This is a genomic window from Sphingomonas liriopis (assembly GCF_024211255.1).
GTDB classification, from domain to species: Bacteria; Pseudomonadota; Alphaproteobacteria; order Sphingomonadales; family Sphingomonadaceae; genus Sphingomonas; species Sphingomonas liriopis.
In genome coordinates, this window is the sequence record NZ_JAMLDY010000009.1 from 1 (window position 1) to 54,650 (window position 54,650).

Below are 54,650 nucleotides of genomic sequence, written 5' to 3' on the forward strand. Positions count from 1 at the left end.
ACCGGGTTGAACGTACCTCTGGTGTACCTGTCGTCGTGCCAACGGCGCAGCAGGGTAGCTATGTACGGACGGGATAACCGCTGAAAGCATCTAAGCGGGAAGCCTCCCTCGAGATAAGATTTCATAGGACGGTCGGAGACCACGACCTTGATAGATCGGATGTGGAAGTGCGGTAACGCATGGAGCTAACCGATACTAATTGTCCTATTCGCGCTTGAGAGTCTCACACCATCAATGACAATCCTGGACCTCGGGTTCAGCCGTCAGCGACAGGCGTGGATGAACATGCTCGACGCCAGAATACAAAACCTCGTGATTTTCACACAAAGGTGCATCGATTTTAGGAGCCCGTCACAATGCAAATTGCGACGGGTCCACCCAAGCCCAACCCCGCATCCGCCCGCTTCATTGCTTGGTGGCTATAGCGTCGGTGTCCCACCCGATCCCATCCCGAACTCGGCCGTGAAACCCGACTGCGCCAATGGTACTATCGCTCAAGCGATGGAAGAGTAGGTCGTCGCCAGGCATTGCAGCCGGCGGGTGCAGGACAAAAGGCTCAAGAACCCATCACATCGTCTCCGGTCCCCGGACCACCAACACCCCCGCCCACACGCGGGGGCGTTCGTGCCTCCCGGGTACCCTCATCCATCAAAGTACCACTTTGATGGACCTCATCGCGGGGTGGAGCAGCCCGGTAGCTCGTCAGGCTCATAACCTGAAGGTCACAGGTTCAAATCCTGTCCCCGCAACCATCTTTAGATACTCGACATAGCGCCGCCCTTACGGGCGGCGTTGTCGTTTGGGACAGATCCCGTACATCCGCAACACTCGGCATAACGCCTGCCCACCAGCCAGCATGGCCGGTCGGGTCAGCCGTCAGGCATTGCAACACATGCCCATCGCCAAGCAAACGCAGCGAAATAGTCTCGAACGGCTGCAACCCAGTCGGGTACGACCGGACAGACGCTCCCACCGATCGCCGTTCACCTGGTCGGATTGGCGCTAACGCCCGGTTGCGCGCCTGCAGGCCGAGCGCAGTCCGCCGCCGGCGGCAGTTTCGGTGCGGCGAGGCCGACGTTCCAGTTCCAGCCGATCGTGCCCGTCGCCCGACGGCGGCACATCACGCTCTCGTTAAGCGCGAACATGCCTGGCATCAGGTCGCGTCGGGCCTGCGGGGTCGCGGCGAAGTGCATGTAGTGGCGATCCGCGCCATAGGCCGGCCACGCCGCAGCAGCGCGCGCGACGGGGCGGGCATCGCGGACGAAGCCCGCCCAGTAATCGAGCATGGCGTCGGACAATGCACGTTCCCCGGCGGTGTCGGGCACGCGCGGCCAGCGCGGTGGCGTCGTGGCGAAGGTGCCGAACACATAGGGCAATTCGCTGGCGTGGAAGGCGTGGAGGTCTGCGGCGTCCGCAGCGGGATAGCCGTGGTCGAACAGATAGAGATAGGCACGCTGGCCGAGCGCGGTCTGACGACGGACGACCCGCTCCGCCGTCCATCCGTAGAGTGCGTCGCGCGTCGTCGCGAGGATGCTCTGCGGATAATCGGCGGCCGGATAGAGGCGCAGGAACGCGTCGGCGAGTTCGCCGTAGCGGTCGCGGATCTCGCGTTCGTAGCTGGCCGCATCCGCGGGGGGCTTGGGCGCGAGCATGCGCAGCGAACGGATTTCGCCTTGGTTGAACCCGGTCAGCACCGGCACCCGCGCCTGTTCACCGCGATCGAAGGCATCGACCATCTGCCGGGGCAGGACGACACCGTCGACCACCCCGAACGGCGCAAAGCCGAGTTTCGCAGCACTATCGGTCAGCGTCTGCGCATCGATCGCGCGCAGGCTGGCGACGTCGGGAGTCTTGAGCGCCCCGCCGAGTGCCTGCCCGCCGGTTTCCCATGCCGGCGCGCCGAACACGCCGCGGTGCAATTCGGGCATCGAGATCATATAGGCGCTCTGCGCGATCGCGCCGGCGAACAGCCCGCGCGCGGCTGGCGCGGTCATCAGGTAGAGCGCGCTGAGTCCGCCCGCCGATTCGCCGGCGATCGTCACCTTGCGCGGCGCGCCGCCGAATGCGGCGATATTGTCGTGCACCCAGCTCAGCGCGGCGATCTGGTCGAGCAGGCCGTAATTGCCCGAGACGTGCTGCGCAGACTCCGCGCTGAGCCCCGGATGCGCCAGCCAGCCGAGGACGCCGAGCCGATAGTTGATCGACACGACGATGATGCCGCGCTCGGCGAGCTTGCGGCCGTCGTACATCGGCTCGCGGCTCGATCCGCTGACCAGCGCGCCGCCGTGTATCCACACCATCACCGGTGCGTTGCGCGCGTTCGCCGGCGCCCAGACGTTGAGCGTCAGGCAGTCCTCGCTCACCGGCATCGGCGCGCCGCTGTAGATCGTCGCGGTGGACCCCTGCGGTTGCACGCACGCCGCACCGAACGCGGTGGCGGATCGCGTGCCCTTCCAGCGCGGCAGCCGCACCGGCGCGCGCCAGCGCAGCGCGCCGACCGGCGGCGTGGCATAGGGAATGCCGCGGAAGACGCGGATGCCGCCCTCCGCTGTGCCACTGACCGTGCCCGCGGGCGCCGCGACGACGGGCGCGGCCGGGGCGGGGATGGCCGCCGCGCTCGCCAGCGCGATCGAGAGCAACGTTATCATCGGATCGTCTCCTGACGGCGCAGCGTCCGCGCCAGCCACAGGAACAGGCCGATCGCGATGACGTAAAAGGGGGTGAGCGTGTAGAGCGACAGCTGCAGCGGGTTGGCCGCGCCGCCCGCGGCGAAATGATCGCTCGCCGCGCCGACCCAGGTCGGCCCCAGCCCCAGTCCGATGAAGTTCATCACCAGCAGCAGCAGCGCCCCCGCCAGCACGCGCTGGTTGGGCGCCGCCTCTTCCTGCACCAGCGTCACCGAGCAGGAGAGGTAGAAATAGTTGAAGAACATGACGACGGTGAGCAGCGCCAGCGCCAGCGGCCAGGTCGGCGCCCAGACGAAGGCGATGTAGAAGGGCATCGACACCGCCAGCGACACCGCCGGCGCGATCGCGAACACGCGGCGCGACCCTTTCCGGGCGAAATGGTCGATGATCCGGCCCGATGCGACCATGCCGCCGCCCATGCCGATGACGATCGCCAGCGCATACCAGATCGCGATCTCGGGCAGAGTCATGCCCTTCTCGCGGATCAGGAACAGCACCGCGAAATTGCCGAGGCCATAGGTGACGAACTGCGTCGCGCCGCTGCCCAACGCGGCGAGCGTCATCACCGGATTGGCGAAGAACGCGCGCAGCGTCGCCCAGAACGGCGCCTTGTCGGACACGATCGCCGCGCCCGGATCGGCTGCGCCGCGCGCCGGCTCGGGCACGACGAACGGCAGCGCCACCGCGGCGACGATCCCGACGATGCCGATTGCGACGAAGGCGTTGCGCCAGTCGAACAGCGCCGCGATCGACGCGCCCAGGGCGATGCCCAGCGCCGCGCCGATCGGCGGCCCGAGATTGTAGATGCCGAAGGCGACGCCGCGCCGCCCGGGCGCGAACGTGTCGGTGATGAGCGCATAGGACGGCGGCACGCCGCCCGCCTCGCCGAAGCCGACGACCATCCGCGCGACGACCAGCTGCGGGTAGGTGCGCGCCATGCCGCAGGCGATCGTCGCCGCGCTCCAGATCGCGCAGGCCAGCGTCAGCACGCCGACGCGGCTGGTGCGGTCGGCGAGCCAGCTGACGGGGATCGCGATGAAGCAATAGAACATCGCGAAATACAGCCCGCCGATCAGCCCCAATTGCCCGTCGGTGATGTGCAGCGAATCCTGGATCGGCTTGGCGAGGATGCCGAGCAATTGGCGGTCGAGGAAGTTGAGCACGTAGACGAAGGTCAGCATCGCCAGCACGATGCCGGGATGGCGCGTGCGCCGGCCCGCGGATACCGTCGGGCGCACCTCGGGTGCCGCCACGCTGTTCAACATCGCCATCAACCTCTCCCACTCGGCGTGGATTATTATGCGCGGACGATGCGGCAGCGGCGGAGGTGTGTCAATGCACACTCTCTTATGTGTGAATGAAAAGCCGGGATGGTCATGGTCGTCCCGCCGCCCGACTTGACGCGTTGGGCATAAGGCCGGAGTGAACGGCACGTGACGCAGCCCGACCCACCCGCCCGCCGCTCGCGCAAGGCCGATCAGCGCGCCGAGACGATCGAGCAGATCCTCGATGCGGCCGAGGAGCTCTTCTCCAAGCATGGCCTGCACGGCGTCACGCTGAAGGACGTCGCGCGGCAGGTCGGCGTCCATCACACGCTGCTCAATTATTATTTCGCCGACAAGAAGGCGCTGTTCGACGCGGTCTTCTCGCGCCGCGCCGTGGTGACCAACGAACGCCGGATGGCGGCGCTCGACGATTACGAGAGGCTCGCGGGTGATGCGCCGACGGTCGAGGGAGCGTTGCGCGCGTTCCTAGATACCGATCTCGACACCTATATCGAGGGCGGCGAGGGCTGGCGGAACTATGCCAAGCTCGGTGCGCAGGTCGCCAATACGCCCGAATGGGGCGCGGATCTGATGGACGAGCATTTCGATCCCGTCGTGCTCCGCCTGATCGCGCTGTTGCGCCGGGCGCTGCCCGATTGCCCCGAGGAGCGGATCTTCTGGGGCTATCATTTCGTCACCGGCAGCCTGATGCTGACGCTCGCGCGCACCGGCCGGATCGACAAATTGTCGGGAGGGCGCTGCCGCTCGGACGACTTCGCCGCGGTCAAGGAGGTCATGGCGACCTTCATGGCGGCGGGCTTCCACGCGATCTGCGGCTAGGCCGACCGGCCAGGCGCAGCCGGTCTTGCGCCCCGTTTCTCATTCGCTATCAAGAGAGCGAACGAGAAACGGGAGAGTGAACGTGACGCTTGCAGGACGAACCGCGATCATCACCGGGGCCGGCGGCGGCCTGGGGCGGGCGCATGCGCTCTACCTCGCCGGCAAGGGCGTGAAGGTGTTGGTCAACGACGTCTCCGCCGACGCCGCCGCCCGCGTCGTCGCCGAGGTCGAGGCGCGCGGCGGCACCGCCATGGCCTTCGCCGCCTCGGTGACCGACGAGGCCGCGGTCGACACGATGGTCGCGGCGCTGCTGGCGGCGTGGGGACGGATCGACATCCTCGTCAACAACGCCGGCATCCTGCGCGACAAAAGCTTCGCCAAGATGACGATCGCCGATTTCCGTTCCGTCGTTGACGTCCACCTGATCGGCGCCGCGATCTGCAGCAAGGCGGTGTGGGAGGCGATGCGCGGCCAGGGCCATGGCCGCATCGTCATGACGACCTCGTCCTCGGGCCTCTACGGCAATTTCGGCCAGGCGAATTACGGTGCCGCCAAGATGGCGCTCGTCGGCCTGATGCAGACGTTGAGCATCGAGGGCGAGAAATACGGCATCCGCGTCAATTGCCTCGCCCCCACCGCCGCGACGCAGATGACCGAAGGCGTGCTCGACGCCGAGAGCCTGACGATGCTGGCACCCGACCGCGTCGCGCCGGGGTTGCTGCAACTGGTCGGCGACGATGCGCCGACGCGGGTAGTGCTGTGCGCCGGTGCGGGGCATTTCGCGACGGCCAACGTCACGCTCACCACGGGCCGCTATATCGGCAGCGACGCCGACGCCGGCGAACGCGTGATCGCCCATTGGCCCGAGATCGTCGATCGCACCGCCGAGATCGTGCCCGCCTACGGCTTCACCCAGGCGGAACGCGAGGTCGCTGCCGCGCGGGGCAACACGGCCGTCGACGCCTGAACCCAAAGGGGCACGCGAGCCGGCGGCCCCCGATGGGGCCGCCGCGGCGCGTGATGCGTTATCGATCGGAACGCTCCGGCCGAACCGGAGGAAGAATGGTGCCCAGAAGAGGACTCGAACCTCCACGACCTTGCGATCGCCAGCACCTGAAGCTGGTGCGTCTACCAATTCCGCCATCTGGGCACGGGGTAGGGGGCGGCCTTTAGGGGGCGGTCGGCGCGCTTGTCAACACGGGTTTCGCGGGGCAAGGGGCGAAACGTCAGCACAGCGACAAAAAAAGGCCGAGACCGCAATGAAGGACAAGCTGGTTACGATCTTCGGGGGCGGCGGTTTCGTCGGCCGCTATGTGGTGCAGGCGCTGCTGCGCGGCGGCGCACGGGTGCGCGTCGCGGAGCGCGATCCGCGCCATGCCTGGTTCCTGAAACCGCTGGGCGGGCTCGGCCAGACGCAGTTCGTCGCCGCCGACGTGACGCGGCCCGATACCGTCGCGCGTGCGGTCGCCGGGGCCGACGCGGTCGTCAACATGGTCGGCGTGCTCGCCGGCGACTTCGAGCGGATCCATGTCGGCGGTGCACGCAACGTCGCCGAGGCTGCTGCGGCGGCGGGCGTCGGCAGCCTCGTCCATATGTCGGCGATCGGCGCCGATCCCGACGCGCCGTCGGCCTATGGCAGCAGCAAGGGCCGCGGCGAGGCGGCGGTGCGCGCCGCTTTCCCGGGCGCGGCGATCATCCGCCCATCGATCGTTTTCGGGCGCGAGGACCAGTTCATCAACCGCTTCGCCGCGATGATCGGCAAGGCGCCGGTGGTACCGGTGCTGCGCGCAGGCGTGAAGTTCCAGCCGGTCTTCGCCGCCGATGTCGGCGACGCGATGGCTGCGGCGACCGATGCAGGCTTTGCCGGACAGACGTTCGAGCTCGGCGGGCCCGATGTGATGAGCATGGGCGAGATCATCCGCTGGATCGCCGCCACCATCGGTCGCGAACCCTCGATCGTCGAGCTGCCCGATGTCGCCGGATCGCTGCTCGCCAGCCTGCCGCTGGCGCCGATCAGCAAGGATCAGTGGCTGATGCTCCAGCGTGACAATGTCGTCGCCGACGGCGCGCAGGGGCTGGCGGCGCTCGGCGTCGCCGCGACGCCGCTGCAGGCGGTCGCGCCCGAATGGCTGGTCCGTTTCCGCCGCACGGGGCGGTTCGGCCGCCGCGCCGCGACGCTCGCCGCCTAAGGACGCATCATGGACCTCCTCACCGTCATCCTCCTCGGCATCGTCGAGGGGGTCACCGAGTTCCTGCCCGTCTCCTCGACCGGGCATCTGATCCTCGCCGGCACGCTGCTCGGCGTGCAGGACAAGGCGACCGCGACCTTCGACATCGTCATCCAGCTGGGCGCGATCCTGGCGGTGGTCGTCCTCTACTGGCGGCGTTTCTGGGACGTCGCGGTCGGGCTGCTCGCGGGGCAACCGCGCTCCTGGGCGTTCGTGCGCAACATCGCACTGGGCTTCCTCCCCGCCGCGGTCATCGGCCTCGTCGTCTACAAGGCGGTCAAGGCGCTGCTCGAAAGCCCGACCGTCGTCGCGGTCGCGCTGATCGTCGGCGGCATCGCGATCCTCGTCATCGAGCGGATGGTGAAGCAGGCGCGGATCGATTCGGTCGAGGGCATGCCGTGGACCACCGCGCTGGGCGTCGGCTTCGTCCAATGCCTGTCGATGATCCCGGGCGTCAGCCGCTCGGGCGCGACGATCATGGGCGCGCTGAGCCTCGGCGTGGAGCGGCGCGCGGCAGCGGAATTCTCGTTCTTCCTCGCGATCCCGACGATGCTCGCGGCGTCGGGCTACGACCTGCTCAAGTCGAGCGCTGCGCTGGGCGAGGGCGAGTGGCTGAGCATCGCGATCGGCTTCGTCGTGTCGTTCATCGTCGCGCTGGTGGTGATCCGCTGGTTCGTCGGAATCGTCAGCCGTCACGGCTTCGCGCCCTTCGCCTGGTATCGGATCGTCGTCGGCGCGGTCGCGCTGGTCGCCCTGCAATTGCGATAGGGCCGGAATATTCCTTATTCTGCGCAACATCATCCCTGTTGAGAAAGGCTCGCAAAGATATTCGATGAAACAAAGGCAGCTGTACTGACGCATAAGCGATTTTGTGCATGACAGGGGGCGCTCGGCTTCGTAACAGCGGGGTAAGGAGGCCCTATGGCGCACGATTCCATGCTCAAGTTCGTCGCTCGGCCGCAGGCCTATCCGGCCAAGCGGGAGGCCGAGATCCGCGCGGAGGATTTCGCCGAGATCGCCGCGCGCTATGCGCCGCCGACGGCGGAGGATCAGGCCGGGCGCTGCTCGCAATGCGGCGTGCCCTATTGTTCGGTGCATTGCCCGCTGCACAATCATATCCCCGATTGGCTGCGACTGACCGCCGAGGGGCGGTTGCGCGAGGCGTACGAGCTGTCGAACAGCACCTCGACCATGCCCGAGATCTGCGGCCGCATCTGTCCGCAGGACCGGTTGTGCGAGGGCAATTGCGTGATCGAGTTCACCGGCCATGGCGCGGTGACGATCGGATCGGTCGAGAAGTTCATCACCGACACCGCGTGGGAAGAGGGCTGGGTCGAGCCGCTGGTGCCGGGGCCGGCGCGGGGGCAGTCGGTGGCGGTGATCGGTGCCGGCCCTGCAGGGCTGACCGCGGCGGAATATCTGCGTGGGCACGGTTATGAGGTGCACGTCTACGACCGGCACGATCGCGCCGGCGGGCTGCTGACCTATGGTATCCCCGGCTTCAAGCTCGAGAAGCCCGTCGTCATGCGCCGCGTCGAGCGGTTGAAGGCGGGCGGCATCGTATTCCACGAAGGCTTTTCGGTCGGCGAGCAGGCGAGCCTCGACGAGCTGCGCCAGCGGCACGACGCGGTGCTGATCGCAACCGGCGTCTACAAGGCACGTGCGCTCGATGTCGCCGGCGGCGACGACGGCCGCGTGGTGGCGGCGCTCGACTATCTGATCGCGTCGAACCGCAAGGGCTTCGGCGATGCGGTGCCGGCGTTCGACCAGGGCGGGCTCGATGCGGCGGGCAAGCATGTCGTCGTGATCGGCGGCGGCGACACCGCGATGGACTGCGTCCGTACCGCGATCCGCCAGGGTGCGGCGTCGGTGAAATGCCTCTACCGCCGCGACCGCAAGAACATGCCGGGCAGCCAGCGCGAGGTGACCAACGCCGAGGAGGAGGGCGCCGAATTCGTCTGGCTCTCCGCCCCCGCGGCGTTCGACAGCGATGGCACGGTGCTTGCGCGCAAGATGCGCTTGGGTGCCCCCGACGCAAGCGGCCGCCGCGCGCCCGAGCCCGACCCGGCCGGCGATTTCACGCTGCAGGCGGACCTCGTCGTCAAGGCGTTGGGTTTCGACGCCGAGGACCTGCCGGCGCTGTTCGGCGCGCCCGAACTTGGGGTGAGCCGCTGGGGCACGGTACTGGTCGACGGCAAGACGCTGATGACCAGCCTCGACGGCGTCTTCGCGGCGGGCGACATCGTCCGCGGCGCGAGCCTCGTGGTCTGGGCGATCCGCGACGGCCGCGACGTGGCGGCGACGATGCACAAGTGGCTGAAGGCGAGGGCGAAGGCGGGAAGGGTGGCGGCGTGAGGCTGACCGCGGAAGAGGTGCAGGCGATCAAGGCGGCGGCACGGCGCGCCTTTGGCGCCGATGCCGTGGTTCGCTTGTTCGGTAGCCGCGTGGACGATGCGCGGCACGGTGGAGACATCGATCTCCACGTCGAACTGCCGGCAACCGTGAATTTTTCGTCCGCCAAGGAGGGCTTTCTCGATCGGCTGTTTGCCCGAATCGATCCGCAGCGGGTGGATGTCATCGCGACCGTGAAAGGGGCCACGCCTCGGCCGATCGAAGCGATCGCCTATCGCGACGGGATTGTGCTGTGACGGAAGAGGGCGAAAAGGCGCTATTGCGTGAATATCGTGAGACATGCGCACGGCTCGCGGTCGGGTTCGAGGATACCGCCGCACGGGTTGCCGCGATTGTGCCGTTGAGTGCGGCGACGATCGATCGTCTGCCCGTTGCCGATGAGACGATCGTGCTGGCGTACATCAAGCGCTTCGAACAGTTCGAGGATGCGCTCCACCGGACGCTCAAGGCGATCTCCAAAATCATGGAACATGGCCGGATCGAGCGGCTGACGTCGGTCGATGTCACGCGTCGTGCCCACGCGCTGGGTATCCTAGACGATGAGAAGACTTGGGCCGATGCGGTTCGTGCCCGCAACGCGCTGGCGCATGAATATCCGCTCAATCCGCAGAAACGCGCCGAGCAGGTGAATGTCGCCTGGGCCATGCGCGACACACTGAACCACACATGGGCGGCAATCGTCCGCTTCATCGACGAAGAAGGTCTGCTGCCATGACCGATGCCCTCCTGACGACCGATCCCATGAAGACCGACCAGCGCGCCTATCTCGCCGAACACGGCATGTACCGTCCCGACAGCGAGGGCGATGCCTGCGGCGTCGGCCTCGTCGCCGCCACCGACGGGCGCGCGTCGCGGCGCGTCGTCCAGTCGGCGGTCGATGCATTGAAGGCGGTGTGGCACCGCGGCGCGGTCGATGCCGACGGCAAGACGGGCGATGGCGCCGGCATCCACATCGACCTGCCGCACCGCTTCTTCGACGATGCGGTCGTCGCCTCGGGGCACAAGGTGCTGCCCAACCGGCTCGCGGTGGGCATGATCTTCCTGCCGCGCACCGATCTCGGCGCGCAGGAGAATTGCCGCACGATCGTCGAGAGCGCGATCATCGAGGCGGGCTATACGATCTACGGCTGGCGGCAGGTGCCGGTGGACGTGTCGGTGATCGGCCTGAAGGCGCAGACGACGCGCCCCGAGATCGAGCAGATCATGATCGCCGGGCCGCTGCCCGACGAGGTTTCCGCGGCCGAGTTCGAGAAGAACCTGTATCTGGTGCGCCGCCGGATCGAGAAGCGCGTCATCGCCGCGCAGATCCAGGGCTTCTACGTCTGCTCGCTGTCGTGCCGCTCGATCGTCTACAAGGGGCTGTTCCTCGCCGAATCGCTGTCGGTCTTCTATCCCGACCTGCAGGACCAGCGCTTCGAATCGCGCGTCGCGATCTTCCACCAGCGCTATTCGACCAACACCTTTCCGCAATGGTGGCTGGCGCAGCCGTTCCGCTGTCTTGCCCACAATGGCGAGATCAACACGGTGCGGGGCAACAAGAACTGGATGCTCAGCCACGAGATCCGCATGGCGTCCCTCGCGTTCGGCGACAATTCGGAGGACATCAAGCCGGTGATCCCCGCCGGCGCGTCCGACACCGCCGCGTTGGATGCGGTGTTCGAGGCGATCTGCCGCTCAGGGAGAGACGCGCCGACCGCCAAGCTGATGCTGGTGCCCGAGGCGACCGGCGCCGACACGCCCGAAAACCATGCCGCGATGTACAATTACTTGGCTTCCGTCATGGAGCCGTGGGACGGCCCCGCGGCGCTGGCGATGACCGACGGGCGCTGGGCGGTGGCGGGCGTCGATCGCAACGCGCTGCGCCCGCTGCGCTATACGCAGACGTCGGACGGACTGCTGATCGTCGGGTCGGAGACCGGCATGGTGCCCGTCCCCGAATCGACCGTCGTCGCCAAGGGGCGGCTGGGGCCGGGGCAGATGATCGCGGTCGACCTCGACGAAGGCCGGGTGATGAACGACCGCGCCGTCAAGGACCGGATCAGCGGCGAGCATGATTACCCGGCGATGATCGGCGAATTCCACACGCTCGACGATTTGCCCGAGGTCGCCGAGGCGGTGGTGCGCTTCGATCGTCCCGAACTGGCGCGGCGGCAGGTCGCGGCGGGGCAGACGCTCGAGGACATGGAGCTGATCCTGTCGCCGATGGTCGAGACCGCCAAGGAAGCGATCGGATCGATGGGCGACGACACCCCGCTCGCCGTCATCAGCGACAAGCCGCGGCTCATCAGCCAGTTCTTCCGCCAGAATTTCAGCCAGGTGACGAACCCGCCGATCGATCCGCTGCGCGAGCGCTACGTGATGAGCCTCAAGACGCGGTTCGGCAATCTCGCCAACATCCTAGATACCGAGGACCAGCGCGACCGCGTGCTGGTGCTCGATTCGCCGGTGCTGACGGGTCAACATTGGGCGCGACTGAAGGCGCATTTCGCGCGTACCGCGACCGAGATCGACTGCACCTTCGACGCCGAGGGTGGCCCGGAGAAATTGCGCGCGGCGATCCAGCGCATCCGCAACGAGGCCGAACAGGCGGTGCGGCAGGGCAAGAGCGAACTGTTCCTGACCGACGAGCACGTCTCCGAAGACCGGATCGCGATCGCCGGCGTGCTGGCGGCGGCGGCGGTGCATACGCATCTCGTCCGTCGGGGCCTGCGCTCCTACGCCTCGATCAACGTGCGCTCGGCCGAATGTCTCGACACGCATTATTATGCGGTGCTGATCGGTGTCGGCGCGACGACGGTGAATGCCTATCTGGCCGAAGCGGCGATCGTCGACCGGCAGGCGCGCGGGCTGTTCGGCGACCTGAGCCTGGACGAATGCCTCAAGCGGCATCGCTATGCGATCGAGGAGGGCCTGCTCAAGATCATGAGCAAGATGGGGATCGCGGTGATCTCCTCGTACCGCGGCGGCTATAATTTCGAGGCGGTCGGTCTCAGCCGCAGTCTGGTCAACGACCTGTTCCCCAGCATGCCCGCCAAGATCAGTGGCGAGGGCTATAATTCGCTCCATTACAGCGCCTTGGTCCGCCACGAGCTGGCCTGGGACGAGGCGGTCGCCAAGCTGCCGATCGGCGGCTTCTATCGCCAGCGCCACACCGGCGAGACGCATGCCTATTCGGCGCAGCTGATGCACCTGCTGCAGACCGCGGTGTCGACCGACAGCTATACCAGCTATCTGCAGTTCAGCCGCGGCGTCGCCGATCTGCCGCCGGTCTATCTGCGCGATCTGCTCCAGTTCAATTTCCCGAGCGAAGGCGTACCGGTCGATCAGGTCGAGGCGATCACCGAGATCCGCAAGCGCTTCGTGACCCCGGGCATGTCGCTCGGTGCGTTGAGTCCTGAGGCGCACGAGACGCTGGCGATCGCGATGAACCGCATCGGCGCCAAGGCGGTGTCGGGCGAGGGCGGCGAGGATGTGAAGCGCTTCAAGCCTTACGAAAACGGCGACAATGCCAATTCGACGATCAAGCAGATCGCCAGCGGCCGGTTCGGCGTCACCGCCGAATATCTGGGCGCCTGCGAGGAGATCGAGATCAAGGTCGCGCAGGGCGCCAAGCCCGGCGAGGGTGGGCAGCTGCCCGGCTTCAAGGTGACCGAGTTCATCGCCAAGCTGCGCCATGCGACGCCGGGGGTGACGCTCATCAGCCCGCCGCCGCACCATGACATCTATTCGATCGAAGACTTGGCGCAGCTCATCTACGACCTCAAGCAGATCAACCCGCGCGCGCGGGTGTGCGTCAAGCTGGTCAGCTCGTCGGGGATCGGCACCGTTGCCGCCGGCGTCGCCAAGGCGCACGCGGACGTCATCCTGATCGCCGGCCATGTCGGCGGCACCGGCGCGTCGCCCCAGACCAGCGTCAAATATGCCGGCACGCCGTGGGAGATGGGCCTCAGCGAGGTCAATCAGGTGCTGACCCTCAACGGCCTGCGCGGCCGGGTGCGGTTGCGCACGGACGGCGGGCTCAAGACCGGGCGCGACATCGTCATCGCCGCGATCCTCGGCGCCGAGGAATATGGCATCGGCACGCTGAGCCTCGTCGCGATGGGCTGCATCATGGTGCGCCAGTGCCATAGCAACACCTGCCCGGTCGGCGTCTGCACGCAGGATCAAGCGCTGCGCGACAAGTTCGTCGGCACGCCGGAGAAAGTCATCAACCTGATGACCTTCATCGCCGAGGAGGTGCGCGACATCCTCGCACGTCTGGGCGTCAAGAGCCTCGACGAGGTGATCGGGCGGACGGAGTTCCTGCGCCAGGTCAGTCGCGGCGCCGAGCATCTCGACGACCTCGATCTCAACCCGATTCTCGCCAAGGTCGACGCGACCGACGCCGAGCGCCGCTTCTCGCTGTCGACCTTCCGCAACGAGGTCCCCGACAGCCTTGACGCGCAGATCATCAAGGATGCGGCGGCGGTGTTCAGCCGCGGCGAGAAGATGCAGCTCACCTATTCGGTGCGCAACACGCACCGCGCGGTCGGCACGCGGCTGTCGAGCGAGGTCACCCGCCGTTTCGGGATGAGCAAGCTCGCCGACGGTCACGTCACCGTCCGGCTGCGCGGGTCGGCCGGGCAGAGCCTCGGCGCGTTCCTCTGCAAGGGCATCACGCTCGAGGTGTTCGGCGATGCCAACGACTATGTCGGCAAGGGGCTGTCGGGCGGCATCATCGTGCTGCGCCCGGCGGTATCCTCGCCATTGGCGAGCCAGGACAATACCATCCTCGGCAACACCGTGCTGTACGGCGCGACCTCGGGGACGCTGCTCGCCGCGGGGCAGGCGGGCGAGCGGTTCGCGGTGCGCAATTCGGGCGCGACCGTGGTGGTGGAAGGCTGCGGCGCCAACGGCTGCGAGTATATGACCGGCGGCGTCGCGGTATTGCTTGGGAAGGTCGGCCAGAATTTCGGCGCGGGCATGACCGGGGGCATGGCCTTCGTCTACGATCCCGACGGCGAATTCGCGGCGCGCGCCAATCCGGAGAACATCGTCTGGCAGCGGCTCGCCTCGGCGCATTGGGAAAGCGTGCTGCGCGACCTCGTCGAGCGTCACGCCACCGCGACCGACAGCAAATGGTCGAAGGGCCTGCTCGCCGACTGGGACCGGATCGCCGGCGACTTCTGGCAGGTGGTGCCGAAGGAGATGCTGTCGCGGCAGACCTATCCGCTCGACGACAGCGTGGCGCTGGAGGCGGCGGAATAGGACCGACCCCCGTCTCCCGTTCGTGTCGAGCCTGTCGAAGCACCTGTCTCCACAAGCGGCATCGTGCCTGTGGAAACCAGCCTTTCGACAGGCTCAGGGCGAACGGGGTGGGAGGCGAGGTCCGCGCGACGTCGCAAAGCAGAAGCCGAGTTGGATGACGATGCCCGTTGCCGAAGTCCGGCCTCGATATCCGGGTTGATCGATTCGCACCACGCCGTCGACGATCGTCACGCCCGCCTCGTCCATCGCCGCTTCCCTCCAAACCCTCCTGCTTATAACACGGTCGCATGTGGCAGCTTTACCAATTCCCCCTGTGTCCGTTCAGCCGCAAGGTGCGCCTGCTGCTCGGCGAGAAGGGCATCGGCTATGAGCTGGTGCGCGAATCGCCGTGGGACCGGCGCGACGAGTTCATGGACATGAACCCTGCCGGCGAGACGCCGGTGATGGTCGACGCGAGCCGCCCCGGCGCGCCGCTGATCGATTCGATGGCGATCTGCGAATATTTCGAGGAGACGGTCGACAAGGCGGCGACGATCAACGGCACCGCCGCCAACCGCGCCGAGATCCGCCGGCTGGTCAGCTGGTTCGACACGCATTTCTACCGCGACGTCACCGGGCCGCTGCTCCACGAGCGCGTCGTCAAGCGGCTCGCGCACCGCGCCGCGCCCGATGCCAAGGGGCTGCGCGAGGCGATGAAGGCGGCGGTCAGCCATCTCGACTATACAGATTATCTGCTCGATCACCGCAACTGGCTGGGCGGTGCGACGATGAGCCTCGCCGATCTCGCCGCGGCGGCGCAGATTTCGGTCGCCGACTATCTCGGCGGGATCGACTGGAAGGGGCATGACCAGACCGCGCGCTGGTATCGCGGCTTCAAGAGCCGGCCGAGCTTCCGGCCGTTGCTGTCCGAGCGGATGGAGATGATCGGGCCACCGGCGCATTACGACAATGTCGACTTCTGAGCCGCTGACCTTCGCCGATTTCGAACGCGTCGATATCCGTGTCGGCACGATCGTCGCGGCCGAACCCTTTCCGGAGGCGCGCAAGCCGGCGATCAAGCTGCGCATCGATTTCGGCGAGGGCTTGGGCGTGAAGAAGTCGTCGGCACAGATCACCGATCATTACACGCCGGAGGCACTGGTCGGGCGGCAGGTGGCGGCAGTGGTCAATTTTCCGCCGCGGCAGATCGGGCCGTTCATGTCCGAGGTGCTGACGCTCGGCTTTCCGGATGCGGACGGCAAGGTGGTGTTGATCGGGCCGAGTATTGCGGTGCCGAATGGCGGGCGTTTGTTCTGATACCCCCGACCGGCCTGGCGTCCGATTAGGCCGGCATGGCATCCCCCAAACCGATCGTCACCCCGGACTTGTTCCGGGGTCCACCGGGCCGCGGGCCTACGGTCTCACCTACAGCTGCACGCCTCGCCGCAGAGTGGACCCCGGAACAAGTCCGGGGTGACGGAGGGAGGGGGAGAGGTCGGGGCGTCTCACTCCCGTTTCAGCAACGCCAGCGTCGCCGGATCACGCACTCCGTCGAAGAACCGGTCCAGCGCCGCCTCGAACGGTGCGGCATCGTCCGCCACCGCCGCGAACAGCGTCAGCGACGAGCGCAGCTTGATCGCGTCGATGCCGCCGAAGATCGCCTCCGCGCTGCCCGCCGCCGCGGTCGCGGCGTGCGTCGCAGCGATCAGCCGGGGTCCGAGCAGCGGGTGCGCCAGATAGGCGCGCGCTTCGTCCGCCCCCGCGATCGCGTAGAAACGCGCGGTGTCGCTGCGGCCGAGGCCGGCGATCTGCGGAAAGACGAACCACATCCAGTGGCTGGTCTTGCGTCCGCGGCGCAGTTCGATGAGCGCCTGATCGTAGGATGCTGCCTGCGCAGCGACGAAACGGTCGAGATCGTAAGCCATCGTGGCAGGCAACCGCCGGGCGGCTCGCCGCGTTCCACCACCATGCGCACGCTTCTTCTCGCCCCGTTGCTGTTGCTCGCCGCCTGCGGAAGCGGTGGCAAGAGCGATACGCCCGACAATGCCGCCGCAGCCGGCTTCGTGCCGCCGCCGACGCAACTGCCCACGCCGATTCCCGGGCAGGAGCACAGCAACCCGATCACCGCTTATGTCGGCAAATATCCCGGCGATGCGGTCGATGGCGTCGGCTTCTACGACCGTACCGAGGTGTCGCGCGCGCTGATCGACGCGGTGGGCGACGAGAAGGTGCGCCGCCGTTTCACCTCGCGCGATGCGGTGAGCGTGCCGATCTGGCAGGCGAAGGACGGCCGCATCGCCGCGCACGGCTGCGAACCGCACAATTGTAGCGACGTCGACTGGACGTTCTTCGTGACCGCGGACGGTGCCAGGGGCGAAGCGTGCTTCCACGATGCCGCGACGATGGGGGCGACCAGCCGCTGGTATGCCGCCAACGTCGCCCCCGCGACCCGCCCCGGCGATTGCCCGCAGGAGTAACATATATGCTCGAACATATCCCCGGCTGGCTTGGCAAGGCGCTGAGCGACGTGCGCGCCGGCGCGGAGAAACTGGCGATCGCGCGGCCTGAGCTCGGCACGTCGTTCCCGGCGCTCGATCTGTCGAGCCCCGCCTTCGCCGATGGCGCGCGACTGCCCGAACGCTTCACCGCGGATGGCGCGGGCGTGTCGCCGCCCCTGATCTGGGGCATGCCGCCCGAGGGGACGGCGTGCCTCGCGTTGCTGGTCGAGGACCCGGACGCGCCGGCGCCGCAACCGCTGGTCCATGCGGTGATCTGGGGCATGCCCGCCGATGCCGGCCGTCTGGCGGAGGGCGCGATCGTCGGCGACGGGGCGGGGACGCCCGATCGCGACGTCGGGCGCAATTCCTATTTCCGCGAAGGCTGGCTGCCGCCCGATCCGCCGACCGGGCATGGCGCGCACCGTTATGCGTTCCAGCTGTTCGCGCTGGGGGCGGGCGTGGGCGATCCCGGCGAGACGCCCGGACGTACGGCGCTGGTGGAGGCGATGGTGGGGCATGTACTCGCCGCCGGATTGCTGATCGGGACCTATAGCCGCGGCGAGGCGGCGCCGGTCGGTCCCGTCGGGGCGGTCGCGACCGCCTGACGGCGTCAGCCGGCGGTGACGCCGCCTTGGGCAGCGAGGACGAGGATGGTGGTCGCGAAGGACGCGAGGCTGAGGAAGAGGCTGCGGTACATGGCGAAGGCTCCTGTGCGCTGGATCAGGCGATCGGGACGATGGGGACGGCGGCGCTGATCGCGAGCGTGGCGAAGGCGAGCGCGGCGATGACCGAAACGGCGGCGCGCTGGGCGATTTCGAGGCGGAGAAACATGGTGGCATTCCCTTTTGTGATCGGGAGCGAACCGTTCGCCGCCGATGCCAGGGACATTGCAGCCGCCGTGCCAGTTTATCTAAGTCACGGAAATGCGGGCTAAAGGCATTTTGCCGATCGAGGAGTTGGCAAATCGCGCCAGATCGGCGGGGTATTCCGCGCCAAGATCAGGCGGCACATACCCGATCGCGGCCTTCGCTCTTCGCGGTATAGAGCAGACGGTCGGCACGCTCGAACGCGGCGTCGATCAATTCGTCGGCATGGACCGCGGTCACGCCGATCGACAGCGTCACCTGACCCAGCGGCTGGTCGCCCTCGCGCAGGCGGAAGCGCTTGTTGGCGATCACGTTGCGGGCGCCGTCCAGATGCATCGCCGCGTCGGCCAGCGTGATGCCGTGGAGCAGGACGGCGAATTCCTCGCCGCCGTGACGGACGACGAAATGCTCGCGGCATTCCTCGCCCAGGGCCCGGCCGACCGCGCTCAGCACGCGGTCGCCGATCTGGTGGCCGTGCGCGTCGTTGATCCGCTTGAACCGGTCGATATCGCAGATCGCGAGGCAGAAGGGGCCGTCGCGTTCGCGGCGCTGGGCGAAGGCCTCGTCGAAGGCGCGGCGATTGGGCAGGCCGGTCAGCGCGTCGCGCCGCGCGGTGTCGTGTGCTTCTGCGAGCTTGGCGCGCAGCGTATCCGCTTCGTGCGTCGCGCGGGCCAGCCGCGTCTCCGCATCGCGGATCCGGGTCAGCATCGTGCCGGCGACGCGCGCGATCTCGTCGAGTCCCGTGCCCGCCGCCGCGTCGGCACTGTCGGACGCGCCGATCGCCGCGGCGCTTTGCGCCAGGTCGCGGCCGAAATCGCGGGTCTCGTCCTGCATCTCGCGCATCATCGTGGTGAAGCCATCGACCTGCGCCTGCGTCGCCTCGACGAGCTTCGCCGCTTCGTCCTCCGCCGCACTGGGCCGCTCGCGCGACGTGCGGCGGGGCTCCGCAAGCGTCGTCGTGGCGCCGAGATGGACGGTGCCCCCCAGTTTCTCGATGTCGGAACGGCTGAGGCGGAACCCGCCATCGGTCAGCCGCGCGACCGCCTGCGCGATCGCGCCGTCGGGATTGGCGAGGATGTCATAGGCGAATGTGTAGTGCGCAGGCTCGGGACTGAGGCCCTGTTCGACAAGAAAAGCACCGATACGGGAGAACAGGTCTCCCTTCTCGTGCTTCCTTGCTGCGAACGGCCCACCCATGCCCCACCTTTCTCGTGCCCCGGGTTTCTAGGCATGATTGGTTAGCGGAGCGTTGCGATCGGATCAATTATGGTGCAATTTCTGCACCGCCGCCAACGTCTGCGCGACATGCTGCGCAGGGTTCATGTCGTCATGCACGAACGCGACGCGGCCGTCGCGGCCGATGACGTAGCTGGTCCGCTTGGTCAGCGCGCGGCCGCCGGCATTCAGCGCGACGTCATAGCCCTTGATGACATTCTGGCCGGCGCTGGCGACGGCGAACTTGCCCGCGCACTTTTCGGCCGAGAAGCGCTGCAGCGTCGGCACGTCGTCGGCGGACATGCCGATCACCGTCGCGCCGGCCTTCTGGAAATCGGGGATCGCCTCGGCGAAGGCATGCGCTTCGGCGTTGCAACCGCCGGTGAAGGCGGCGGGGAAGAAATAGAGGACGACCGGCCCCTTCTTCAGCTGCTGCGCGAGGTCGATGGCGACGACCTTGCCCGCGATCGCGCCGCGGGTGGAGAAGGTCGGCGCCTTGGCCCCGACGACGAGGCCGGCGGTGGCGGGCGCAGCGACCAGGGCGACGGCGGCGAAGGCGGGGAACAGGCGCATGGGACAATCCTCTCGAAGTTACCGTACCCTAGCGCGGGGCGGGCGGGCGCGATAGGGCGTCGGCCATGCCGATCACCGCCGCCGACATCCAGCTCGCCCAACGTCTCGCCGATGCCGCCGGCGCCGCGATCCGCCCCTATTTTCGTGCCGAACATGGCGTCGAGCTGAAGGACGATCATTCGCCGGTCACCCGCGCCGACAGGGAGGCCGAGGCGGCGATGCGCCGGCTGCTCGACGCCGAGGCGCCGGGCGACGGCGTGATCGGCGAGGAATACGGCACCAAGCCGGGGGTGACGGGGCGGCAATGGGTGCTCGACCCGATCGACGGCACGCGCAGCTTCACCGTCGGGCGCGCGATCTTCGGCACGCTGATCGCGCTGGTCGAGGACGGCTGGCCGCTGCTCGGCATCATCGACCAGCCGGTGCAACGCGAACGCTGGCTCGGCGTCGCCGGGCGGCCGACGACGTTCAACGGCAAGCCGGCGCGCACCCGGTCGTGCGCGCAGCTGGAAGGCGCGGTCCTCGCCACCACCAGCCCGCATCTGTTCGCGCAAGACGACGTGCCGCATTACATGGCGCTGGTCGCCGCGGCGTCGGGCGGCCACACGCGGCAGGGGCCGGTCTATGGCGGCGACTGCTACAATTACGGGCTGCTGGCGAGCGGGCATCTCGACATCGTCGCCGAATCGGGGCTGCAGCTGTACGATTTCGCTGCGCTGGTGCCAGTGGTCGAGGGCGCAGGCGGGCGGATGTGCGACTGGAACGGCGACCCGCTGACCGCCGACAGCGCCGGCCATGTGCTGGCGATCGGCGATCCGGCACGCACCGACGACGTGCTCGAGGCGATCCGCGCGACGGTGGACGGGCACGACCACTGACGGCCTGGGGTCGGGTCATCATTCAGCGTCGGGACGATCCGCGCAGGGATGAAGGATTCACGCGGAGGCGCGGAGGAGTGTTGCGTGGGCCAGAATGGCCCTGTCATCGTCAGGTATGACGGGTGGCGGACGAGACGAGCGCGACGCCTCTGCGTCCTCCGCGCCTCTGCGTGAACAAATCTTCTTCAGGACGCTGCCATCGGCGCTGAACGACGATTCCGATCGGGGCAGCCCCCAAACGCAAACGACGCGGCAAAGCCGCGTCGTCAGTCGGGCGTGCCGCCCGCTGGCCGTAGATCGATCCGCGACGCGGATTAGCGTGGCTAATCCGCTGATCGATCACCCGTCGTAATCGGCGCCCAGGTTCTGGTTGCGCGGCGGCGCGGCGGCGGTCAGGCGCAGCGCTTCGGCCGAAGCCGACAGCGAACCGACCGCGTCGACCTCGTCCTCGTCGTCGATCTGGACGCGCTGCAGGCTGTTGACCACCGCTTCCTCGAGGTTGTCGGGGCGGACCAGCTCGTCGGCGATCTCACGCAGCGCGACGACCGGGTTTTTGTCGCGGTCGCGATCGAGCAGCAGTTCCGCGCCGCCCGAGATCTGACGCGCGCGCTGCGCGGCGAACAGGACCAGATCGAAGCGGTTCGGGATCTTGTCGACGCAATCCTCGACAGTGACGCGCGCCATGGACGCTTTCCTTCGCAAATACCGATGCAGTGAAGGCGGGGACCTAGGCGGCGGCGGCCGCGAAGTCAAGAAAATCGGCTTGTGCGCATCGCCGCCCGTCCCCACAGCAGGCGGGATGGACGTGCCCGCTCCCCAGCCGACCTTCACCGTCGACGGCAACCGGCTGACGCTGCTCGACACCGGGCCGCGGCGGCTCGACGCGCTGCTGGCGCTGATCGACGGCGCGCGCGCGGATCTGCGCATCCTCTATTACATCTACGCCGACGACGCGACCGGCCGGCGCGTCAACGCCGCGCTGATCGCCGCCGCACGGCGCGGCGTGGCGACCGCGCTGATCGTCGACGGCTTCGGCAGCGAGACCGACGAGGATTTCTACGCGCCGCTGCGCGATGCCGGCGTGTCGGTGTGCCGCTTCTCGCCGCGACTCGGCCGGCGCTATCTGTTGCGCAACCACCAGAAGCTGGCGCTCGCCGACGCGGATACGCCGGACCAGCGGATCATCATCGGCGGCTTCAACGTCGAGGACGATTATTTCGGCTCCCCGGCCGAGGCCGCGTGGCGCGACCTCGGCCTGCTGATCGAAGGGCCGGCGGCGGGGCGGCTCGCCGGCTATTTCGATGCGCTGCACGACTGGGTGCAGCAGCCGAAGGGCAGGGTGCGCCCGCTCAATCGCGCGCTGGCGCAATGGAGCGAGAGCCGGGGCGCGACGCGCTGGCTGATCGGCGGACCGACGCGGAAACTGTCGCCCTGGGCGCGCGCCGTGCGCGACGACCTTCGCCGCGGCAAGCGGATCGACATCATTGCCGCCTATTTCACGCCGTCGCCGACGATCCTGCGCCGGCTCGATCATGCCGGGCGTCGCAAGGCGAAGGTGCGCGTCGTCACCGCCGCCAAGTCCGACAACAATGCGACGATCGCGGCGGCGCGCTTCACCTATGCCGGCCTGCTGCGCAAGGGCGTCGCCGTGTTCGAATACCAGCCGACCAAGCTGCACACCAAATTGTACGTGATCGACGATGCGGTCCATGTCGGATCGGCCAATTTCGACATGCGCAGCCTGTTCGTGAACCTGGAGCTGATGTTCCGCGTCCAGGATCGCGCCTTCGCCGACCACGTCCGCACCTATGTCGACGGCGAGATCGCGCGATCGCAGCCGATCACCAAGGCGTGGTACAAGGCGCATACCGGCGTCGTGCAGCGCATGCGGCAGTTCTTCGCCTATGTGATGATCGCGGTGGTCGATCCCAACGTCTCGCGCGGGCTGAATTTCGGCATCGACGACGAGGGGTGACGTGCGGCTCGGTCGGATCGATATTCGGCGTGGGGGCGATCCGGAAGAGAAGAATGGTTCGCGCGGAGGCGCGGAGGGCGCGGCGGTGTATCGCGTGGAGCAACGTGGCCCTGTCATTCCCGAGGCTTGAGGGAGTGCCGCTGGCGCGGCAGGTGCGACATCTCTGCGTCGTCCGCGCCTCTGCGCGAACACGATCCTTTTTCCGTTCGGTCGGGCTGGTGATCGTCCCGTCAGCGTCCCAGCGCGTCGACGTGGACGCGCGCGGCGGCGGGGATCAAAGCCTCCAGCACCGTCCAATAGCCGGCGACGGCGTCCTGCCCCGCCTGCGAATAGGCGCTGGCCATCTTGTCGCGCTGTTCCTCGTACAAGGCCGATTCCAGCGCGGTGCCCGCAGCGGTGAGGCGCAACAGGCGGTGGCGGCGGTCGAGGTCGCCGTGGCGCAGCCCGACGAGGTCGCGATCGACCAGATCTTTCATCACCCGGCCGAGCGACTGTTTGGTGACGCCGAGCAGGCTCAGCAACTCGCCGACGGTGATGTCGGGCTTTCTGCCGATGAAGTACATGGCGCGATGGTGGGCACGGCCGAGGCCGATTTCGGCCAGTTTGTCGTCCGCGCTGCGCACGAAACGCGACTGGGCGAAGATCATCAATTCCATGCCGCGCCGGATCGCGGCGTCGTGCAGGAACAACGCGGGCGAGGGTTTGGGCGCATCCATAATGGACGCGCTAGCTTAACCCCAGATAAATGAAAAGCATGCGGAGCCGCCGATCTGATCGATCGTGTCGCGAAACGGCATTGTGACGATCAATCCTTCCACGCCCAATATAGTTGCGCAGGCGGAACGTTCCACCATTCCATATCGTGGTCGATCGTGTCGAAATGGGGGGTGAGGAAGTCCTTCACCTTGGGCGAGAATTGATAGACGAGGAAGGCGCCGCCGGGACGGATGACGCGATGCGTCGCCGCGGCGATCGCCGGGCCGATCCCGGCGGGCAAGGTCGAGAAGGGCAGGCCGGACAGGACGTAATCGGCATGGTCGTGGCCGTGATCGCGCACGATCCGCTCGACGTCCGCCGCCGACCCCTCGACCGCGACGAAGCGCGAATCGGTGATCGTATGGTCAAGGTAGCGGATGAAGTCCGCATTGGTGTCGATCGCGATCAGCGTCGCGTCGGGCGCCATCCGTTCGAGGATCGGGCGGCAGAAGGTGCCGACGCCGGGGCCGTACTCGACGAACAGCTTGCAGGCGGCCCAATCGACCGGACCCAGCATCTTGCGGATCAACTTGTCGGACGAGGGGATGATCGATCCGACCATCACCGGATGCTTCAGGAACCCCTGGAAGAACATCGCGACCGGGCTCGGCACGCCGGCAGGACGGGTATTGCGCCGGGCGGCGGTGGTCGAACTGGGCATCGGCTTCCTGTCGTTATCGCGTGATCGTTCCGCGTGGGCGCACACGGATGACACCCCGTGCCACGTTTCCCGAACGCGTTTCAAGACGCAAGGGTTGCGTCGCCCCGCGCGGTTCGTCGCAGCGCGGCGATGGCTCCGGCGCTTGCCCTGTCCGCTGACCGGGGTAGGAGGGGGGATGGACGAGGGGAACGGCGGGCCGCGGCGGGCGGGCGAGGTGGCGGTGATCTTCGCCTCGACGCGCAACGGCGCCGATGCGGCGGGCTACGACGCCGCGGCAGCGGCGATGGACGCGCTCGCCGCCCGCCAGTCGGGCTATCGCGGGATCGAGAGCGTCCGCGGGCCCGATGGGGCCGGGATCACGATCAGCTATTGGGCGGACGAGGCGGCGGCGATCGCATGGCGCGACCAGCCCGATCATGCCGCCATCCGCGAGCGTGGCCGCGGCCTGTGGTATGATCGCTATCGCGTCACCGTCTGTACCGTCGTGCGCGACTATGCATGGTGCCGGGCGTGAGGGGCATGCCGGCGCGCGCGGGCGGGTTCGACCGGCGGTTCGCGCTGATGTTCCTCGTCATGCTGACGATCGCGGCGGGCAATACCGCGTTGCAGTCGATCCTGCCCGCGCTCGGGCGATCGCTGGGGGTGGCGGATCGCGCGGTGGCGGCGGCGTTCTCGCTGTCGGCGCTGTTGTGGGTGCTCGCCGCGCCGTTCTGGGCGAACCGGTCGGATCGCTATGGCCGGCGCGCGATGATCCTGCTCGGCGTGACCGGCTTCGCGGTGTCGCTGAGCCTGTGCGGGCTGTTCCTGACCGCGGGGATCAACGGCTGGATCGGCGGCACCGCGGCGTTCGGGCTCTTCATCGCCGGGCGGCTGATCTACGGCACGTTCGGCTCGGCCGCGCCGCCCGCGGTACAAGCGCTGGTCGCGGGCGAGACCAGCCGCGAGGAGCGGACGCGGGCGCTGACGCTGCTCGCCAGCGCGTTCGGGCTCGGCACGATCCTGGGGCCGGCGGTGGCGCCCTATCTGTTGCTCGGCCGGATCGGCGGGGTCGAGATCGGGCTCGCCGGCCCCGCCTTCGTCTTCGCGCTGTTCGGGGTCGGCGTCGGTATCACGGTGCTGACGATGCTGCCCGACGATCGCCATGGCCGGCATGACGGGCACGGCACGTCTTCGGCCTATCCCTCGATCGGCGGCGCGCCGACCGGTGCGACCGTCGCGGCGGCGACGCAGCCGCATGTCGAGCATGTCGGCTATCTCGATGCGCGCGTGCGTGGCTGGATGATCGCCGGCCTCGTCATGGGCCATGCGCAGGCGATGACCAGCCAGGCGATCGGCTTCCTCGTCATCGACCGGCTGGGGATCGCGCCGGCGCTGGCGCTGGAGCCGACCGGCATCGTGCTGATGATGGGCGCTGGCGCCGCGCTGCTGGTGCAATGGGGGGTGATCCCGCTGCTCGGGCTCAGCCCGCGGCGGCTGGTGCTGGTCGGGCTGGTGCTCGCCGCCGCCGGCGTGCTGCTGACCGGGCTCGCCACCTCGCTGTACGGCATCGCCACAGCCTATGCGCTGGCCAATCTCGGCTTCGGCTTCACCCGCCCCGGCTTCACCGCGGGGTCGAGCCTCGCGGTCGGATCGGCGGCGCAGGGGTCGGTCGCGGGCAAGGTGACCAGCGTCAACGGCGCCAGCTTCGTGCTTGGCCCGTCGATCGGCGTCGGCCTGTACGAGATCGCCCGGCCGCTGCCTTACGTCGCGGCGGCGGCGGCGCTGGTCGTTCTGTTCGGCTATGCCTGGGTGACGTTGCGCGAGCGGGGTTAGGCTCGCTCGATCCACCCCGATCCGTTCGCCCTGAGCCTGTCGAAGGGCAGGTGAGACTCAATGTGCTTCGACAGGCTCAGCACGAACGGGCAGGGGTGCACAGCTCCAACCTTACACCGGCCGTTTGTTGAGCAGACCGCTCCGCAGGCACTGGCAGACGATCTCGTCGCGCTGGTTGAACAGGCGGTGTTCGAACACGACGATCCCCGTGCCGGGCCGCGAACGGCTTTCGCGCAGGTCGCGGACCTCGGTCGTGGCGCGCATCGTGTCGCCGATGAACACCGGGTTCGGGGTCACCACCTTGTCGAAGCCGAGGTTGGCAACCAAGGTCCCCAGCGTCGTCTCGCCCACCGACAGCCCGACCATCAGCGCGAAGGTGAAGGTCGAATTGACCAGGATCTGGCCATAGCCGCTCGCCTTCGCCGCCTCGATATCGAGGTGCAGCGGCTGCGGATTGTGCGTCATCGTCGAGAACAGCAGATTGTCCGTCTCGGTCACCGTGCGGCGGATCGGATGCTCGATCGTGTCGCCGACCTGCCATTCGTCGAACCAGCGTCCCGCCATCATCCGTCCTCCCGTTCGATGCTCGCGAGCATCGTGCCCTCGGCAACCTGTGCGCCATCGGTCGCCTTCAGCGCCGATACGATACCGTCGAAAGGGGCGAGCAGCGCCTGTTCCATCTTCATCGCCTCCAGCACGATCAGCCGCTGGCCCCTGGTCACCGTGTCGCCGTCGGCGACGTCGACCGATACGATCCGGCCCGGCATCGGCGCGACGATGCTGCCGTCGCCCGCGGCGGCGCCACCGTCGGCGCCCGAGCGCGGCGCGGCGAACAGCCATGCCTCGCCGTCGACGAACAGCAGGCGCTGGTCGCCGATGCGCGCGGCGCGGGCGCGGGGATCGGCCTTCGCCTCGGCCAGCACTCGCGTGCCGCCGATGTCGAGCAGCACTCGGCCATCGGCGTCGGCGTTGCTGCGGAACCCGGCGAGCGCGGTCCACGGGTTCGTCCCCGTCGCCTCGGCCAGCAGCGCGGCGGCGGCGCCCGCGACCGCGTCGCCGGGTTCGGTGTCCGGGATCAGCGTATCGGCATGGCGTTCGATGAACCCGGTATCGACACGGCCCGCGACGAAGTCGGGATGCGCGGCGGCGCGCGTCAGGAAGCCGGCGTTGGTGCGCACCGGCCACACCTCGACGCCGCTACACGCCTTCGCCAGCGCCCGCGCGGCGGCGGTGCGGGTCGGGGCGGCGACGACGAGCTTGGCGATCATCGGATCATAGAAGGGCGTGACCTCGCCGCCCTCTTCGACGCCGGCATCGACGCGCACCCCGTCCGGAAAGCGCAGCCGGTCGAGCGGCCCGGTCGAGGGCAGGAAGCCCGTCACCGGATTTTCGGCATAGAGCCGCGCCTCCATCGCCCAGCCGGTGATGCGCAGCGCATCCTGCGTCAGCGGCAGCGGCTCGCCGGCGGCGACACGCAGCTGCCATTCGACGAGGTCCTGGCCGGTGATCGCCTCGGTCACCGGATGCTCGACCTGCAGCCGGGTGTTCATCTCCATGAACCAGATGCGGTCGGCGCGCAGGCCCTCGGTGCCGTCGGCGATGAACTCGATCGTGCCGGCACCGACGTAGTCGACCGCCTTCGCCGCCTTGACCGCGGCGGCGCACACCGCCGCGCGGGTGGCGGCGTCCATGCCGGGGGCGGGGGCTTCCTCGATCACCTTCTGATGGCGACGCTGCAGCGAACAGTCGCGCTCGAACAGATGGACGACGGTGCCGTGCGTGTCGCCGAAGACCTGCACCTCGATATGGCGGGGGGACAATATGTACTTTTCGATCAGCACGCGGTCGTCGCCGAACGACGCGGCGGCCTCGCGCTGGCATGACAGCAGCGCGTCGCGGAACGCGGCGGCGTCGTCGACGCGGCGCATGCCCTTGCCGCCGCCGCCCGCCACCGCCTTGATGAGCACTGGATAGCCGATTCCATCCGCCTCATGCTGCAGGCGTTCGGGGGACTGGTCCTCGCCGATATAGCCCGGCGTCACGGGGACGCCGGCCTGCTGCATCAGCGTCTTGGCCGCATCCTTCAGCCCCATGGCGAGGATGCTGGCCGGGCGCGGGCCGATCCAGGCGAGCCCGGCGTCGGCCACCGCCTGCGCGAAGCCGGCGTTTTCGGACAGGAAGCCGTAGCCGGGGTGAATCGCCTCCGCTCCGCTCGCGCGCGCCGCCTCGAGGATGCGGTCCTGGCGCAGGTACGAATCGCGCGCGGCGGCGGTGCCGATGCAGACCGCGTGATCGGCCTCGGTGACGAAGGGCATCGCGGCGTCGACGTCGGAATGGACCGCGACGGTCTCGATCCCCATGGCGCGCGCGGTGCGCATGATCCGCCGCGCGATCTCGCCGCGGTTGGCGATCAGGATCCGGTTGAACATGGCGCTACTCCCTGCACGCGGTCGGTCGGGTCGGTATCGATCGGGGCATGGCCTACATCCGGAACACGCCGAACGCGGGGCGTTCGGGGATGGGGGCGTTGAGGCAGGCGGCGAGCGCGAGGCCCAGCACGTCGCGGGTCTGCGCGGGGTCGATGATCCCGTCGTCCCACAATCGCGCCGAGGCGTTCCACGGATTGCCCTCCTCGTCGTAGCGCTGGCGGATCGGCGCCTTGAAGGCTTCGGCCTCCTCCGGCGTCCAGCGCGCGGCATCGCGGTGGACGGTGGCGAGGACCGAGGCCGCCTGTTCGCCGCCCATCACCGAGATGCGGCTGTTGGGCCAGGTGAACAGGAAGCGCGGGTCGTAGGCGCGCCCGCACATGCCGTAATTGCCCGCACCGAAGCTGCCGCCGATCAGCACGGTGAGCTTGGGCACGCTCGCCGTCGCGACCGCGGTGACCAGCTTGGCGCCATGCTTGGCGATCCCCTCCGCTTCGTATTTGCCGCCGACCATGAAGCCCGAGATGTTCTGGAGGAACAGCAAGGGGATGCGGCGCTGGCAGGCGAGTTCGATGAAATGTGCGCCCTTCTGCGCGGCTTCGGAGAAGAGCACGCCGTTGTTGGCGATGATGCCGACCGGCATGCCCCAGATGCGGGTGAAGCCGGTGACCAGCGTCGTGCCGTACAGCGGCTTGAATTCGTGGAAGTCGGAACCGTCGACGATCCGTGCGATCACCTCGCGCACGTCATAGGACGCACGCAGGTCCTGCGGCACGATGCCGTACAATTCCTGCGGATCGTACAGCGGCGCGCGCGGCTCGGTCACTTCGATGTCGATGTGCGGCACCGCATTGAGCGTCGCGACGATCTCGCGGACCTTGAGCAGCGCCGCCAGATCGTCCTCGGCGAGGTGATCGACGACGCCCGACCGGCGCGCGTGCATGTCGCCGCCGCCCAGTTCCTCGGCGGTGATCTCCTCGCCCGTCGCCGCCTTGACCAGCGGCGGGCCGGCGAGGAAGATCGTGCCCTGGTTGCGGACGATGACCGTCTCGTCCGACATCGCGGGGACATAGGCGCCGCCGGCGGTGCAGCTGCCCATCACGCAGGCGATCTGCGCGATCCCCTTCGCCGACATGTTCGCCTGATTGTAGAAGATGCGGCCGAAATGCTGCGCGTCGGGAAAGATCTCCGACTGGTGCGGCAGGTTGGCGCCCCCTGAATCGACGAGGTAGATGCACGGCAGCCGGTTCTGTTCGGCGACCTCCTGCGCGCGCAGGTGCTTCTTGACGGTCATCGGGAAATAGGTGCCGCCCTTGATCGTCGCGTCGTTGCATACGATCATGCACATCCGCCCCGACACCCGGCCGATGCCGGTGATGATCCCGGCGCCCGGCGCCTCGCCGTCGTACATCCCCCATGCGGCGAGCTGCCCCAGTTCGAGGAAGGGCGAGCCCGGGTCGAGCAGCCGGTGGACGCGATCGCGTGGCAGCAGCTTGCCGCGGCCGACATGGCGGTCGCGCGCGGCCGCCGATCCGCCGAGCGCGACCGTCGCGACGTCGGCGCGCAGCGTGTCGGCGAGCGCGCCGTGGAAGGCGGCATTGGCGGCGAAGGCGTCGCTGCCGGTATCGACGAGCGTGGGGAGGGTGGTCATGGCGGTCCCTTACTGGGCGCGGGGGGCGTCGTGGCCGATCAGCTCGCGCCCGATCAGCATCCGGCGCACCTCGTTGGTGCCGGCACCGATGTCGAGCAGCTTGGCGTCGCGCCAGTAGCGCTCGACCGGCCAGTCCTTGGTATAGCCCGCGCCGCCCAGCGCCTGGATCGCCTCGCCCGCGACGCGTACCGCATTCTCCGACGACAGCAGGATCGCGCCCGCCGCGTCGAAGCGTGTCGTCCGCCCGGCATCCGCCGAGCGCGCCACCGCATAGGTATAGGCGCGCGAGGCGTTGAGCGCGACGTACATGTCGGCGACCTTGGCCTGGATCAGCTGGAAACTGCCGATCGGCTTGCCGAACTGGCGGCGTTCGCGGACGTAGGGGAGGACGGTGTCGATGCACGCCTGCATGATGCCCAGCTGGATGCCCGACAGGACGACGCGCTCGTAGTCGAGCCCGCTCATCAAGACCTTCACGCCCTCATTCACCGCGCCCATGACGTTGGCGTCGGGGACGAAGCAATCGTCGAACACCAGCTCCGCGGTCTGCGAGCCGCGCATGCCGAGCTTGTCGATCTTCTGCCCGATGGCAAAGCCAGCGAAGCCTTTTTCGATCAGGAAGGCGGTGATGCCGCGCGATCCCGCGTCGGGCGCGGTCTTGGCATAGACGATCAGCGTGTCGGCATAGGGCGCGTTGGTGATCCAGAATTTGGTGCCGTTGAGCCGCCAGCCGCCCTCGACCCGGTCGGCGCGCAGCTTCATCGAAACGACGTCGGACCCCGCGCCCGCTTCGGACATGGCGAGGCTGCCGACATGCTCGCCGGAGACGAGTTTGGGCAGATATTGCGCCTTCTGGTCGGGATTGCCCCAGCGGCGCAGCTGGTTGACGCACAGATTGGAATGCGCGCCGTAGCTGAGCCCGACCGAGGCGCTGGCGCGCGCGACCTCCTCCACCGCGACGACATGCTCGACATAGCCGAGGCCGAGGCCGCCATAATCCTCCTCGACGGTGATGCCGTGCAGGCCGAGGTCGCCCATTTCCGTCCACAATTCGCGCGGGAAGCGATCCTCCGCATCGACCGCGGCGGCGATCGGCGCGATCCGGTCGGCGGCGAAGCGCCGGGTGCTGTCGCGGATCGTATCGGCCATCTCGCCGAGCGCAAAGTCCATGTCCATGGCCACTCTCCAAAACATCGTCGCGGCGTAGCTCGCCGTCATCCGGGCCAGCGTAGCGGGGTTCGCCTTCAATGGAAAATTGAAAGCATTGCAGGATTGCCATAGATACGACCTATGATCGATCGCTACCTGCTGCGCTATTTCCTCGCCGTGATCGACCAGGGCAATTTCTCCAAGGCGGCGGCCGCGTGCAACGTGTCGCAGCCGACGCTCTCGGTCGGCATCGTCAAGCTGGAAACGGCGCTTGGCCGCACCTTGTTCAACCGTACCAACCGCCGCGTCGCGCTGACTGAGGCCGGCGTGCGCCTCGCCGAACACGCACGCAAGATCGAGGTCGAGTTCGCGCTGGCGGAGCGCGCGATCCAGGGGACGTCGGCGGTCACCACGTTGCGGCTGGGGGTGCTCGCCAGTATCCCGCCCGACTGGATCGCACGCTTCCTGATCGCCGCCGCGCCGGCGCGGCCCGCGCACCGCGTCGAGCTGGTCGAGGGGCGCGAGCGCGACCTCGCCGAGCAATTGGGGCGCGGCCGTATCGACGTCGCGCTGACCATCCTGCGCGCCGACGACGACCGGCTGCCGCGCGAGCGCCTGTTCACGGAGGGCTATGCGCTGGCGGTATCGACCGACCACCCGCTCGCCTCTCGCGGGGTGATCGCGGCGAGCGAGCTCGCTGACAATCCGATGATCGTGCGGCGGTCGTGCGAATTGCTGGCGGAGACCAGCCGTTTCTTCACCGCGCGCGGGGTGCGGCCGTCGTTCCTCGCGCGGACGCACGACGAGACGCGTGCGCTCGATTACGTCCGCGCCGGGCTGGGCGTGACGGTGATGCCCGACGGCTATCGCGCGCCCGGCATCGCGCGCCCGCGGCTCGCCGATTTCGAATTTACCCGCGATATCGGCCTGATCTACGCCGCGCATGCCGATCGGCATGGCGAACAGCCGATCCTGCGCATCCTGAAGGCGTCGATCGACGGGTTCCTGCATGCGGCGTGATGCGGGTGCCATGCGATGAGCGTCGTGCTCGGCATCGATGCGGCGTGGACGGCGGGGCGGCCGAGCGGCGTGGCGCTCGCCGTCCGGCGCGGTGAACGCTGGACGCTGCGGGCGGTGGCGCCGTCCTATGCGCAGTTCCTCGCCCTGGCGCGGGGCGAGCGGCTGGACGGCGTGCCGACGGGGACGATGCCGGATGCCGCCGCGCTGCTGGCGGCGGCGCAGGCGCTGGCGGGGGAGCCGGTGCGGCTCGTCGCGATCGACATGCCGCTGGCCCACACGCCGATCGTCGCGCGGCGCGCCTCCGACAATGCGATCGCGCGGGCTTTCGGCGCGCGGCATTGTGCGACGCATTCGCCCAGCGCCGCGCGGCCCGGCGCATTGAGCGACCGCCTGCGCGCCGGTTTCGCCACGGCGGGCTATCCGCTGCGCACCGACGATGCGCGTGGCGGCGGACTGATCGAGGTCTATCCGCACCCCGCGCTGGTGGTCCTTGCCGGTGCGGCGCGGCGCCTGCCGTACAAGGCGGGGAGCAGCGCGAAATACTGGCCGGGCGAGACGCTGGCGGCGCGGCGGCGGTTGCTGGGCGAGCAATGGGCGCGGATCGCCGGGTTGCTCGCGACGCGGTTCGACGGGGTGGCGGAGCAGCTGCCGCCGCTGGCCGGGGTGACGACCGGCGTGGGGCGCAAGGCGTATGAGGATATGCTCGACGCGATCGTCTGCGCGTGGGTCGGCGTCACCGCGCTGGCGGGGAAGGCGGAGGCCTATGGCGACGCTGATTCGGCGATCTGGGTGCCGCGGGGGTAGGGGTGACGTGATACTTGTCCGCCCATCCCCGTTCGTGCTGAGCCTGTCGAAGTACGATGAGTCTCACCTGCCCTTCGACAGGCTCAGGGCGAACGGTTGGGGCGGGGGGTGTCAGCCGGTCACGCCGCCTCGGCGATCAGCTTCGCCGCGGCGGCGCCGTTCCAGTCGTTGCCGCCGTTCCAGCGCCACACCTCCTTGCCCGCCGCATCGAACAGGATCGTCGTCGGCAGATTGGCGTTCCAGCCCAGCGACAGCGCCATCTGGTCGTCGAGATAGGGCGTCAGCGACGGCGCGCCGTGCTCCTTCAGGAAAGCGGGCACCTTCGCCGCGGCGGCGGTGTCCTGGCTGATCGCGGCGACGCGGATCGTGCCCTGCTTCGCCAGCGCCTCCAGCGTCGGCAGTTCGGCGACGCAGGGGCCGCACCACGTCGCCCACAGATTGACCAGCACCGGCTTGCCCTTGAACGCGGCGAGCGTGACGGACTTGCCGGCGGCGTCCTTGAAGGGGGTGGCGGGGGCCGCCTCGCCCTTGTGGCTGCGATCGACGCCGACCTGTGCGGCGGAGGTGGAGGCGACCGCTTCGTCGGGGGACGCGGCGGCGGCCGTGTTGGCTTGCCCGGGGGACGTGCTTTGCCTATCGCAAGCCGCGGCGGTGAGCGCCAGGAGACAGACGATTCCGACGCGCGGGGACAGGCCTGAAGACATGAGCGGTTCCAATTCGATGTGGGGCGGCCGGTTCGCCGAAGGTCCGGCGGCGGTGATGCGCGAGATTAACGCATCCATCCCGTTCGACAAGCGGATGTGGCGACAGGACGTCGCCGGATCGAAGGCGCATGTCGCGATGCTGGCGCAACAGGGCATCGTGTCGGCGGAGGATGCCGCGACGATCGACGCCGGGCTCGACACGGTCGCCGCCGATTATGCCGCCAACGGCGTGCCCGAGGACCTCGTCCTCGAAGACATCCACATGCTGACCGAGGCGAAGCTCGCCGAGGGAATCGGCCCGGTCGCCGGACGGCTGCACACCGCGCGCAGCCGCAACGATCAGGTCGCGACCGATTTCCGGCTGTGGGTGCGCGACGCGATCGACCAAGTGCTCGCCGCCTTGGCCGAGCTGACGAGCGCGCTGCTGGCGCGGGCGGAGGAGCATGCCGATGCGGTGATGCCGGGCTTCACGCATCTGCAGTCGGCGCAGCCGGTGACGCTCGGCCATCACCTGATGGCCTATGTCGAGATGGTCGCGCGCGACGTATCGCGGTTCCGCGATGCGCGCGCGCGGATGAACCTGTGTCCCTTGGGGTCGGCGGCGCTGGCGGGGACGAGCTTTCCGCTCGACCGGCAGATGACCGCGCGGGCGCTCGGATTCGACGGGCCGACGCGCAACAGCCTCGATGCGGTCAGCGACCGCGACTTCGCGCTCGATTACCTGACCGCGGCGACGCAGACCGCGCTGCACCTCAGCCGCCTCGCCGAGGAGTTCGTGCTGTGGGCGTCGCAGCCGTTCGGCTTCGTCGCGCTGTCCGACCAATGGTCGACGGGCAGCTCGATCATGCCGCAGAAGCGCAATCCCGATGCCGCCGAGCTGGTGCGCGGCCATTCGGGACGAATCCTCGGCTGCATGACCGGCCTGATGGTGACGATGAAGGGCCTGCCGCTCGCCTATTCGAAGGACATGCAGGACGACAAGCCGCCGGTGTTCGAAGCGCACGACCTGCTGGGCTTAAGCATCGCCGCGATGACGGGCATGATCCAGAGCGCGACGTTCCGCACCGACCGGATGCGGGGGCTCGCCGAAAGCGGCTTCGCCACCGCAACCGATTTCGCCGACTGGCTGGTGCGCGAGGCGGGGCTGCCGTTCCGCGAGGCGCATCACGTCACCGGGCGCGCGGTGAAGCGCGCCGAGGAGCTGGGCGTGCGGCTCGACGAATTGCCCTATGCGGAGTTTCAGGCGATCGATGCGCGGGTGAACGAAAGCCTGTACGACGTGCTGTCGGTCGATGCCTCGGTCGCCAGCCGGACGAGCTTCGGCGGCACCGCGCCCGCCAACGTGCGCGCCGCGATCGCCGCCGCGCGGGAGAGCCTGTGATGAAACGCCCGATCGCCTTCGGTCTGATGCTGATGCTCGGCGGTTGCGGCGCCGCCAAGGAGCTGCAGCCGGCGGAGGGCGCGTCGCTACCGCCGCCGCCTTATGGCGCCAAGGCGACGCCGACCGCGGCCGAGCTGCTCACCCCCACCACGCAACAGCGTCCGCAGCGCAGCGACGAGCTTTTGAGAAGCTCCGAACAGCGCCGCAGCGACGAGTTCGACCTGCCCCCCAATTGATCCGAGTCCGATGAACCATTTCGATTACCGCGACGGCGTGCTCCATTGCGAGGACGTGGCCCTGACCCGCATCGCCGAAGAGGTCGGCACCCCCGTCTACGTCTATTCGACCGCGACCTTCCGCCGCCATGCGCAGGTGTTCCGCGACGGGCTGAAGGACTGCGGCCGCGTCCACCTCGCCTATGCGATCAAGGCCAATCCCAATGTCGCGGTGCTGCGCGTTCTAGCCGACGAGGGCTATGGCGCCGACGTCGTGTCGGGCGGCGAGATGGCGCGTGCGCTGGCGGCGGGCATTCCGGCGGCGGACATCGTCTTTTCGGGCGTCGGCAAGACGCGGGCCGAGCTGGCACGCGGGATCGACGAGGGCATCGGCCAGTTCAACCTGGAGCTGGAGGAAGAGGGCGTCGTCCTCGCCGCGATCGCGCATGCCCGGGGCACGACCGCGCCGGCGGTGCTGCGCGTCAATCCCGACGTCGATGCCGGCACGCATGCCAAGATCTCGACGGGGCGCGCCGAGAACAAGTTCGGCGTGCCGATCGACCAGGCGCCGGCGATGTTCGACCGGTTGGCGCCGCTCGACGGCCTCGCCTTGCGCGGTGTCGCCTGTCACATCGGCAGCCAGCTGAGCGACCTGTCGCGGCTGGAGGAGGCCTATCGCCGGATCGGCCAGCTGGCCGCCGAGCTGCGCGCGGCCGGCCATGCGATCGACCGCGTCGATCTCGGCGGCGGGCTCGGCGTGCCCTATAAGGCGGGCGACGTGCTGCCGAGCCCGGCGGATTACGGCGCGATGGTCGCACGCGTCACGCAAGGCTGGGACGTCGAGCTGATGTTCGAGCCCGGCCGCGTCATCGCGGGCAATGCCGGCGTGCTGCTGACCGAGGTGATCTGGGTCAAGCCCGGCGTCACCAACCCTTACGTCATCGTCGATGCGGCGATGAACGACCTCGCGCGGCCGGCGCTGTACGATGCGTGGCACGATTTCGCCGCGGTCGAGCCCGACGGCGCGCAGATGACCGCCAATATCGCCGGACCCGTGTGCGAGAGCGGCGACACCTTCGCGATGGGGCGCGAGATCGATCGCGTCGAGAGCGGCGACCTCGCCGTGTTCCGCACCGCGGGCGCGTACGGCGCGACGATGGCGTCGACCTACAACAGCCGCGATCTGGTGCCCGAGGTGCTGGTCGACGGCGACCGGTTCGCGGTGGTCGCCGACCGTATCGCCGCCGAGACGATCCTCGCCGCCGAGCGCGTGCCCGAGTGGCTGACGCCGGCGAAGGTCGCGGGGTGACGCTGCACAGCCTGCCGCTGTTCGTGCGGCTGGCGGGCCGCCCGGTGATCCTGCTGGGCGACGGCGAGGCGGCGGACGCCAAGCGGCGCCTGCTCGAACGTGTCGGTGCGCAGGTCGTCGGCGAAGCGGCGACCGCGGTGCTGGCGGTGGTCGCGATCGACGACGAGGGCGAGGCGCTCGCCGCGGTGTCACGGCTGAAGGCGCGGGGGCTGCTGGTCAACGCGGTCGACCGGCCGGCGCTGTGCGACTTCACGCTGCCCGCGATCGTCGATCGCGCGCCGGTGCTGGTCGCGATCGGCACCGGCGGCGTGTCGGCGGGCCTCGCCGCGGCGCTGCGCCAGCGGCTGGAGGCGCTGCTGCCCGCGAACCTCGGCCTGCTCGCCGAGCGGCTGCATGCGGCACGCGCTGAGTTGCGCGCGCGTTATCCCGATGGTGGCGTGCGGCGGCGTGCGCTGGGTGCGGCGCTGGCGGCGGGGGCGCCGCTCGATCCGCTCGGCGGCAATGACGATGTCGCGGGCTGGCTGGCGGGCGATCAGGTGCGCGACACCGGCCATGTCCGGATCATACTGGCCTCGACCGATCCCGACGAGCTGACGCTGCGGCAGGCGCGCTGGTTGGCCAATGCCGATCGCGTGCTCCACCATCCCGGCGTGCCGGTCGCGATCCTCGACCGCGCACGTGCCGATGCGGTGCGGCAGACGTGGGACGGACAAGCGGCGGCGCACGACGGACTGACGGTCGAGCTGGAGATGGCATGAGCGGTTTCGGATACCGGATCAGCGGCGGCACCGCGACGCGCGTCGCGGTGAAGGAGGCGCTGTCGTGCCACGCCGACTTCGTCTGGGTGCACCTCAACACCAACGAAGAGCATGCGCAAGTCTGGCTGCGCGACGAGGCCGGCCTCGACGATTACGTCGTCGATGCACTGACCGCGAGCGAGACGCGGCCGCGCTGCGAGGCGTTCGGCCATGGCGCGCTGCTCAACCTGCGCGGGCGGTCTTCGGAGGAGATGTCGTCGGGCGATCCGCTCGCCTCGGTGCGGATCTGGGCGATCCAGGGCCGCGTCTATTCGGTCAGCCGCCGGCCGCTGATCGCGGTCGCCGAGGTCGAGAAACAGGTCGAGGGCGGGCATGTCGTCGATCCCGGCGACCTGATCGCCGCGTTTGCGACCGCGATCACCAGCGACCTCGATCCGCATGTCGCCGACCTCGGCGACGAGCTCGACGATTGCGAGGAGCGGCTCGACGCCAACCGCATCTTCGACCTGCGCCGCACCGTCACCCGCGTGCGCATCGCCGCGATCGGCTATCGCCGCTTCCTCAGCCCGCAGCGCGCGGCGCTGGAAAAGCTCGGCACGCTGCCCGGCGGCTGGCTGGCGGAGGACGACCGCCGTCACCTCGCCGCCGCCGCCGATCGCGCCGCGCGCATGGCGGAGGAGCTGGAATCGATCCGCGAGCGCGCCGCGCTGATGCACGAGGCGCTGACCGACCTGCGCGCCGAACAGCTCGACACGCGCTCGCTGGTCATCTCGATCGTCGCGATGGTGTTCCTGCCGCTGACCTTCATCACCGGACTGTACGGGATGAACGTCGCGGACCTGCCCTATGCGCAGGAGCCGTGGGCGTTCGACGCGATCATGGCGCTGTGCGGGGGAATCGCGGCGGTGGTCGTCGGCTATTTCGTCCAGCGGCACTGGTTCCAGAAATAGCGCGTGAAATGCCCCTCCCCTGAAGGGCAGTACAGTCGCAGATGATTATCGGGTCGGTGGGTCGGTGGACGCCTCCAAAATCACTTCGTCCCCCGGACTTGTTCCGGGGTCCACCGTTCGGCAGGCGTGAAGCGCGAGCCTCTTGTCCTGCGCCTGCTGCCCGGTGGACCCCGGAACAAGTCCGGGGTGACGGGTGCCTTTGGCTCACCGCCGGCCTGCCATATGCAATGACACCGTCCCAGAGGAGAGGCGAAGGAGGTTACGCCGCCCGTGCCGTGCGCCAGGCGTCGGCGATCTCGTTGAGGCTGGTCGCCGCGGCGCGGAACGGCGTCGGGTCGGTGCCGATCGAGGCGTCGACGATCGCGCGGCGGATACCGGCGTAGAGCCGCGCCAGCGTGTTCGACACCTCGCCGCCGCGTTCGAAATCGAGGCCCGATTCGAGCGCGAACAGGATCGCGGTCGCGCGCGTCACGCGCTCGCTCTTGGTGCGCAGCTGGTTGTTCTCGACCGCCCAGGCGGCGGCGCGCAGCGCCGAGACCAGTTCCTCGTACAGCAGCTGGACGAGGCCCGGCCCCTGCGCCTCGGCGGTGCGGCCGACGACGTCGATCTGGCGATAGGTGGCGTAGGGGTCGCCCCGGAGTGCGGTCGCGTAGGCCATCAGCTGTCCTTGTTCCACGCCTTGATCTGGTTCTCGAGGAACGTCTGGGTCGACTTGTAGGCCGTCACCTTGCTGTTCATGCTCGAAAACTGCTGCGTCATCCGCGTCTTCATCGCGTCCGACAGCGTGGTGATCTTGTCCTGTTCGATCGTCAGATCGCTCTGCGCCTTGGTATAGCGCGTCGTCGAGGCGCCGAGGCCGTAGACGCTGCTCGACGCGGCGAGCGAGATGCCGCTCAGCGAGCTTTGCAGGCCGAGCGCGTTGCTCGACGTCGTTGCGAACATCGCCTCGACCTCGTCCGGATAGGCGGCGATCGCCTTGTTGAGCGTATCGGTGTTGACCGACAGCGTGCCGTCGCGACCCGTGGCGATGCCGAGCTGCGCCAGCGTCGTCGGCGCGCCCGCGCTGCTGCCCGGTGCCAGCGTCTTGGTGGTCAGCGACTGGAGCGAGCGCAGCAGCGTCTTCGCCGCCGTATCGGACTTGAGGTCGCCGGTGATCGGATCGGTCGCGCTCTTCGCGCCGGCATAGACCTGGTTGTAGGTGTCGACGAAATCGCTGACCGCCTGCGCCAGCGCCGCGGTCGGACGGGTGCTGCTCAGCGACACGGGGCCTGCCGACACCGCGTTGAGCTGCAGCTTCACGCCCGACACCAAGTCGCTGATCGTGTTGCTCGACCGCTGGACGCTGACGCCGTCGACGGTCAGCTGCGCGTTCGCGGCGGCGCCGGTCAGCGTGCCGGTGTTCACCCCGACGTTGAACTGGTTGAGCGCGCTGCCGGCATCGTCCGCCTTCAGCGTGAACGCCTGCGCCGCGCCGGTCGTGCCCTTCAGCGACAGCACCGCCTTGCCGTCGGCATCGGTGATGACGCTGGCGGTGACGCCGCTCTTCGCCGCGTTGATCGCGCTGGCGATACCGTCGAGGCTGCCGTCGGTGACGTCGATCGACACCGGCGTACCGCTGCCCGCGGTGAAGCCGGTCATCGCGGTGCCGGCGCCGTTATAGGTCGCGGTTCCGAGCGTCAGCGTCAGCTTGCCGGTCGCGATCGTCGCGGTGCGATCCGCCACCGCCGCCGAGCGTGCGCCCTGCGCGGAGGCCAGCGCGCTGACGGTGATGCTGGAGCTCAATTGCCCGACCTTGGCACCGGGAATCGCCGATGCGCCTAGGACGCTGGCGTTGGAGCTGACCGGCTGCGTCTGCAGCGTGCCGCCGCCGGTCAGCGTGCCGAGCGCGGTCGAGAATTGCGCGATCGTGCTCTTGAGCGTGCTGGTCGTCGAAATCTGTGCGGTGAGCGCGGCGGTCTTGGCGGCGATCGCGGCGTTCTTGGCGGCGAACTGCGCCTGGACGAGGTTGGTGACGAGCGAATCGGTATCGACGCCCGACCCGGTGCTGAGCGAGGTGAGGACGCTCTGCGCCGCGCTCTTGGTGACGCTCGCCGTCGACGCGGGCGTCGGCGTCGGCGTACTCGTCGTGGCAGTCGTGGTGGTCATCGTCGAACTCCCGCGCGCTTCATTCCCGTTAACGGCCGCAGCCGGCGAATCTTAAGGCGATTTCCTGACGATCTTGATGCCGTGTTCGTCGAAGCGCGCATCCTCCGGTACCTCGATCGGCGGCTGGCTGGTGCCGCCCGCGGCCGCGTTGAGGTTGAAGACGAAGGCGAGCACGGTGGCGATCGCGACGTACAGGTCGTCGCGGACCTCCTGGCCCTCTCGGCTGGTGTAATAGACCGCGCGGGCGAGCATCGGATATTCGAGGATCGGCACGCGCGCCTCGCCCGCGACCTCGCGGATCGCCAGTGCGGTCGCGCCGCGGCCCTTGGCGACCACCACCGGCACCTGGTCCCTGCCGCGGTCGTAGCGCAGCGCGACCGCGAAATGCGTCGGGTTGGTGAGCACGACATGCGCCTCCGCCACCGCTTTGCGCACGCCGCCGGTCGCCATCGCGCGCTGAACGCTGCGCTGATGGCCCTTCGCCTCGGGCGACCCTTCGGTTTCCTTGTGCTCGTCGCGCACCTCCTGCTTGGTCATCCGCAGCTTCGCGAGCAGCTGCATGATCTGGATCGGCACGTCGAACAGCGCAATCGCGACCAGCCCCGCGGCCATCGCGATCATGATCGTGGTGAAGGTGCCGCCGAGCTCCGCCACCGCATCGCCGAGGCTCGACGAGGTGAGGCCCAGCGTCGCGCGGCTCGATTTCCACAGCATATAGCCGCCGATGACGCCCAATAGGATCACCTTGAGCAGCGATTTGCCGAGTTCGATCCACCCCTGCGGCCCGAGGATCCGCTTGAGGCCGGAGGCGGGGTTGATGCGGTTGCCCTTGAAGGCGATCAGCTTGTTGTTCCAGGTCAGCGAACCGAGGCCGGCCGAGCTGACGATGGTGGCGATGACGCTGACCGCGAACAGCGTGATGAGCGAGGGCAGCAGCTTCGTCCCCGCCTGCTGCAGCGGCCGCCAGGGCGAGAAATCCTCGACGTCGGCGCGGTCGAACTGGAAGCTCGCCGCCATCACCGCCTTGCATGCCGCGATCAGCGACGGGCCGGCGAAGATCAGCCAGGCGACGCCCGCCATGACGACGAGCGCGGTGGCGAAATCCTTGGACTTGAGGATGTTGCCATCCTCCGCCGCCTTCTGCTTACGCTTCTGGGTTGGGGCTTCTGTCTTGTCGCCGCCGCTTTCCGACATCAGCCGAGCACCAGCGTTTGGGTCGCGGCGAGGCCTTCGCGGACGATGACGAGCATATAGTCGCCCATCGCCGGGAAGGCGACGGCGAGCGCGATCACCCCGACCGCGAGGCTGGCGGGCAGGCCGACCGAGAACAGGTTGAGCGCGGGCGCGGCGCGGCTGACCATGCCGACGATGAGGTTGAGGCAGAGCAGCAGGAAGCCGACGGGCAGCGCGAGCAGCAGCCCGGCGAGGAAGGCATAGCCGCCGAAGAAGGCGATCTGCTTTAGCCGCTCGGGCGCGATCCAGGTGCCGGGCGGCATCGTGTCATAGCTCTTCACCAGGATCTCGACGAGGACGAGGTGGCCGTCGACCGACAGGAACAGCAAGGTCAGCATGATCGTGAAGAACTGGCCGAGCGCTGGCGACGAGCGCCCGTTCTGCGGATCGATCGACGAGGCGAAACCGATCCCCATCGACCCGCCGATGATTTCCGACGCGATCATCGGTGCGGCGAAGGCGATCTGCAGGATGAAGCCGATCGCCGCGCCGACCAGCGCCTCGGCGAAGACGGCGAGAAAGGTCGCGACCGCGAAGATCTGGCTCGGCGGCACGATCGGATGGACCTTCAGCACGAAGATGCCGATCGCCCCCGACAGGCCGATGCGGACGGGGAGGGGAATCGACACCGCGCCGAACACCGGCGCGACGACGAACGCCGCGCCGATCCGCACCATCACGAAGATGAGCGCCCACAATTGCGGTTCGATGGAAAGGCCGAAGCCTAGCATGGCGCAGCACCAGCGCGGCCACGCCCGCGCGGCCGGCGCCAGCCGGGGCGCAAGCCCGGCCGACGGGTCGGCAGCGCCGAACCCGATCGACGCGGCTTTGCCGCGGCGCGTGCCCCACACCCTTCGTCACCCCGGACTCGTTCCGGGGTCCGCTGTGGCGCAGGCGTCAGACTGGAAGCTCCAGCCGTGCGCCTCGCCGCGCCGTGGACCCCGGAACGAGTCCGGAGTGACGAAGAATTTGGAGCAACCGCGTCCACTATTTCACCAAATCCGGGATGCGCTCGAACATGCCGACCGTGAAATCGCTGAGCAGCCCGAGGATCAGGCTCCCGAAGATCATGATCGAAAACGCCACGACCAACAGCTTTGGCACGAAGCTCAGCGTCTGCTCGTTGATCGACGTCGCCGCCTGGATCATGCCGAGGATCAGGCCGGCGAGCAGCGCGGGGATCAGGATCGGTGCGCTGGCCAGCGCCAGCACCCACATCGTCTGGTTGGCGACGGTAAGGAAATAATCGGCGTCCATCATCAATTCCTAGAGCGTCGAACGCCACACACGAACGGAGGACGGTTCATGTCGCAAAACTGTTGGCGAGGCTGCCCATGGTCAGCGCCCAGCCGTCGACCAGCACGAACAGCAGCAGTTTGAACGGCAGCGAGATGATCGTCGGCGACAGCATCGCCATGCCGAGCGCCATCAGCACCGTCGCGACGACGAGGTCGATGACGATGAACGGCAGGAACATCAGGAAGCCGATCTGGAACGCGGTCTTCAATTCCGACGTGACGAAGGCGGGGAGCAGGACGGCGAACGGAATGTCGTTGGACGAGGCATAGGGGCCCGATTTCGCCATGTCGGCGAACATCGTCACGTCCTTGATCCGCGTCTGCTTGACCATGAACGCATGCAGCGGCGCACCGGCGCGCTCGATCATCTGCGTGCCGGCCAGCTGACCGGCGGCATAGGGCTGGATCGCCTGCGTGTTCATCTGGCTGATCGTCGGCGCCATGATGAACAGCGACAGGAACAGCGCGAGGCCGATCAGCACCTGGTTGGGCGGCGTCTGTTGCAGGCCGAGTGCCTGACGCAGCACCGCGAGGACGATGACGATCCGGGTGAAGCTGGTCATCATCAGCAGGATGCCCGGCAGGACCGTGAGCAGGCCCATGATGATGAGCACTTGCAGCGACAGCGACAGCGGCGCCGACTGCGTGCCCCCCGAAGCGGCGCCCGAGCTCAGCTGGCCGAGCGCGCGGTCGACCGCATCGCCGACGCCGGGGGCAGGCGCCGCCGGAGCGGCCTGCGCGAAGGCGGGGACCGCGATCAGCAGCGCGAGAGCGATGGCGAGGATCGCCCAGATCCATTTGTACGCGCGACGGTTTCCACCAGCACCCGTCACCCCGGACTTGTTCTGGGGTCCACCCGTCCGCATCACCAGCGGCCGATGGGTTTGCGGCACCGTGGACCCCGGAACAGGGCGCCCATCAAAGTAATACTTTGATGGGGTCCCAAGTCCGGGGTGACGAGGGGCTTTGAACAGCGCGGGGCCCGTGCCCATCCGCGTCACCGTCGGGCTCACTGTCACTGGTCCACCTTGTCGATCAGGTTGACGCCGCCGCGACCCACCGACACCAGCAACCGCTTGCCCTCGAAATCGAGCACCGCGAGGCGCAGGCCGGGCGAGATCATCATCGTTTCCCGAATCGCGATCAGCCGATTGGGCGCCTTGCCGGGCATCCGCGTCTCGAGCTTGCGCCACGCGTACAGGCAACCGATCATCAGGCCGCAGACCAGCGGCAGCAGGATGACGAGTTTCAGGATATAGGACCAGAGCATCTCGGTTCAGCCGCGCTTGTCGGGGGTGACGAGCTCGGTCATGCGCACGCCGAAGCGATCACCGACGGTGACCACCTCGCCGCGGCCGATCAGCGTGCCGTTGACGAACACGTCGAGCAGTTCGTTCGCCTGCCGGTCGAGCTCGATGACGCTCGATTCGCCCAGCGCAAGCAGCTCGCGCAGGGTCAGCTGGGTCGAACCGATCTCGACGGTCAGCTTGACGTCGACGTCCTGCAACAGCCGGAAGTTGGCGGCGACGCCCCCGTCGGCCAGAGATGAGGGCGGAAATCCGCCGGTCATGTCGTTCATGCGTCAGGTCCTTCGTCGTCGAATCGGGCAAGGGAGGTGAGCCGCACCGCGGCGTGGCCGTTGGAGGTGCCGACGGTGCCGCGGCCCAGGCAGTCGGTGCCGACCATCACCGGCACTTCCGCGCCGAAGCTGATCGGGATCACGTCGCCCGCCTTGAGGTTCATCAGCAGCGACAGCGGCACTACCGGCTCGGCGAGCACCGAGCGGATCGGGAAGCGGACGTTCATCGTCGCCCGGGTCAGCGACGTGCGCCAGGCGGGGTCCGCCTCCGCCTTGTCGAGCACCTTGCCGGTCAGCGTCGGTGCGTGCGGCTTCAGCGCGGTCACCGGATAGAGCAGGTCGACGAACACCGGCTTGCCCTCGCCCGAGGCGAGGCCGAAGCGGGTGACGATCATCGCATCGTCGGGATCGGCCGCCAGCATCGCGGCGTTCACCTCGACCCGCGTCGGCGCGAAATCGATGCGCGCGAGCGGTTCCCATGCAGTGCGCAGCGGCGCGGCGATGGTCTGGCCGACCTTGCTCACCAGCGCTTCGGCGGCGGGCGAGAATTCGGTCGGCATCAGCAGCGGCGTCGCGCCCGTCCCGCCGAAATACAGGTCGAGCAGTTCGAGGACGAACACGCCGTCGAGCACGCACAGCGCGGTCGCGCCCTGCGGCGACATGACCATCGGCAGCCACGCGGTCAGCAGGTCGCCTTTCTCCGCGCGATAGTCGCCGAAGCGCTGCACGACGAGCGGCTCGGCCCAGGCGCGCACCTCGCGCCGCAGCAACGGCTCGAACACGCCGCGCAACGACCGCGCGAGGCGCGCGGACAGATGCTGCAGCGTGTGCAGGTCGCCGAACGGGTTGAGCTTGGCCGCGCCGAGACCCGCCGCATGCGCGGCGGGCTGGCGGTCCCGCGTCCGTCGTTCGGATGTTGCCTCGGCGTTAACCATGACCTCACTGAACAACGAAATTGGTAAAGTAGACGTTACTAACGCCGCCGAATCCCTCTTTTTGCTCCAGAATATCGTTGATCGCCTTCGCGAGGCGCTTCTGCATCACCTCCTTGCCGGCCGAGGTGAACACCTGCTCCTCGGGCGTATCGCCGAGTGTGAGGAGCACCGCCGAACGGACGGCGATGTCGTTGGTCTTCAGATTCTCGATGACCGTGTCGTCATAGGGGGTCGAGATGGCGATGCCGATCTGGACGACGTGCACCGAATTCTGCAGGTTCGAAGTGAACTGCGGATCCATCGTGTAATAGTTGGAGGCGTATTTGTCGCCGTCGCCGCCCGAGGGGACGTGCTTGCCGCCGCCCGACGCGGCTTCGCCACCGCCGCCGCCATGGCCGCCTTCGCCGCCCTCGCCTTCGGCCTTGGGGCGCTTCTGCTCGGATTTGGGGACGAGCTTGGGGCCATGCTCCTCTTCGGCCGCGGCATGGCCGCCGCCGCCGATCAGGCCGCTGCTCGCCGCATAGACGCCGGCGCCGACGCCGCCGCCGACCAGGATCACCAGGGCCAGCGCCATGATGATGATCTTCATCTTGCCGCCCTTCTTCTTGGGCGCGGCGTCTTCGGGTTTGTCGCTCATCGGTTACGGGTCCTTCGATGGGGATCAGGCGAGGCGGCCGTCGGCGGCGGCGTCGCTGTCACGGGTGGGGGCACGCGCCGGCCGGTCGGGCTGGCGCGGCGTGGAGGGCTGTTGCTGGCGCGGCTGCTGCTGGCCGGTCTGCGGCTGTGCGGCGGTCTGCTGCTGATTGCCGGCGGGCGACTGGCCCGCGGCGGACTGGCCGGACGACTGGCCGTTCGACGGTTGCTGGCCGCCGGCCTGCTGCTGGTTCGCGGCGGAGGCGGGCACGGCCTCGACGATCGTCTGGCCGATCCTGACGCCGCGCTCCTCGGCGATCTGCGCCAGCTTCGGGCTCGCATCCTCGATCAGCGCGCGGGTGGTCGCATCCTCGGCGGCGAAGCGGACGTGGATCGCATCGCCCACGCTCTTCACCGACACCGCGATCGCACCGAGCGCATCGGGGACCAGGCGGATGCGCGTGTCCTGCGCGTCGGCGGCGTCGCGCAGCCGCTCGATATGGTCGATCATCGTGTTGGGCCAGTCGCCGCGCGTGGTGTCGAGCGTGGGCTGGCCGGTGTCAGCGACGGTGGTGGCGGGGCGAACCTCGGCCGGCGCTGCGACCGCGGCGATCGTCGGGGCGAGCGGTTCGCCGCGTTCGCGCTCGTCGGCGCTGGCGGCGTGCATCGCGGCACCGAACACCTCGGCGGCGGGCGCGGTGGTGCCGGCCGCGGGCTGGCGGGCAGGAGCGGCCTGCGGCCGCAATGCGACGGTCTGGCGCGGGGTGCCGGCAACTTCGCGGACGAAGGTCTGGCGCTGTGGGGCAGGAGCCGAGGGCGTCGAGAGCGCGGCCGGCATGGGCGCCGCCACGATCGGGGCGCCGGCAACCGCAACGGGTGCTGCGGCGGCGATCACCGGCTGCGGTGCGCTCGGCGCGGCGTCGATCGGCGCGGCGGCGCGCGGGGTGGGCGCTGCCGGAGTTGCGATTGGCGCCGACGGCGAAACGGTGTCGTTGGCGGCGACCTGCGGGACAGCGATGCGCGGCGTGGCGGCGACCGGCATGTCGACGGGGGCAGGCGATGCAGGCAGAGGCGCCGTTTCCGGACGCGCTGCATCGGTCGAATCCTGCGCCGGAACCGGTGATGCCGGGATGAAGTCGGCCACCGGCGAGGTTGCGGTGCGGCGTGGCGCCGGACGGGCGGCAGTCGGCGTCGATGCCGGTACGACGTCAGTTTCCGGCGCGATGTCGATAACCGGCGCGCGGGGCGTCGGCGTCGGGGTCGCGAGCGTATTGGTGGGGCGCGAAGGCGCTGCGCTTATCGCGCGCGGCGCGATCGCCGGAGCCTGGGTGGCCGACGGAGTTTCGAGCGGGGCAGCGGACCGCGGCGTCTCCACCCCGCGACGGGGAGCGGCCGGCGTCGGCATGGCCTGTGCCGTTACGACGTCGGCAACGGCGGCCGCGGGGATGCTCGCCGCGTCGACCGGCGCGGGCATGGCGAGGCCGGGCAACGGGGCGGCGTTCGTGCCGATCGGCGGCGCTACCTCGGTCCTCGCATCGCCGAATTGCCGGGTGGCGGGTTCGGCCCGACGGGACTGGAATGGCGCACTCGACGCGGAAGCCGGCGCGATCGCGACGGCCGCTTGCGACGTCACGGTCGCGGTCTGCGGCACCGGTGCGGCGTCATTCGTCGCGAGCGTCGTCGCGGCAAGCGGCGGTGCGACCGCGTCGGGTGCGACCGGGACCTGCCTATCGGCCTGGGCGGGCGGCGCGTCATCTTCGCGCGTCTTGGCCGGCTGTGCGGCGTGTTCAGGGATCGTCGGCGTCGGCACGGCCACCTTCGCCTCGGCGACCGGGTCCGTGGTTTTGGCGCGTTGTCCTGACCCGGGCGTCGCGGCCGAGCGCGTCGCAGGCTGCGAAGGCCCGGCGGGGGCGACGAATCGTGACTGGGACGGCGCCGATTGAGCCGGAATGGCGGCGGTCACCCAGGGCGTCACAGGTGCTGCGTCGGGCTCGACTGGCACTCCGATAGCGCGGCGCTGCGGCGCTTCGCCTTGCGTTGGCGAAATCGCAGGCGGTGGCGTATCGGGGAGAACCGGTGCCGGCCGCGCCGTGGGCTGCAGCTGACTTGCGACAGCGCGTGGCGTCGTACCATCAGGCATGACAGTCGCGGTGTCGGTCTGAGGCGACGGCGTATCGGTGGGAACGGGTGCCGGTCGCGCCATGGGCTGCGACTGACCCGAGTCGGAACGTGGCCCTGTACCATCGGGCGTGACGATCGCGGTGCTGGCTTGAGGCGCGGCGGGTGCTTCGTCATACCGAACGGCGTGCTGCGGTGACGCGTCTGCCGTCGCCGTCAGCACGGCGCGCGCGCGTGCCGGGACGACAGCAGGTGCAGACTGTGCGGGCTGCGCGTCGCGCGCCGTAGAAACCGGAGCGGCGGCGGGCGGCGTATCCGCAACCGGTGTGGGAGCCGGTACGATCGTTGGCAGCTCGCCAGCCAACGGGAGCGGCACCGGCGTGACCGGCATCAGCGTGGCGTCGGCAGTCGGGGTTTCGTCGTCCGATGCCGCGTCGGCGGGAATAGCGTCCGTCGTCACGGTGATACGCGGGGATTGCTGTGCCTCGGCGCGGGTCGATGACGTCGCACGCGTGGCGCGCGGGGTGGCGCCGCGGGTCGGCGATGCCTTTACCGACGGCTCATCCGCAACGGGCGTCGCGGGGGTCGCGGTGGTGCCCGGAGCAGTTGCGACCGGCGCGGTCGCGATCATCGTGGCTTGCGTCGGCGGCAAGGATGATCCGGCCGTGAGTGCGGCGGATACGTCTTCCCGGCCGCGCGAGGGCCGGGCGATGCGGACGGGTTCCGCGGTAGCGGGAACGGCCGGTTCGACGTCGCTCGCTGCGATCGCAACCCCCGGTGTGGCCGAGCGCGGCTGGGCCTCGATCGCAGGTTGCGCCGGCAAAGTCACCGCCAACGCGGCGGCCGAGGTGCCGCTCCGCAACAGCGGCGACGGCGCGCTACGTGTCGGGAGCACCGGCGCGGCGGGCACGGCGGCGAGGACGGAAGGAATGTCGAGCGGCGGCGGCACGGCGATGTTCACCGCCGGCAGCCATTCCAGCGCCGGGTCGATCGCAGTCGTATCGATCGACGGCAGCGGCGTGCCGGGGGCGGCAAGCGCTTGCCGCAGCGGTTCGGCAAGCGCCGGCGCGGGCATGTCGGCCGGCACCATGTCGCTGCCCGCGCCGATGCTCAGCATCGACAGCGCGAACAGGTCGCCGCCCGCCGGTGCCGCGCCCTTGGCCGTCTGGCCTGGGGTGGTCGGGGCGATGGCGGCGGCGGCGTTGATCATGGGAGCGAATCTCGTGCGGACGGAATGTCCTCAGACGATCAGCAAGGATCGTGCCGTTTTGCCTTAAGCGGTGAAATCGGCGGCGTTTCCTCCAGCTCGCGCATCTCCTTGGCGAGCGCGGCGAGGCGGGCGCGGTCGAGCAGCTTTTCGATCGCGCTCTGGTCGCGCTTGGCCGAGCGGGTGGCTTCGGCGGCGCGGTTGACGAACATCTCGGCGGACTGGACGCGCATCTGCGCGGCGGCGGACGACTGGTGCAGCCGCTCGCGGAAATGCGCCTGCGCACCGAGCGAGGCGGCGCTGGCCAGCGTACCGGCCGCGGGGGAAACCGCATCGGCGAGCGCCTGGATGCGGCGCGCGAGGTTGGTTTCGCTGGCGAATTTCTCGTGCGCGCGCACCTCGTCGGCGCGGGTCAGGCCCAGCTGCAGCGTGCGCACGCGGTGGATGCGCGCGAGTTTCTTCGCGTCAGGCACCGAACACGCCGGTCAGCTCGGCGATCGCGTCCTGCAACCCGACGATCTCGCCCGCGCCCTGCTTGATATACTCCATCACCGCCGGGTGCGCGGCGATGGCGGCGTCGATCGCCGGGTCGGCACCGGGGCGGTACGCGCCCATCAGCACGAGGTCGCGGTTCTCCTCGTAGGTCGCGAGGTGACGGCGCAGGATGCGCGCGGCGTGGACGTGGTCGGGGTGCGCGATGTCGGTCATCACGCGGCTGACCGAGGGACCGATATCGATCGCCGGATAGACGCCGCGCTCGGCGAGATGGCGGTTGAGCACGATATGCCCGTCGAGGATCGAGCGCGCCGAATCGACGACAGGATCGTTGCCGTCGTCGCCGTCGGCGAGCACGGTGTAGATCGCGGTGATCGACCCGCCGGTGCGCACGTCGGTGCCGGCACGTTCGATGAGGTTGGGCAGCATCGCGATCGCCGACGGCGGATAGCCGCGCGCCGACGCCGGCTCGCCGAGCGCCAGCCCGATCTCGCGGCCGGCGTGCGCGACGCGGGTCAGGCTGTCCATGATGAGCAGCACCTTCTTGCCTTCGTTGCGAAAGGCTTCGGCAATGGCGGTGGCGCGCAGCGCGCCGCGGATGCGCAGCACGGGGCTATGGTTGGCGGGGACGGCGACGACGACGGCGCGCTGGCGTGCCTCGCCGGCGACCTTGGTCTCGAGGAAGTCGGCGACTTCCCTGGAACGTTCGCCGATCAGGCCGATGACGATGACGTCGGCCTTGGCGGCCTTGACCATCATGCCGAGCAGCACCGACTTGCCGACGCCGGAACCCGCCATGATGCCGACGCGCTGGCCCTGGCCGATGGTAAGCAGGCCGTTGATCGCACGCACGCCGACGTCCATCGGCTGGAGCACGCGACCGCGGTCGAGCGGCGACTGGATCTTGCCGGCGAGCGGCCATTTGCCCGCGCCGCGGATCGGACCCAGTCCGTCGATCGGCCGCCCGGCGCCATCGACGACGCGGCCGAGCAGCGCGTCGCCGACCTCCGCCTCGCCGGGAGGACCGACGGGGCGCACCGGCGCGCGCGGCAGCAGCGCGGCGGGGCCGCCGAGGTTCATCAGCAACGTGCGACCGTTGCGAAAACCGATCACTTCCGCCTCGACCTTCGCATCGCCATGGCCACCGATCTCGCAGACGGTGCCGACCGGCAGCGACAGTCCGACCGCTTCCATCAACAGGCCGTCGTAGGAGGAGAGGCGCCCCGACACCTTCGGCGCGGGACGGAAATCGGCGACGCCCAGCGTCTCGAGATAATCGGCGGTGAAGCGGTTCAGCATCGGATCTCAGGCAGCCAAAGGCGGAACGGGAACGCGGTCGATCGCCTCGGCGAGCTGACCGAGCCACAGCTCGGGCCCGTCCTCGACCAGCGTCGATGCGCTTTCGAGCACGAAGCTGCCACGCGCCAGCGCCGCATCGGCGACCGCGAAGATCGACTTTGGCAAGGCGTCGGACAGCAGCGGCAGGTCGTCGGGGTGCAGCCGCAGCAACGCCGATTCGCTCGCATCGGCGAGCAGTTCGGCGGCGGCCTCGATCCGGCCGTTGAGCACGTCGGCGCCGACGCCGCATTCGCCGACCAGCTTGCCGACGAGCAGCAGCACTGTCGCGCGTAGCTGGCTGGCGATCCGGTCGCGGTCGAGCTGGTGACCGTTGGCGAGCGCCGCGGCGAGTTCGGTCAGCAACGCCCGGTCGCGGTCGCCGCTCTCGCGCGCCGCCGCGGCGGCCGCGGCGAGGCCCTCGGCATAGCCGGCGGCATGCGCGGTCTCGACGGGATCGATGAAGCCGGTCGGCTCCACCTGCGCGTCGAGCGGGTCCCACCCCTGCGTCGGCTTGTCGCCGCCGGGATCGGCAGGGCTGAAATGCTTCGGACCCGGGCGCGATGGCGGCTCGGCCGCGCCGCCGCCCATCGCGCGCTCCAGCGTCGCCCACATGTCGCGCGGCGTAAAACCAGCGGGTGGCGAGAACGCCGCCTGCAACAGGTGCGCGGCGGTATCGTGACGGCCGGCGAACCCGGCGACGAAGTTCGAGGCGGTGCCAGCCCGCTCCCCCACCCGGCCTCCCACAGCGTATTCTGATTGGGTGGCCGGGTGGGGGAGCGGGCCGGCACCGTAAGCAGAGGCGTCAGACATAATCGTCGTCGCCCGCGCCCATCACGATCGTGCCGTCCTTGGCGAGGTTGCGCGCGATGGCGATCATCGCCTTCTGCGCCTCCAGCACCTCGGCGAGCTTCATCGGCCCGCGCGCCTCCATCTCGTCGCGGATGCCGTCGGCCGCACGCGCCGACATGCAGCCGAGGAAGCGGTTGCGCGCATTCTCGTCGACGCCCTTCAGCGCGCGCGACAATATGTCGCCATCGACGTTGCGGATGAGCGTGCCGAGGTTCTTGTCGTCAAGGTCGAGCAGATTGTCGAAGACGAACATCGCCTCCTCGATCGCCTTGGCGACGTCCTTGTCGATCTTGAACAGCTTGGGCATCACCCGTTGCTCGGTCGCCTTGCGCGCGCCCTGCAGGATCTTCGCCGCCTCGCGCGTGCCGCCCAGCGTCATGCCGTTGCCGCCCGACCGCGCGCCGCCACCGCCGCGACGGTTGGCGAGCACCGCCTTCAGCGTCTCGACCGCATCGGGGTTGATCGGGCCCAGCCGCGCGATGCGATGGAGGATGTCGGGCTGCACCGCATCGGGCATCAGTTCGAGCACCTGGCCGCCGACCGCGGGGTCGAGGTTGGCGATCATCACCGCGGCGATCTGCGGATGCTCCTTCTCGATCATCTGCGCGATCTCGGACGCGTCGAGCCATTCGAGCATCTCGAGCTCGCAATTCGCCTCCGCCGGGGTGATGCGGGCGAGCACGCTCTCCGCCTTCTCCGGCCCCAGCGCACGGTTCATCACCGCCTCGATCTTGGGCCGCGGGTCGAAGGTGACGCCGGTGCGCTCGCGCGCCTTGCCGACGAAATCGTCGAGCACGTCCTCCATCTCCTGTTCGGAGACGTCGGCGACCGCGAACATCGCCGAGCCCAGCTGGCGCACCTCCTCGGGGTCGAGCTTCTGGAGGATGGCCGCGGCCTCCTCCTCGCCGACCAGCATCATCAGCACCGCGGCGCGTTCGACGCCGGTGTAGCTGCGCGGGGTCGTGATCGCGTTCACTTGGCGTCCGCCTTGATCATGTCGCGGATCGCCAGCGCGGCGCGCGCCGGATTGTCGCGGGTGAAGCCGCGCACCGCGCCGATGCGATCATCGACGGTCTGCGACGCTTCGAGCCGGTCGAGGCTGACGGGTTCGTGGACGGTGATGCCCTCGGCGGCGGCGCCGTCGGCAGCGCTGCCGTCGCCGGCTGGGGCGGACAAGGCGGGGGTCGCCTCCTCGCGCTTCTTCATCAGCCCCTTGGCGATCGGCCGTACGCCGAGCAGCAGGACGAGCAGCGCGATCAGGATCGCGGTGCCGTTGCGCGCGGCGACGGGCAGCCAGGCGTTGTCGTACCAGGCCGGGCCGGCGGTCGCGTCGGTCGCATCGGCGAACTTGCGGCTGATGACCGTCACCTGATCCTGCCGCGCCTGGTCGAAGCCGACCGCGCTCTTCACCAGATCGGTGATCTGGCCGATCTCCATCGCGGTGCGCCGCGTCTTGTCGGGATCGCGCAGCAGCACGGCGACCGACAGGCGCTTGATCGAACCCGGCGTCTGGCGGGTCACGGAGACCTCCTTGCCGAGATCGTAGGCGCGCTGGAAGCTGTCGCTCTGCTTGTTGGGGTTGGGGGCGGGGCCGCCGGCGACCGGCGAGGGCGAAGCGGCCGGAGCGCCGCTCGCGCCGTTAGCGGCCTGCGGCGTCTGCAGCTGGCTGGCAGGCGGCGGCGTGTTGCTGAGCGCGCCGGGGATGCCGCCGGGCGTCGTCGGCGCATTCGCCTGATTGCCGATCCAGTTGCCGGTCTCGGCGCGCAGCGCGCCCTGCTTGTCGTAGCTTTCGCGCGTCGCCTGCGTCTCGTCGAGGTTGATGTCGGCCTGCACCTCGGCGGTGAAATTGCCGGCGCCGACCAGCGGCGTGAGCAGCTGGACGAGTTGCTGGCGCACCTTGTCCTCGGTCTTGCGCTGCGTCTCGAGGCGCGCGTCGGTGCCCGCATCGGCGCCGGCGCCGCCGGGCTTGGACAGCAGCGCGCCCATCTGGTCGACGATCGTCACGCTCTCGGGCTTCATCCCCGGCACCGAGCTGGCGACGAGGTTGATGATCGACTGGACCTGCGCCTGGCTCAGGGCACGACCGCCTTGCAGCTTAACGACGACCGACGCCGAGGGCGAGGCGTTGTCGCGGACGAACACCGACGCTTCGGGCGTGGCGAGATGCACGCGCGCCTCGGCGACCGCGTCGATATCCTCGATCGAGCGGGCAAGCTCGGTCTCGCGCGCCTGACGCAACCGCTCGCCCTCGACCGCGCGGCTGACGCCCATCGGCAGCTGGTCGAGGATGGCATAGCCCCCGGGCGCCTGCTTGGGCAGGCCCTGCCCGGCGAGCAGCATCCGCGCCTTGCTGAACTGGTCTTCGTCGACGGTGAGGGCTCCGGTGCCCTCGTCGATCCTGCTGGCGATATTGGCCTGCGTCAGCGCGGACGTGACCGCCTGCTTGTCGGCATCGGTCAGGCCGGTGAACAGCGTCTTCTGCGTCGGGCTGGACAGCATTATCCACGCGAGCGCGGCGGCGCCGATCAGCGCGACGAGCAGCGCCATCGGCAGGCTGCGGC

General features: G+C 68.9%; 54 protein-coding genes, 2 tRNA genes and 2 rRNA genes (1 of these 58 running past the window's edge). 28 read left to right on the forward strand and 30 right to left on the reverse strand.

What is annotated here, in order from left to right; genetic code table 11:
* The 3 genes from M9979_RS08625 to M9979_RS08635 all read left to right on the forward strand — a co-directional run.
* Positions 1–218, forward strand: a 23S ribosomal RNA gene (locus tag M9979_RS08625); the annotation flags it as partial.
* 193 nt (positions 219–411) lie between these two features.
* Positions 412–526 (forward strand): 5S ribosomal RNA (gene rrf / locus M9979_RS08630).
* Between the two features lie 149 nt (positions 527–675).
* Positions 676–752, forward strand: a tRNA-Met gene (locus M9979_RS08635).
* Positions 753–983: 231 nt separating this feature from the next.
* Here M9979_RS08635 and M9979_RS08640 read toward each other — a convergent pair.
* Together M9979_RS08640 and M9979_RS08645 are read right to left on the reverse strand one after the other, a co-directional pair.
* Positions 984–2,648: a carboxylesterase/lipase family protein gene (locus M9979_RS08640; protein WP_254288956.1), complete on the reverse strand. Its 1,665-nt coding sequence runs from the start codon at positions 2,646–2,648 to the stop codon at positions 984–986.
* Positions 2,645–3,958 (reverse strand): spinster family MFS transporter, encoded by a 1,314-nt coding sequence (locus M9979_RS08645; RefSeq protein ID WP_254288957.1) that lies wholly within the window; start codon positions 3,956–3,958, stop codon positions 2,645–2,647. Before M9979_RS08645 ends, M9979_RS08640 begins: the two co-directional genes overlap by 4 nt.
* Positions 3,959–4,120: 162 nt before the next feature.
* Here M9979_RS08645 and M9979_RS17350 point away from each other — a divergent pair, with 162 nt between their 5' ends.
* Together M9979_RS17350 and M9979_RS08655 are read left to right on the forward strand one after the other, a co-directional pair.
* Entirely contained in the window at positions 4,121–4,792 is a 672-nt protein-coding gene (locus M9979_RS17350; RefSeq protein WP_254288958.1) for a TetR/AcrR family transcriptional regulator, read from the forward strand.
* A gap of 76 nt (positions 4,793–4,868) precedes the next feature.
* Positions 4,869–5,759: an SDR family NAD(P)-dependent oxidoreductase gene (locus M9979_RS08655; protein WP_254288959.1), complete on the forward strand. Its 891-nt coding sequence runs from the start codon at positions 4,869–4,871 to the stop codon at positions 5,757–5,759.
* Positions 5,760–5,855: 96 nt separating this feature from the next.
* Here the strand turns inward: M9979_RS08655 and M9979_RS08660 are convergent.
* Positions 5,856–5,942, reverse strand: a tRNA-Leu gene (locus M9979_RS08660).
* A 109-nt stretch (positions 5,943–6,051) separates the two neighbouring features.
* Between M9979_RS08660 and M9979_RS08665 the strand changes: the two genes are divergently transcribed.
* From M9979_RS08665 to M9979_RS08700, 8 genes are all read left to right on the forward strand, one after another.
* Positions 6,052–6,981 carry a complex I NDUFA9 subunit family protein gene (locus M9979_RS08665; protein ID WP_254288960.1) on the forward strand — a complete coding sequence of 310 codons (930 nt, stop codon included), beginning with the start codon at positions 6,052–6,054 and terminating at the stop codon, positions 6,979–6,981.
* 9 nt (positions 6,982–6,990) lie between these two features.
* Positions 6,991–7,788 (forward strand): undecaprenyl-diphosphate phosphatase, encoded by a 798-nt coding sequence (locus M9979_RS08670; protein ID WP_254288961.1) that lies wholly within the window; start codon positions 6,991–6,993, stop codon positions 7,786–7,788.
* A gap of 153 nt (positions 7,789–7,941) precedes the next feature.
* On the forward strand, positions 7,942–9,375 hold the full coding sequence (locus M9979_RS08675) for an NAD(P)-dependent oxidoreductase (RefSeq protein ID WP_254288962.1): 1,434 nt from the start codon (positions 7,942–7,944) through the stop codon (positions 9,373–9,375).
* Positions 9,372–9,668, forward strand: coding sequence for a hypothetical protein (locus M9979_RS08680; protein WP_254288963.1), 297 nt, complete (start codon positions 9,372–9,374; stop codon positions 9,666–9,668). The genes M9979_RS08675 and M9979_RS08680 overlap by 4 nt, the downstream gene beginning before the upstream one ends.
* Positions 9,665–10,147: a nucleotidyltransferase substrate binding protein gene (locus M9979_RS08685; protein ID WP_254288964.1), complete on the forward strand. Its 483-nt coding sequence runs from the start codon at positions 9,665–9,667 to the stop codon at positions 10,145–10,147. The genes M9979_RS08680 and M9979_RS08685 overlap by 4 nt, the downstream gene beginning before the upstream one ends.
* Positions 10,144–14,679: a glutamate synthase large subunit gene (gltB, locus tag M9979_RS08690; RefSeq protein ID WP_422921802.1), complete on the forward strand. Its 4,536-nt coding sequence runs from the start codon at positions 10,144–10,146 to the stop codon at positions 14,677–14,679. The genes M9979_RS08685 and gltB overlap by 4 nt, the downstream gene beginning before the upstream one ends.
* 287 nt (positions 14,680–14,966) lie before the next feature.
* On the forward strand, positions 14,967–15,641 hold the full coding sequence (locus tag M9979_RS08695) for a glutathione S-transferase family protein (RefSeq protein WP_254288965.1): 675 nt from the start codon (positions 14,967–14,969) through the stop codon (positions 15,639–15,641).
* Positions 15,628–15,975, forward strand: coding sequence for a tRNA-binding protein (locus M9979_RS08700; protein ID WP_254288966.1), 348 nt, complete (start codon positions 15,628–15,630; stop codon positions 15,973–15,975). Before M9979_RS08695 ends, M9979_RS08700 begins: the two co-directional genes overlap by 14 nt.
* Before the next feature lie 188 nt (positions 15,976–16,163).
* Here M9979_RS08700 and M9979_RS08705 read toward each other — a convergent pair whose 3' ends face one another.
* Positions 16,164–16,583, reverse strand: a complete 420-nt coding sequence (locus M9979_RS08705) for a DUF1810 domain-containing protein (protein ID WP_254288967.1) — start codon at positions 16,581–16,583, stop codon at positions 16,164–16,166.
* A 42-nt stretch (positions 16,584–16,625) separates the two neighbouring features.
* Between M9979_RS08705 and M9979_RS08710 the strand changes: the two genes are divergently transcribed.
* Entirely contained in the window at positions 16,626–17,135 is a 510-nt protein-coding gene (locus M9979_RS08710) for a hypothetical protein (RefSeq protein ID WP_254288968.1), read from the forward strand.
* 5 nt (positions 17,136–17,140) lie between these two features.
* Complete coding sequence (locus M9979_RS08715; protein WP_254288969.1) at positions 17,141–17,761, forward strand: YbhB/YbcL family Raf kinase inhibitor-like protein; 621 nt, start codon at positions 17,141–17,143, stop codon at positions 17,759–17,761.
* Positions 17,762–18,154: 393 nt separating this feature from the next.
* Here the strand turns inward: M9979_RS08715 and M9979_RS08720 are convergent, their stop codons facing one another.
* Both M9979_RS08720 and M9979_RS08725 read right to left on the reverse strand, forming a co-directional pair.
* Positions 18,155–19,219 carry a GGDEF domain-containing protein gene (locus tag M9979_RS08720; RefSeq protein ID WP_254288970.1) on the reverse strand — a complete coding sequence of 355 codons (1,065 nt, stop codon included), beginning with the start codon at positions 19,217–19,219 and terminating at the stop codon, positions 18,155–18,157.
* 63 nt (positions 19,220–19,282) lie between these two features.
* Complete coding sequence (locus M9979_RS08725) at positions 19,283–19,810, reverse strand: peroxiredoxin (RefSeq protein ID WP_254288971.1); 528 nt, start codon at positions 19,808–19,810, stop codon at positions 19,283–19,285.
* A 65-nt stretch (positions 19,811–19,875) separates the two neighbouring features.
* Between M9979_RS08725 and M9979_RS08730 the strand changes: the two genes are divergently transcribed.
* On the forward strand, positions 19,876–20,688 hold the full coding sequence (locus M9979_RS08730) for an inositol monophosphatase family protein (protein ID WP_254288972.1): 813 nt from the start codon (positions 19,876–19,878) through the stop codon (positions 20,686–20,688).
* Positions 20,689–21,027: 339 nt separating this feature from the next.
* Here the strand turns inward: M9979_RS08730 and rpoZ are convergent, their stop codons facing one another.
* Positions 21,028–21,372 carry a DNA-directed RNA polymerase subunit omega gene (rpoZ, locus tag M9979_RS08735; RefSeq protein WP_254288973.1) on the reverse strand — a complete coding sequence of 115 codons (345 nt, stop codon included), beginning with the start codon at positions 21,370–21,372 and terminating at the stop codon, positions 21,028–21,030.
* 115 nt (positions 21,373–21,487) lie between these two features.
* On the opposite strand from rpoZ, the gene M9979_RS08740 reads away from it, so the two are divergent.
* Complete coding sequence (locus tag M9979_RS08740; protein ID WP_254288974.1) at positions 21,488–22,663, forward strand: phospholipase D-like domain-containing protein; 1,176 nt, start codon at positions 21,488–21,490, stop codon at positions 22,661–22,663.
* A 230-nt stretch (positions 22,664–22,893) separates the two neighbouring features.
* Here M9979_RS08740 and M9979_RS08745 read toward each other — a convergent pair whose 3' ends face one another.
* Together M9979_RS08745 and M9979_RS08750 are read right to left on the reverse strand one after the other, a co-directional pair.
* Positions 22,894–23,379, reverse strand: coding sequence for a MarR family winged helix-turn-helix transcriptional regulator (locus M9979_RS08745; protein ID WP_254288975.1), 486 nt, complete (start codon positions 23,377–23,379; stop codon positions 22,894–22,896).
* 89 nt (positions 23,380–23,468) lie between these two features.
* On the reverse strand, positions 23,469–24,080 hold the full coding sequence (locus tag M9979_RS08750) for a class I SAM-dependent methyltransferase (RefSeq protein WP_254288976.1): 612 nt from the start codon (positions 24,078–24,080) through the stop codon (positions 23,469–23,471).
* Positions 24,081–24,255: 175 nt separating this feature from the next.
* Here M9979_RS08750 and M9979_RS08755 point away from each other — a divergent pair, with 175 nt between their 5' ends.
* Entirely contained in the window at positions 24,256–24,594 is a 339-nt protein-coding gene (locus M9979_RS08755; RefSeq protein WP_254288977.1) for an antibiotic biosynthesis monooxygenase family protein, read from the forward strand.
* A 5-nt stretch (positions 24,595–24,599) separates the two neighbouring features.
* Positions 24,600–25,892 (forward strand): MFS transporter, encoded by a 1,293-nt coding sequence (locus M9979_RS08760; RefSeq protein ID WP_254288978.1) that lies wholly within the window; start codon positions 24,600–24,602, stop codon positions 25,890–25,892.
* A gap of 111 nt (positions 25,893–26,003) precedes the next feature.
* Here the strand turns inward: M9979_RS08760 and M9979_RS08765 are convergent, their stop codons facing one another.
* Genes M9979_RS08765 through M9979_RS08780 form a run of 4 tightly spaced genes read right to left on the reverse strand, consistent with a single transcriptional unit; the run spans position 26,004 to position 31,139 of the window.
* Complete coding sequence (locus M9979_RS08765; RefSeq protein WP_254289106.1) at positions 26,004–26,456, reverse strand: MaoC family dehydratase; 453 nt, start codon at positions 26,454–26,456, stop codon at positions 26,004–26,006.
* On the reverse strand, positions 26,456–28,321 hold the full coding sequence (locus tag M9979_RS08770) for an acetyl/propionyl/methylcrotonyl-CoA carboxylase subunit alpha (protein WP_254288979.1): 1,866 nt from the start codon (positions 28,319–28,321) through the stop codon (positions 26,456–26,458). The genes M9979_RS08765 and M9979_RS08770 overlap by 1 nt, the downstream gene beginning before the upstream one ends.
* A gap of 52 nt (positions 28,322–28,373) precedes the next feature.
* The gene (locus M9979_RS08775) at positions 28,374–29,969 is read right to left on the reverse strand and encodes a carboxyl transferase domain-containing protein (protein WP_254288980.1); all 1,596 of its coding nucleotides are present in this window, start codon (positions 29,967–29,969) and stop codon (positions 28,374–28,376) included.
* A gap of 9 nt (positions 29,970–29,978) precedes the next feature.
* Positions 29,979–31,139, reverse strand: coding sequence for an acyl-CoA dehydrogenase family protein (locus tag M9979_RS08780; RefSeq protein WP_422921857.1), 1,161 nt, complete (start codon positions 31,137–31,139; stop codon positions 29,979–29,981).
* A gap of 120 nt (positions 31,140–31,259) precedes the next feature.
* Between M9979_RS08780 and M9979_RS08785 the strand changes: the two genes are divergently transcribed.
* Both M9979_RS08785 and M9979_RS08790 read left to right on the forward strand, forming a co-directional pair.
* On the forward strand, positions 31,260–32,138 hold the full coding sequence (locus tag M9979_RS08785; RefSeq protein ID WP_254288982.1) for a LysR family transcriptional regulator: 879 nt from the start codon (positions 31,260–31,262) through the stop codon (positions 32,136–32,138).
* A gap of 15 nt (positions 32,139–32,153) precedes the next feature.
* Positions 32,154–32,942, forward strand: coding sequence for a DUF429 domain-containing protein (locus M9979_RS08790; RefSeq protein WP_254288983.1), 789 nt, complete (start codon positions 32,154–32,156; stop codon positions 32,940–32,942).
* Between the two features lie 119 nt (positions 32,943–33,061).
* Here M9979_RS08790 and M9979_RS08795 read toward each other — a convergent pair whose 3' ends face one another.
* On the reverse strand, positions 33,062–33,646 hold the full coding sequence (locus M9979_RS08795; protein ID WP_254288984.1) for a TlpA family protein disulfide reductase: 585 nt from the start codon (positions 33,644–33,646) through the stop codon (positions 33,062–33,064).
* A 16-nt stretch (positions 33,647–33,662) separates the two neighbouring features.
* On the opposite strand from M9979_RS08795, the gene argH reads away from it, so the two are divergent.
* From argH to M9979_RS08820, 5 genes are read left to right on the forward strand one after another with little or no spacing between them, the layout of a single operon-like run.
* Complete coding sequence (gene argH, locus M9979_RS08800; RefSeq protein WP_254289107.1) at positions 33,663–35,027, forward strand: argininosuccinate lyase; 1,365 nt, start codon at positions 33,663–33,665, stop codon at positions 35,025–35,027.
* Positions 35,027–35,263, forward strand: coding sequence for a hypothetical protein (locus M9979_RS08805; RefSeq protein ID WP_254288985.1), 237 nt, complete (start codon positions 35,027–35,029; stop codon positions 35,261–35,263). Before argH ends, M9979_RS08805 begins: the two co-directional genes overlap by 1 nt.
* 10 nt (positions 35,264–35,273) lie before the next feature.
* Positions 35,274–36,551, forward strand: coding sequence for a diaminopimelate decarboxylase (gene lysA / locus M9979_RS08810; protein ID WP_254288986.1), 1,278 nt, complete (start codon positions 35,274–35,276; stop codon positions 36,549–36,551).
* Positions 36,548–37,309, forward strand: a complete 762-nt coding sequence (locus M9979_RS08815) for a precorrin-2 dehydrogenase/sirohydrochlorin ferrochelatase family protein (protein ID WP_254289108.1) — start codon at positions 36,548–36,550, stop codon at positions 37,307–37,309. The genes lysA and M9979_RS08815 overlap by 4 nt, the downstream gene beginning before the upstream one ends.
* Complete coding sequence (locus M9979_RS08820; protein ID WP_254288987.1) at positions 37,306–38,259, forward strand: zinc transporter ZntB; 954 nt, start codon at positions 37,306–37,308, stop codon at positions 38,257–38,259. The genes M9979_RS08815 and M9979_RS08820 overlap by 4 nt, the downstream gene beginning before the upstream one ends.
* Before the next feature lie 259 nt (positions 38,260–38,518).
* Here M9979_RS08820 and fliS read toward each other — a convergent pair whose 3' ends face one another.
* From fliS to M9979_RS08875, 11 genes are all read right to left on the reverse strand, one after another.
* The gene (gene fliS, locus M9979_RS08825) at positions 38,519–38,917 is read right to left on the reverse strand and encodes a flagellar export chaperone FliS (RefSeq protein ID WP_254288988.1); all 399 of its coding nucleotides are present in this window, start codon (positions 38,915–38,917) and stop codon (positions 38,519–38,521) included.
* Positions 38,917–40,404 (reverse strand): flagellar filament capping protein FliD, encoded by a 1,488-nt coding sequence (gene fliD / locus M9979_RS08830; protein WP_254288989.1) that lies wholly within the window; start codon positions 40,402–40,404, stop codon positions 38,917–38,919. The genes fliS and fliD overlap by 1 nt, the downstream gene beginning before the upstream one ends.
* Positions 40,405–40,455: 51 nt before the next feature.
* Positions 40,456–41,598 (reverse strand): flagellar type III secretion system protein FlhB, encoded by a 1,143-nt coding sequence (gene flhB / locus M9979_RS08835; RefSeq protein WP_254288990.1) that lies wholly within the window; start codon positions 41,596–41,598, stop codon positions 40,456–40,458.
* Entirely contained in the window at positions 41,598–42,368 is a 771-nt protein-coding gene (gene fliR, locus M9979_RS08840; protein WP_254289109.1) for a flagellar biosynthetic protein FliR, read from the reverse strand. The genes flhB and fliR overlap by 1 nt, the downstream gene beginning before the upstream one ends.
* Before the next feature lie 256 nt (positions 42,369–42,624).
* A complete protein-coding gene (gene fliQ, locus M9979_RS08845) occupies positions 42,625–42,897 on the reverse strand; it encodes a flagellar biosynthesis protein FliQ (RefSeq protein ID WP_479725609.1) in 273 nt (90 codons plus the stop codon).
* Positions 42,898–42,940: 43 nt separating this feature from the next.
* The gene (gene fliP / locus M9979_RS08850) at positions 42,941–43,801 is read right to left on the reverse strand and encodes a flagellar type III secretion system pore protein FliP (protein WP_254289110.1); all 861 of its coding nucleotides are present in this window, start codon (positions 43,799–43,801) and stop codon (positions 42,941–42,943) included.
* 149 nt (positions 43,802–43,950) lie between these two features.
* Entirely contained in the window at positions 43,951–44,205 is a 255-nt protein-coding gene (locus tag M9979_RS08855) for a flagellar biosynthetic protein FliO (protein WP_254288991.1), read from the reverse strand.
* A 6-nt stretch (positions 44,206–44,211) separates the two neighbouring features.
* Entirely contained in the window at positions 44,212–44,514 is a 303-nt protein-coding gene (fliN, locus tag M9979_RS08860; protein ID WP_254288992.1) for a flagellar motor switch protein FliN, read from the reverse strand.
* Positions 44,511–45,449, reverse strand: coding sequence for a flagellar motor switch protein FliM (locus M9979_RS08865; protein WP_254288993.1), 939 nt, complete (start codon positions 45,447–45,449; stop codon positions 44,511–44,513). The genes fliN and M9979_RS08865 overlap by 4 nt, the downstream gene beginning before the upstream one ends.
* Before the next feature lie 4 nt (positions 45,450–45,453).
* The gene (locus tag M9979_RS08870) at positions 45,454–46,086 is read right to left on the reverse strand and encodes a flagellar basal body-associated FliL family protein (protein ID WP_254288994.1); all 633 of its coding nucleotides are present in this window, start codon (positions 46,084–46,086) and stop codon (positions 45,454–45,456) included.
* 24 nt (positions 46,087–46,110) lie between these two features.
* The gene (locus M9979_RS08875; RefSeq protein ID WP_254288995.1) at positions 46,111–46,920 is read right to left on the reverse strand and encodes a flagellar hook-length control protein FliK; all 810 of its coding nucleotides are present in this window, start codon (positions 46,918–46,920) and stop codon (positions 46,111–46,113) included.
* On the opposite strand from M9979_RS08875, the gene M9979_RS08880 reads away from it, so the two are divergent.
* Both M9979_RS08880 and M9979_RS08885 read left to right on the forward strand, forming a co-directional pair.
* Entirely contained in the window at positions 46,919–48,025 is a 1,107-nt protein-coding gene (locus M9979_RS08880) for a hypothetical protein (RefSeq protein WP_254288996.1), read from the forward strand. The genes M9979_RS08875 and M9979_RS08880 overlap by 2 nt on opposite strands.
* A 555-nt stretch (positions 48,026–48,580) precedes the next feature.
* Positions 48,581–49,477 (forward strand): hypothetical protein, encoded by an 897-nt coding sequence (locus tag M9979_RS08885; protein ID WP_254288997.1) that lies wholly within the window; start codon positions 48,581–48,583, stop codon positions 49,475–49,477.
* Here the strand turns inward: M9979_RS08885 and M9979_RS08890 are convergent.
* The 5 genes from M9979_RS08890 to fliF all read right to left on the reverse strand — a co-directional run.
* Entirely contained in the window at positions 49,449–49,880 is a 432-nt protein-coding gene (locus M9979_RS08890; RefSeq protein ID WP_254288998.1) for a hypothetical protein, read from the reverse strand. The two genes, M9979_RS08885 and M9979_RS08890, sit on opposite strands and share 29 nt — an antisense overlap.
* Complete coding sequence (locus M9979_RS08895) at positions 49,873–51,201, reverse strand: FliI/YscN family ATPase (RefSeq protein WP_254288999.1); 1,329 nt, start codon at positions 51,199–51,201, stop codon at positions 49,873–49,875. Before M9979_RS08895 ends, M9979_RS08890 begins: the two co-directional genes overlap by 8 nt.
* A gap of 6 nt (positions 51,202–51,207) precedes the next feature.
* A complete protein-coding gene (locus M9979_RS08900) occupies positions 51,208–51,972 on the reverse strand; it encodes a FliH/SctL family protein (RefSeq protein ID WP_254289000.1) in 765 nt (254 codons plus the stop codon).
* Positions 51,973–52,042: 70 nt separating this feature from the next.
* Entirely contained in the window at positions 52,043–53,065 is a 1,023-nt protein-coding gene (fliG, locus tag M9979_RS08905) for a flagellar motor switch protein FliG (protein WP_254289001.1), read from the reverse strand.
* A protein-coding gene (gene fliF / locus M9979_RS08910) for a flagellar basal-body MS-ring/collar protein FliF (protein WP_254289002.1) crosses the window boundary here: on the reverse strand, positions 53,062–54,650 show its 3' portion. Its footprint extends 100 nt past the window's final position; 1,589 of the gene's 1,689 nt are visible here — the last part of the coding sequence; the start codon falls outside the window, past its right edge; the stop codon is at positions 53,062–53,064. Before fliF ends, fliG begins: the two co-directional genes overlap by 4 nt.

What these genes read in the sequence shown, in the direction of transcription:
- gltB (WP_422921802.1), top strand. Translation starts at nt 10,144, where the DNA reads ATGACCGATGCCCTCCTGACGACCGATCCCATGAAGACCGACCAGCGC.
- M9979_RS08785 (WP_254288982.1), top strand. Translation starts at nt 31,260, where the DNA reads ATGATCGATCGCTACCTGCTGCGCTATTTCCTCGCCGTGATCGACCAG.
- M9979_RS08645 (WP_254288957.1), bottom strand. Translation starts at nt 3,958, where the DNA reads ATGGCGATGTTGAACAGCGTGGCGGCACCCGAGGTGCGCCCGACGGTA.
- M9979_RS08855 (WP_254288991.1), bottom strand. Translation starts at nt 44,205, where the DNA reads ATGCTCTGGTCCTATATCCTGAAACTCGTCATCCTGCTGCCGCTGGTC.
- M9979_RS08770 (WP_254288979.1), bottom strand. Translation starts at nt 28,321, where the DNA reads ATGTTCAACCGGATCCTGATCGCCAACCGCGGCGAGATCGCGCGGCGG.
- M9979_RS08870 (WP_254288994.1), bottom strand. Translation starts at nt 46,086, where the DNA reads ATGAGCGACAAACCCGAAGACGCCGCGCCCAAGAAGAAGGGCGGCAAG.
- M9979_RS08865 (WP_254288993.1), bottom strand. Translation starts at nt 45,449, where the DNA reads ATGGTTAACGCCGAGGCAACATCCGAACGACGGACGCGGGACCGCCAG.
- M9979_RS08775 (WP_254288980.1), bottom strand. Translation starts at nt 29,969, where the DNA reads ATGACCACCCTCCCCACGCTCGTCGATACCGGCAGCGACGCCTTCGCC.
- fliD (WP_254288989.1), bottom strand. Translation starts at nt 40,404, where the DNA reads ATGACCACCACGACTGCCACGACGAGTACGCCGACGCCGACGCCCGCG.
- fliS (WP_254288988.1), bottom strand. Translation starts at nt 38,917, where the DNA reads ATGGCCTACGCGACCGCACTCCGGGGCGACCCCTACGCCACCTATCGC.
- fliQ (WP_479725609.1), bottom strand. Translation starts at nt 42,897, where the DNA reads ATGATGGACGCCGATTATTTCCTTACCGTCGCCAACCAGACGATGTGG.
- M9979_RS08725 (WP_254288971.1), bottom strand. Translation starts at nt 19,810, where the DNA reads ATGCGCCTGTTCCCCGCCTTCGCCGCCGTCGCCCTGGTCGCTGCGCCC.
- M9979_RS08745 (WP_254288975.1), bottom strand. Translation starts at nt 23,379, where the DNA reads ATGGATGCGCCCAAACCCTCGCCCGCGTTGTTCCTGCACGACGCCGCG.
- M9979_RS08670 (WP_254288961.1), top strand. Translation starts at nt 6,991, where the DNA reads ATGGACCTCCTCACCGTCATCCTCCTCGGCATCGTCGAGGGGGTCACC.
- M9979_RS08760 (WP_254288978.1), top strand. Translation starts at nt 24,600, where the DNA reads ATGCCGGCGCGCGCGGGCGGGTTCGACCGGCGGTTCGCGCTGATGTTC.
- M9979_RS08710 (WP_254288968.1), top strand. Translation starts at nt 16,626, where the DNA reads ATGCGCACGCTTCTTCTCGCCCCGTTGCTGTTGCTCGCCGCCTGCGGA.
- fliP (WP_254289110.1), bottom strand. Translation starts at nt 43,801, where the DNA reads ATGCGGACGGGTGGACCCCAGAACAAGTCCGGGGTGACGGGTGCTGGT.
- M9979_RS08720 (WP_254288970.1), bottom strand. Translation starts at nt 19,219, where the DNA reads ATGGGTGGGCCGTTCGCAGCAAGGAAGCACGAGAAGGGAGACCTGTTC.
- M9979_RS08750 (WP_254288976.1), bottom strand. Translation starts at nt 24,080, where the DNA reads ATGCCCAGTTCGACCACCGCCGCCCGGCGCAATACCCGTCCTGCCGGC.
- M9979_RS08805 (WP_254288985.1), top strand. Translation starts at nt 35,027, where the DNA reads ATGAAACGCCCGATCGCCTTCGGTCTGATGCTGATGCTCGGCGGTTGC.
- M9979_RS08715 (WP_254288969.1), top strand. Translation starts at nt 17,141, where the DNA reads ATGCTCGAACATATCCCCGGCTGGCTTGGCAAGGCGCTGAGCGACGTG.
- M9979_RS08705 (WP_254288967.1), bottom strand. Translation starts at nt 16,583, where the DNA reads ATGGCTTACGATCTCGACCGTTTCGTCGCTGCGCAGGCAGCATCCTAC.
- M9979_RS08740 (WP_254288974.1), top strand. Translation starts at nt 21,488, where the DNA reads ATGGACGTGCCCGCTCCCCAGCCGACCTTCACCGTCGACGGCAACCGG.
- M9979_RS08695 (WP_254288965.1), top strand. Translation starts at nt 14,967, where the DNA reads ATGTGGCAGCTTTACCAATTCCCCCTGTGTCCGTTCAGCCGCAAGGTG.
- argH (WP_254289107.1), top strand. Translation starts at nt 33,663, where the DNA reads ATGTGGGGCGGCCGGTTCGCCGAAGGTCCGGCGGCGGTGATGCGCGAG.
- M9979_RS08640 (WP_254288956.1), bottom strand. Translation starts at nt 2,648, where the DNA reads ATGATAACGTTGCTCTCGATCGCGCTGGCGAGCGCGGCGGCCATCCCC.
- M9979_RS08795 (WP_254288984.1), bottom strand. Translation starts at nt 33,646, where the DNA reads ATGTCTTCAGGCCTGTCCCCGCGCGTCGGAATCGTCTGTCTCCTGGCG.
- rpoZ (WP_254288973.1), bottom strand. Translation starts at nt 21,372, where the DNA reads ATGGCGCGCGTCACTGTCGAGGATTGCGTCGACAAGATCCCGAACCGC.
- flhB (WP_254288990.1), bottom strand. Translation starts at nt 41,598, where the DNA reads ATGTCGGAAAGCGGCGGCGACAAGACAGAAGCCCCAACCCAGAAGCGT.
- M9979_RS08700 (WP_254288966.1), top strand. Translation starts at nt 15,628, where the DNA reads ATGTCGACTTCTGAGCCGCTGACCTTCGCCGATTTCGAACGCGTCGAT.
- M9979_RS08880 (WP_254288996.1), top strand. Translation starts at nt 46,919, where the DNA reads ATGGGCGCCGCCACGATCGGGGCGCCGGCAACCGCAACGGGTGCTGCG.
- M9979_RS08780 (WP_422921857.1), bottom strand. Translation starts at nt 31,139, where the DNA reads ATGGACTTTGCGCTCGGCGAGATGGCCGATACGATCCGCGACAGCACC.
- M9979_RS08790 (WP_254288983.1), top strand. Translation starts at nt 32,154, where the DNA reads ATGAGCGTCGTGCTCGGCATCGATGCGGCGTGGACGGCGGGGCGGCCG.
- M9979_RS08765 (WP_254289106.1), bottom strand. Translation starts at nt 26,456, where the DNA reads ATGGCGGGACGCTGGTTCGACGAATGGCAGGTCGGCGACACGATCGAG.
- fliR (WP_254289109.1), bottom strand. Translation starts at nt 42,368, where the DNA reads ATGCTAGGCTTCGGCCTTTCCATCGAACCGCAATTGTGGGCGCTCATC.
- M9979_RS08730 (WP_254288972.1), top strand. Translation starts at nt 19,876, where the DNA reads ATGCCGATCACCGCCGCCGACATCCAGCTCGCCCAACGTCTCGCCGAT.
- fliN (WP_254288992.1), bottom strand. Translation starts at nt 44,514, where the DNA reads ATGAACGACATGACCGGCGGATTTCCGCCCTCATCTCTGGCCGACGGG.
- M9979_RS08675 (WP_254288962.1), top strand. Translation starts at nt 7,942, where the DNA reads ATGGCGCACGATTCCATGCTCAAGTTCGTCGCTCGGCCGCAGGCCTAT.
- M9979_RS08895 (WP_254288999.1), bottom strand. Translation starts at nt 51,201, where the DNA reads ATGCTGAACCGCTTCACCGCCGATTATCTCGAGACGCTGGGCGTCGCC.
- M9979_RS08875 (WP_254288995.1), bottom strand. Translation starts at nt 46,920, where the DNA reads ATGCCGGCCGCGCTCTCGACGCCCTCGGCTCCTGCCCCACAGCGCCAG.
- M9979_RS08665 (WP_254288960.1), top strand. Translation starts at nt 6,052, where the DNA reads ATGAAGGACAAGCTGGTTACGATCTTCGGGGGCGGCGGTTTCGTCGGC.
- M9979_RS08820 (WP_254288987.1), top strand. Translation starts at nt 37,306, where the DNA reads ATGAGCGGTTTCGGATACCGGATCAGCGGCGGCACCGCGACGCGCGTC.
- M9979_RS08755 (WP_254288977.1), top strand. Translation starts at nt 24,256, where the DNA reads ATGGACGAGGGGAACGGCGGGCCGCGGCGGGCGGGCGAGGTGGCGGTG.
- lysA (WP_254288986.1), top strand. Translation starts at nt 35,274, where the DNA reads ATGAACCATTTCGATTACCGCGACGGCGTGCTCCATTGCGAGGACGTG.